The 56,170-nt window shown below is 62.5% G+C and carries 52 protein-coding genes and 6 pseudogenes (2 of these 58 running past the window's edge); 17 read left to right on the top strand and 41 right to left on the bottom strand.

What is annotated here, in order from left to right:
* From ACQB61_RS18080 to dnaK, 27 genes and pseudogenes are all read right to left on the bottom strand, one after another.
* Positions 1–27: the 5' portion of an RNA-binding protein gene (locus tag ACQB61_RS18080; RefSeq protein ID WP_430513745.1), read on the bottom strand. It extends 636 nt beyond the left edge of the window; 27 of the gene's 663 nt are visible here — the first part of the coding sequence; it begins with the start codon at positions 25–27; the stop codon falls past the left edge of the window.
* Positions 28–167: 140 nt separating this feature from the next.
* Positions 168–1,793: a transcription termination factor NusA gene (gene nusA / locus ACQB61_RS18075; RefSeq protein ID WP_430513744.1), complete on the bottom strand. Its 1,626-nt coding sequence runs from the start codon at positions 1,791–1,793 to the stop codon at positions 168–170.
* Between the two features lie 67 nt (positions 1,794–1,860).
* Complete coding sequence (gene rimP / locus ACQB61_RS18070) at positions 1,861–2,523, bottom strand: ribosome maturation factor RimP (protein WP_430513743.1); 663 nt, start codon at positions 2,521–2,523, stop codon at positions 1,861–1,863.
* Between the two features lie 230 nt (positions 2,524–2,753).
* Positions 2,754–3,440, bottom strand: coding sequence for a tRNA (guanosine(46)-N7)-methyltransferase TrmB (gene trmB / locus ACQB61_RS18065; RefSeq protein WP_430514412.1), 687 nt, complete (start codon positions 3,438–3,440; stop codon positions 2,754–2,756).
* 113 nt (positions 3,441–3,553) lie between these two features.
* On the bottom strand, positions 3,554–4,726 hold the full coding sequence (gene metK / locus ACQB61_RS18060; RefSeq protein WP_430513742.1) for a methionine adenosyltransferase: 1,173 nt from the start codon (positions 4,724–4,726) through the stop codon (positions 3,554–3,556).
* Between the two features lie 221 nt (positions 4,727–4,947).
* The gene (locus ACQB61_RS18055; RefSeq protein WP_430514411.1) at positions 4,948–5,391 is read right to left on the bottom strand and encodes a helix-turn-helix domain-containing protein; all 444 of its coding nucleotides are present in this window, start codon (positions 5,389–5,391) and stop codon (positions 4,948–4,950) included.
* Between the two features lie 168 nt (positions 5,392–5,559).
* Positions 5,560–6,027: an apolipoprotein N-acyltransferase gene (locus ACQB61_RS18050; protein WP_430513741.1), complete on the bottom strand. Its 468-nt coding sequence runs from the start codon at positions 6,025–6,027 to the stop codon at positions 5,560–5,562.
* Positions 6,024–7,175 carry an apolipoprotein N-acyltransferase gene (gene lnt / locus ACQB61_RS18045; RefSeq protein ID WP_430514410.1) on the bottom strand — a complete coding sequence of 384 codons (1,152 nt, stop codon included), beginning with the start codon at positions 7,173–7,175 and terminating at the stop codon, positions 6,024–6,026. Before lnt ends, ACQB61_RS18050 begins: the two co-directional genes overlap by 4 nt.
* Before the next feature lie 152 nt (positions 7,176–7,327).
* On the bottom strand, positions 7,328–8,443 hold the full coding sequence (locus tag ACQB61_RS18040) for a hemolysin family protein (RefSeq protein WP_430513740.1): 1,116 nt from the start codon (positions 8,441–8,443) through the stop codon (positions 7,328–7,330).
* A gap of 41 nt (positions 8,444–8,484) precedes the next feature.
* Positions 8,485–9,027, bottom strand: coding sequence for an rRNA maturation RNase YbeY (gene ybeY / locus ACQB61_RS18035; protein WP_430513739.1), 543 nt, complete (start codon positions 9,025–9,027; stop codon positions 8,485–8,487).
* A gap of 5 nt (positions 9,028–9,032) precedes the next feature.
* Complete coding sequence (locus ACQB61_RS18030; protein ID WP_430514409.1) at positions 9,033–10,061, bottom strand: PhoH family protein; 1,029 nt, start codon at positions 10,059–10,061, stop codon at positions 9,033–9,035.
* A gap of 55 nt (positions 10,062–10,116) precedes the next feature.
* The gene (gene miaB, locus ACQB61_RS18025; protein ID WP_430514408.1) at positions 10,117–11,517 is read right to left on the bottom strand and encodes a tRNA (N6-isopentenyl adenosine(37)-C2)-methylthiotransferase MiaB; all 1,401 of its coding nucleotides are present in this window, start codon (positions 11,515–11,517) and stop codon (positions 10,117–10,119) included.
* Between the two features lie 291 nt (positions 11,518–11,808).
* Positions 11,809–12,645 carry a lysophospholipid acyltransferase family protein gene (locus tag ACQB61_RS18020; protein ID WP_430513738.1) on the bottom strand — a complete coding sequence of 279 codons (837 nt, stop codon included), beginning with the start codon at positions 12,643–12,645 and terminating at the stop codon, positions 11,809–11,811.
* Positions 12,632–13,084, bottom strand: coding sequence for a Fur family transcriptional regulator (locus ACQB61_RS18015; protein ID WP_019963775.1), 453 nt, complete (start codon positions 13,082–13,084; stop codon positions 12,632–12,634). The genes ACQB61_RS18020 and ACQB61_RS18015 overlap by 14 nt, the downstream gene beginning before the upstream one ends.
* Positions 13,085–13,125: 41 nt before the next feature.
* Positions 13,126–13,614, bottom strand: coding sequence for a ribosomal protein S18-alanine N-acetyltransferase (gene rimI / locus ACQB61_RS18010; protein WP_430513737.1), 489 nt, complete (start codon positions 13,612–13,614; stop codon positions 13,126–13,128).
* On the bottom strand, positions 13,611–14,291 hold the full coding sequence (gene tsaB / locus ACQB61_RS18005; RefSeq protein WP_430513736.1) for a tRNA (adenosine(37)-N6)-threonylcarbamoyltransferase complex dimerization subunit type 1 TsaB: 681 nt from the start codon (positions 14,289–14,291) through the stop codon (positions 13,611–13,613). The genes rimI and tsaB overlap by 4 nt, the downstream gene beginning before the upstream one ends.
* A 144-nt stretch (positions 14,292–14,435) precedes the next feature.
* Positions 14,436–14,999 carry a NifU family protein gene (locus tag ACQB61_RS18000; RefSeq protein WP_186391542.1) on the bottom strand — a complete coding sequence of 188 codons (564 nt, stop codon included), beginning with the start codon at positions 14,997–14,999 and terminating at the stop codon, positions 14,436–14,438.
* Positions 15,000–15,165: 166 nt separating this feature from the next.
* On the bottom strand, positions 15,166–15,660 hold the full coding sequence (locus ACQB61_RS17995; RefSeq protein ID WP_430513735.1) for a universal stress protein: 495 nt from the start codon (positions 15,658–15,660) through the stop codon (positions 15,166–15,168).
* 93 nt (positions 15,661–15,753) lie between these two features.
* Positions 15,754–17,058, bottom strand: coding sequence for an ATP-dependent protease ATPase subunit HslU (hslU, locus tag ACQB61_RS17990; protein ID WP_430513734.1), 1,305 nt, complete (start codon positions 17,056–17,058; stop codon positions 15,754–15,756).
* Positions 17,059–17,082: 24 nt separating this feature from the next.
* A complete protein-coding gene (locus tag ACQB61_RS17985) occupies positions 17,083–18,174 on the bottom strand; it encodes a hypothetical protein (RefSeq protein ID WP_430513733.1) in 1,092 nt (363 codons plus the stop codon).
* A 26-nt stretch (positions 18,175–18,200) separates the two neighbouring features.
* The gene (gene hslV / locus ACQB61_RS17980) at positions 18,201–18,761 is read right to left on the bottom strand and encodes an ATP-dependent protease subunit HslV (RefSeq protein ID WP_430513732.1); all 561 of its coding nucleotides are present in this window, start codon (positions 18,759–18,761) and stop codon (positions 18,201–18,203) included.
* A 167-nt stretch (positions 18,762–18,928) separates the two neighbouring features.
* Entirely contained in the window at positions 18,929–19,093 is a 165-nt protein-coding gene (locus ACQB61_RS17975; RefSeq protein WP_430514451.1) for a hypothetical protein, read from the bottom strand.
* Between the two features lie 71 nt (positions 19,094–19,164).
* Positions 19,165–19,508 (bottom strand): annotated as a pseudogene (locus ACQB61_RS17970) (NADPH-dependent FMN reductase); the annotation flags it as partial.
* Between the two features lie 88 nt (positions 19,509–19,596).
* Positions 19,597–20,208, bottom strand: coding sequence for a class I SAM-dependent methyltransferase (locus ACQB61_RS17965; RefSeq protein WP_430513731.1), 612 nt, complete (start codon positions 20,206–20,208; stop codon positions 19,597–19,599).
* A 103-nt stretch (positions 20,209–20,311) separates the two neighbouring features.
* The gene (gene dnaJ / locus ACQB61_RS17960) at positions 20,312–21,445 is read right to left on the bottom strand and encodes a molecular chaperone DnaJ (protein WP_430513730.1); all 1,134 of its coding nucleotides are present in this window, start codon (positions 21,443–21,445) and stop codon (positions 20,312–20,314) included.
* Positions 21,446–21,456: 11 nt separating this feature from the next.
* Positions 21,457–22,359 (bottom strand): FkbM family methyltransferase, encoded by a 903-nt coding sequence (locus tag ACQB61_RS17955; protein ID WP_430513729.1) that lies wholly within the window; start codon positions 22,357–22,359, stop codon positions 21,457–21,459.
* Between the two features lie 30 nt (positions 22,360–22,389).
* Positions 22,390–24,294, bottom strand: a complete 1,905-nt coding sequence (gene dnaK / locus ACQB61_RS17950) for a molecular chaperone DnaK (RefSeq protein ID WP_430513728.1) — start codon at positions 24,292–24,294, stop codon at positions 22,390–22,392.
* A 352-nt stretch (positions 24,295–24,646) separates the two neighbouring features.
* On the opposite strand from dnaK, the gene ACQB61_RS17945 reads away from it, so the two are divergent.
* Positions 24,647–25,303, top strand: a complete 657-nt coding sequence (locus tag ACQB61_RS17945) for an alpha-ketoglutarate-dependent dioxygenase AlkB (protein WP_430513727.1) — start codon at positions 24,647–24,649, stop codon at positions 25,301–25,303.
* Positions 25,304–25,307: 4 nt separating this feature from the next.
* On the opposite strand, the pseudogene ACQB61_RS17940 reads toward ACQB61_RS17945, so the two are convergent.
* The 3 genes and pseudogenes from ACQB61_RS17940 to ACQB61_RS17930 all read right to left on the bottom strand — a co-directional run bounded on the left by ACQB61_RS17940 (position 25,308) and on the right by ACQB61_RS17930 (position 30,013).
* Positions 25,308–27,297, bottom strand: a pseudogene (locus ACQB61_RS17940) (MacB family efflux pump subunit).
* 11 nt (positions 27,298–27,308) lie between these two features.
* The gene (locus ACQB61_RS17935) at positions 27,309–28,532 is read right to left on the bottom strand and encodes an efflux RND transporter periplasmic adaptor subunit (protein WP_430513726.1); all 1,224 of its coding nucleotides are present in this window, start codon (positions 28,530–28,532) and stop codon (positions 27,309–27,311) included.
* A 59-nt stretch (positions 28,533–28,591) separates the two neighbouring features.
* Positions 28,592–30,013: an efflux transporter outer membrane subunit gene (locus ACQB61_RS17930; RefSeq protein ID WP_430513725.1), complete on the bottom strand. Its 1,422-nt coding sequence runs from the start codon at positions 30,011–30,013 to the stop codon at positions 28,592–28,594.
* A 316-nt stretch (positions 30,014–30,329) separates the two neighbouring features.
* On the opposite strand from ACQB61_RS17930, the gene ACQB61_RS17925 reads away from it, so the two are divergent.
* On the top strand, positions 30,330–30,722 hold the full coding sequence (locus tag ACQB61_RS17925) for a hypothetical protein (protein WP_430513724.1): 393 nt from the start codon (positions 30,330–30,332) through the stop codon (positions 30,720–30,722).
* A gap of 72 nt (positions 30,723–30,794) precedes the next feature.
* Positions 30,795–31,496: a helix-turn-helix domain-containing protein gene (locus tag ACQB61_RS17920; protein WP_430513723.1), complete on the top strand. Its 702-nt coding sequence runs from the start codon at positions 30,795–30,797 to the stop codon at positions 31,494–31,496.
* Positions 31,497–31,532: 36 nt separating this feature from the next.
* On the opposite strand, the gene ACQB61_RS17915 is transcribed toward ACQB61_RS17920, so the two are convergent.
* From ACQB61_RS17915 to ACQB61_RS17905, 3 genes are read right to left on the bottom strand one after another with little or no spacing between them, the layout of a single operon-like run.
* Positions 31,533–33,098, bottom strand: a complete 1,566-nt coding sequence (locus tag ACQB61_RS17915; RefSeq protein ID WP_430513722.1) for an acyl-CoA dehydrogenase family protein — start codon at positions 33,096–33,098, stop codon at positions 31,533–31,535.
* Positions 33,099–33,103: 5 nt separating this feature from the next.
* On the bottom strand, positions 33,104–33,865 hold the full coding sequence (locus ACQB61_RS17910) for an SDR family NAD(P)-dependent oxidoreductase (RefSeq protein ID WP_430513721.1): 762 nt from the start codon (positions 33,863–33,865) through the stop codon (positions 33,104–33,106).
* Positions 33,862–35,715, bottom strand: a complete 1,854-nt coding sequence (locus ACQB61_RS17905; protein ID WP_430513720.1) for a feruloyl-CoA synthase — start codon at positions 35,713–35,715, stop codon at positions 33,862–33,864. Before ACQB61_RS17905 ends, ACQB61_RS17910 begins: the two co-directional genes overlap by 4 nt.
* A 135-nt stretch (positions 35,716–35,850) precedes the next feature.
* On the opposite strand from ACQB61_RS17905, the pseudogene ACQB61_RS17900 reads away from it, so the two are divergent.
* The 3 pseudogenes from ACQB61_RS17900 to ACQB61_RS17890 all read left to right on the top strand — a co-directional run bounded on the left by ACQB61_RS17900 (position 35,851) and on the right by ACQB61_RS17890 (position 38,001).
* A pseudogene (locus tag ACQB61_RS17900) lies at positions 35,851–36,641 on the top strand (crotonase/enoyl-CoA hydratase family protein).
* Positions 36,642–36,855: 214 nt separating this feature from the next.
* Positions 36,856–37,134 (top strand): annotated as a pseudogene (locus tag ACQB61_RS17895) (MarR family winged helix-turn-helix transcriptional regulator); the annotation flags it as partial.
* Positions 37,131–38,001: pseudogene (locus ACQB61_RS17890) on the top strand (amidohydrolase family protein). The pseudogenes ACQB61_RS17895 and ACQB61_RS17890, both read left to right, overlap by 4 nt.
* 76 nt (positions 38,002–38,077) lie before the next feature.
* On the opposite strand, the gene ACQB61_RS17885 reads toward ACQB61_RS17890, so the two are convergent.
* The 3 genes from ACQB61_RS17885 to ACQB61_RS17875 form a co-directional block, all read right to left on the bottom strand.
* Entirely contained in the window at positions 38,078–39,079 is a 1,002-nt protein-coding gene (locus ACQB61_RS17885; protein ID WP_430513719.1) for an adenosine kinase, read from the bottom strand.
* A 57-nt stretch (positions 39,080–39,136) separates the two neighbouring features.
* Positions 39,137–40,027, bottom strand: coding sequence for a prephenate dehydratase (locus ACQB61_RS17880; protein ID WP_430513718.1), 891 nt, complete (start codon positions 40,025–40,027; stop codon positions 39,137–39,139).
* 76 nt (positions 40,028–40,103) lie between these two features.
* Positions 40,104–40,838: a 3-deoxy-manno-octulosonate cytidylyltransferase gene (locus tag ACQB61_RS17875; protein ID WP_430513717.1), complete on the bottom strand. Its 735-nt coding sequence runs from the start codon at positions 40,836–40,838 to the stop codon at positions 40,104–40,106.
* A 197-nt stretch (positions 40,839–41,035) separates the two neighbouring features.
* On the opposite strand from ACQB61_RS17875, the gene ACQB61_RS17870 reads away from it, so the two are divergent.
* The 11 genes and pseudogenes from ACQB61_RS17870 (at position 41,036) to ACQB61_RS17820 (ending at position 52,562) form a co-directional block, all read left to right on the top strand.
* Positions 41,036–41,581: a c-type cytochrome gene (locus ACQB61_RS17870; RefSeq protein ID WP_430514407.1), complete on the top strand. Its 546-nt coding sequence runs from the start codon at positions 41,036–41,038 to the stop codon at positions 41,579–41,581.
* A gap of 184 nt (positions 41,582–41,765) precedes the next feature.
* Complete coding sequence (locus ACQB61_RS17865) at positions 41,766–41,987, top strand: hypothetical protein (RefSeq protein WP_430513716.1); 222 nt, start codon at positions 41,766–41,768, stop codon at positions 41,985–41,987.
* A complete protein-coding gene (locus ACQB61_RS17860; RefSeq protein ID WP_430513715.1) occupies positions 41,984–42,721 on the top strand; it encodes an ABC transporter substrate-binding protein in 738 nt (245 codons plus the stop codon). The genes ACQB61_RS17865 and ACQB61_RS17860 overlap by 4 nt, the downstream gene beginning before the upstream one ends.
* The gene (locus tag ACQB61_RS17855; RefSeq protein ID WP_430514406.1) at positions 42,631–43,686 is read left to right on the top strand and encodes an extracellular solute-binding protein; all 1,056 of its coding nucleotides are present in this window, start codon (positions 42,631–42,633) and stop codon (positions 43,684–43,686) included. Before ACQB61_RS17860 ends, ACQB61_RS17855 begins: the two co-directional genes overlap by 91 nt.
* On the top strand, positions 43,683–45,617 hold the full coding sequence (locus tag ACQB61_RS17850) for an extracellular solute-binding protein (RefSeq protein ID WP_430513714.1): 1,935 nt from the start codon (positions 43,683–43,685) through the stop codon (positions 45,615–45,617). The genes ACQB61_RS17855 and ACQB61_RS17850 overlap by 4 nt, the downstream gene beginning before the upstream one ends.
* A 52-nt stretch (positions 45,618–45,669) precedes the next feature.
* Entirely contained in the window at positions 45,670–46,782 is a 1,113-nt protein-coding gene (locus ACQB61_RS17845; protein ID WP_430513713.1) for a microcin C ABC transporter permease YejB, read from the top strand.
* Positions 46,783–46,785: 3 nt separating this feature from the next.
* Positions 46,786–47,940: an ABC transporter permease gene (locus tag ACQB61_RS17840; RefSeq protein WP_430513712.1), complete on the top strand. Its 1,155-nt coding sequence runs from the start codon at positions 46,786–46,788 to the stop codon at positions 47,938–47,940.
* Positions 47,941–47,966: 26 nt separating this feature from the next.
* Entirely contained in the window at positions 47,967–48,206 is a 240-nt protein-coding gene (locus ACQB61_RS17835) for a hypothetical protein (protein ID WP_430513711.1), read from the top strand.
* Complete coding sequence (locus tag ACQB61_RS17830) at positions 48,206–48,670, top strand: type II toxin-antitoxin system VapC family toxin (protein WP_430513710.1); 465 nt, start codon at positions 48,206–48,208, stop codon at positions 48,668–48,670. The genes ACQB61_RS17835 and ACQB61_RS17830 overlap by 1 nt, the downstream gene beginning before the upstream one ends.
* A gap of 4 nt (positions 48,671–48,674) precedes the next feature.
* A pseudogene (locus ACQB61_RS17825) lies at positions 48,675–50,305 on the top strand (ABC transporter ATP-binding protein).
* Between the two features lie 304 nt (positions 50,306–50,609).
* The gene (locus ACQB61_RS17820; protein WP_430513709.1) at positions 50,610–52,562 is read left to right on the top strand and encodes a methyl-accepting chemotaxis protein; all 1,953 of its coding nucleotides are present in this window, start codon (positions 50,610–50,612) and stop codon (positions 52,560–52,562) included.
* 113 nt (positions 52,563–52,675) lie between these two features.
* On the opposite strand, the gene ACQB61_RS17815 is transcribed toward ACQB61_RS17820, so the two are convergent.
* The 5 genes from ACQB61_RS17815 to rpsA form a co-directional block, all read right to left on the bottom strand.
* On the bottom strand, positions 52,676–53,887 hold the full coding sequence (locus tag ACQB61_RS17815) for a lytic murein transglycosylase (protein WP_430513708.1): 1,212 nt from the start codon (positions 53,885–53,887) through the stop codon (positions 52,676–52,678).
* A gap of 100 nt (positions 53,888–53,987) precedes the next feature.
* Positions 53,988–54,578 (bottom strand): histidine phosphatase family protein, encoded by a 591-nt coding sequence (locus ACQB61_RS17810; protein WP_430513707.1) that lies wholly within the window; start codon positions 54,576–54,578, stop codon positions 53,988–53,990.
* Positions 54,575–55,531: an NAD(+) diphosphatase gene (gene nudC / locus ACQB61_RS17805; protein WP_430513706.1), complete on the bottom strand. Its 957-nt coding sequence runs from the start codon at positions 55,529–55,531 to the stop codon at positions 54,575–54,577. The genes ACQB61_RS17810 and nudC overlap by 4 nt, the downstream gene beginning before the upstream one ends.
* Before the next feature lie 42 nt (positions 55,532–55,573).
* Positions 55,574–55,996, bottom strand: coding sequence for an HIT domain-containing protein (locus ACQB61_RS17800; RefSeq protein WP_430513705.1), 423 nt, complete (start codon positions 55,994–55,996; stop codon positions 55,574–55,576).
* Between the two features lie 155 nt (positions 55,997–56,151).
* Positions 56,152–56,170, bottom strand: partial view of a 30S ribosomal protein S1 gene (gene rpsA / locus ACQB61_RS17795; protein WP_430513704.1) — the final stretch only. It continues 1,679 nt past the right edge of the window; the window shows 19 of its 1,698 coding nt (coding positions 1,680–1,698); its start codon lies beyond the right edge, outside the window — the gene reads right to left on this strand; it ends in the stop codon at positions 56,152–56,154.

Below are 56,170 nucleotides of genomic sequence, written 5' to 3'. Positions count from 1 at the left end.
CTTCCTCGGCACCCGGCGGGCCTCCATTCCTTCCGCCTGCCCGATCCTCTTACAAGGCCTCAGGCAGGTTCTGGTTTGCGTTCATCCCGCAAGGCGGGCACCCAGGCCGTGCCCTTGCCCGTCCTGCGGATGTGCTCCACGGCAAAACCGCCGCGGAGGCCTTTTCGTCAGGCGGTCTCGCCGGCGTCTTCTTCTTCGCCGCCTTCCGCTTCTTCCTCAAATGTGCCCATATGGGCAGCAAGCTCTTCCTCGGTGATCCAGCCTGCCGCAAGGCGTGCAGCCATCACCATGCCCTCGGCGTCGGTGCGCGACACTGCGAAGGACGACAGGGCGCCGTCGAAACGCTTGGTCTCGCCATCCTTGCGCTCGGTCCAGCCCACCAGATCATCGGCGGCGCAACCTGCCAGATCCTCGATCGTCTTGATGCCATCCTTGCCAAGGGCAACCAGCATCGCGGTGGTCAGGCCATCGATCTGGCGCAGCTCGTCGGCAACACCCAGAGCGCGGCGCTCCTCGTCCTGCTTGGCTTCCAGCTCGGCGAGGTAATCGCGGGCACGGGCCTGGATTTCCTCGGCGGTGTCATCATCGAAGCCTTCGATCATCGAGATTTCCTCGAGATCGACATAGGCCACTTCCTCAACAGACGTGAAGCCTTCGGTCGCCAGCAGCTGGCCAACCATCTCATCCACGTTGAGGCATTCCATGAACAGGGTGGAGCGCTCCTGGAATTCCTTCTGGCGCCGCTCGCTTTCCTCCTGCTCGGTCATGATGTCGATGGCCCAGCCGGTCAGCTGCGACGCCAGGCGCACGTTCTGGCCGCGGCGGCCAATGGCCAGCGACAGCTGCTCGTCCGGCACCACGACTTCGATACGCTCAGCGTCCTCGTCCACCACGACCTTGGCGACTTCTGCCGGCTGCAAGGCGTTGACGATGAAGGTTGCCTCATCCGGGTTCCACGGAATGATGTCGATCTTCTCGCCCTGAAGCTCGCCCACAACGGCCTGAACACGAGAGCCGCGCATACCAACGCAGGCGCCGACCGGGTCGATGGAGCTGTCCTTGGAAATGACGGCGATCTTGGCACGCGAACCCGGGTCGCGGGCCACAGCCTTGATCTCGATGACGCCATCATAGATCTCCGGGACCTCCTGCGCAAAGAGTTTCGCCATGAATTGCGGATGGGTGCGCGACAGGAAGATCTGCGGGCCGCGCTGTTCGCGGCGCACGTCATAGATATAGGCGCGGATACGGTCGCCGGTGCGGAACAGCTCACGCGGGATCAGCTCGTCGCGGCGCACGATGCCTTCACCACGGCCAAGGTCGACGATGACGTTGCCGTATTCAGCGCGCTTGACCGTGCCGTTGACCACTTCACCGATACGGTCCTTGAACTCGTCGAACTGACGGTCACGCTCGGCTTCGCGCACCTTCTGCACGATCACCTGCTTGGCGGACTGGGCAGCGATACGGCCGAAGTCGAGCGGCGGCAGCGGCTCGGCGATGTAGTCGCCGATGGTGGCTTCCGGGTTGCGCCGCTTGGCATCCTCGAACGCGATCTCCGTGGAGAAGTTCTCCACGTTTTCGACCACCTGGAGCAGGCGCTGCAGGCGGATCTCACCGGTCTTCGGATTGATCTCGGCGCGCACCTCCGTCTCGGTGCCGTAGCGGGAACGGGCCGCCTTCTGGATGGCGTCTTCCATGGCAGCGATCACGATGCCCCGGTCGATCGTCTTTTCACGGGCAACCGCATCGGCGATCTGGAGCAGTTCCAGCCGGTTCGCGCTGATAGCCATTCTCGTTCACTCCTCTTGCGCGCCTGTTCTCCGCGCGCTTGTCTCAAAGCATTGAAAAGGGAAGGCCTCAGTTGGCCCGGTCTCCGGAGGAGCCGTCCCCGTCATCATCTTCGTCGTCGTTGTCGTGCTCGTATTCGAATTCCGTGTCGTCGTCATCAAGGTCATCGGCATCGATGCCACGGGCGGCAAGGGCCGCCTTCTCTGCCTTGAGCGCAGCGCGGATCAGATCATCGGTCAGCACCAGCCGGGCCTCGCCAATCTCGCCAAGCGGCAGGAGAACCGGGTTCGGGGCGCCTTCCGGCGCGTCGGAAAGACGCAGCACGGCAGACCCGCCTTCAACGCCGGTGATCACGCCGCGAAAACGCTTGCGGCCATCCTGCGGAACGGACATCTCAATCTTCGCCTCGTGGCCGGACCAGCGGACGAAATCGCTCTCGCGCACCAGCGGGCGGTCGATGCCCGGCGAGGAGACTTCCAGATGATAGGCGCGATTGATCGGATCGTCGACGTCGAGGGCGGGCGAAACGGCGCGGCTGATCTCCTCGCAGTCATCCACGGTCATCGTGCCGTCCGGGCGCTCAGCCATGATCTGCAGGGTGCAGCCGTTTGCGGCGCTGATCTTCACGCGTACCAGCCGGTAGCCAAGGTCGGCGATCACCGGTTCCACAATGGCCGCGACGCGGGCATCAAGGCCGTCTTCGATGACGATACGGGGCTCTTGCAAACTCAATGCGTGTCTCCTGTCCGGGGGCGGACTGGCGCCAGGATCTCCCGGCCACCCATTCCGCCAGCATCACGACCGGCCTAAACAAAAAAGAGCGGGTCCTTCGCGGGGCCCACTCTCATACTGCTCCGATCGAGCCGCTAGAGAAGATGAATGACACCTTTATACGCAAGTCTGCCGGAAAAGCAAGGGCAAAGCCCGGATGCCGCCCTCCGGCAGATGCTTTCTATGAAGGCTCACCGCCTCAGGAAGGTGAGATAACGCGGCACGCGGCCTTCCCTGAGCGCCTTGGCCTCATAGCGGGTGCCCGGCCAGCCAGCCCAGGGCAGGCGCCAGTCATCGGCCGTTTCCGCCGTCCATTCAAAGGCTTCGTGGTCACGGATATGGCGCAGGGTCCAATCCACATATGTGTCGATGTCGCTGGCAAAGCGGAACTGCGATCCCGGACGCAGCGCGCGGGCGTAGCGGTCCAGGTTTTTCGGGCTGATGAAGCGGCGCTTCCAGTGGCGCTTCTTGTGCCAGGGGTCCGGATAGAGCTGGTAGGCAAGGGACAGGCTGGCCTCCGGCAGCCAGTCGAGGATCTGCACGGCGTCGTCGTCATAAAGACGCACGTTCTTCAGTCCTCCATCCACCACCTCGACCAGCGCCTTGCCCATGGAAGTGCTGAAAGGCTCGATGCCGATGATGCCGACGTCCGGATTCTCGCGGGCCCGGTGCAGCAGGTGCTCGCCGCCGCCGAAACCCACTTCCAGCCAGACTTCGCGCACGGACGCTTCAAACAGACTGGCAAGGTCCGCAGGCGCGGGAACGGACGGATCAAGCCGCAGGCGCGGCATGTCCGTTTCCATCAGCGTATTCTGGCGCGGCGTCAGCGGCTTGCCCTTGCGCCGTCCATAGAAGGAACCGTCGTAGAAATCAGTCATGGGTCCGTTGCGGTCAAACGAAAGGCTGGGGCCGTTCAGCAAGCGTGCCCCCGGATAGGAAACGCCGGCCGCCATCGGGCAGCCGGCGCTCCGGTTCATGTAGACGGGCTGCCTCAGCCGGCAAAGCCCTTGAGCGCGCCAACAAGATCAGTGGCTTCCCAAGAGAAGCCGCCATCTGCTTCCGGCGCACGGCCGAAGTGGCCGTAGGCTGCGGTGCGCTCGTAGATCGGGGCATTGAGCTTCAGGTGCTGGCGAATGCCACGCGGGGTGAGGCTCATGACGTCGCGCAGGCCCTTTTCGAGCTTGGCTTCATCGCAGCGGCCTGTGCCATGCAGGTCGACATAGACCGACAGCGGTTCGGACACACCGATGGCGTAGGACAGCTGAATGGTGCAGCGGTCGGCGAGGTCAGCAGCAACGACGTTCTTGGCGAGGTAGCGTGCGGCATAAGCAGCCGAACGGTCCACCTTGGTCGGGTCCTTGCCGGAGAATGCGCCGCCGCCGTGCGGGGCTGCACCGCCGTAAGTGTCCACGATGATCTTGCGGCCTGTCAGGCCGCAGTCGCCGTCAGGTCCGCCGATGACGAAGGCGCCGGTCGGGTTGACGTGCCATGCGGTCTGCTCGTCGATCCAGCCATCCGGAAGGGCGCTGCGGATGTAGGGCTCGACGATGTTACGCACATCGCGGGAGGTCAAGGTGGCGTCAAGGTGCTGGGTGGACAGCACGATGGAGCTGACGCCCACCGGCACGCCGCCCTTGTAGCGGATCGTTACCTGGCTCTTGGCATCAGGCCCAAGCACCGGCTCGCGGCCCGACTTGCGGGCTTCGGCGAGCAGGCGCAGAATCTTGTGGGAGTAGTAGATCGGCGCGGGCATCAGCTCCGGCGTCTCGCGGCAGGCATAGCCAAACATGATGCCCTGGTCGCCTGCGCCTTCGTCCTTGTTATCGCCGGCGTCAACGCCCTGGGCGATGTGGGCGGACTGGGCGTGCAGGTGCACGGCAATGTCGCAGTTTTCCCAGTGGAAGCCTTCCTGGGCGTAGCCGATGTCCTTGACAGCCAGACGCGCCAGATGGGCCACGTAGTCCTTGGTGATGGTCGCAGGGCCACGGGTTTCACCGGCAATCACGATGCGGTTCGTGGTTGCGAGGGTCTCGCAGGCAACGCGTGCCTCCGGCATCTCTCGCAGGTAAGCGTCAACGACGGCATCGGAAATGCGGTCGCACACCTTGTCGGGGTGACCTTCCGAGACAGACTCGGAGGTGAAGAGATAGTCCTGACGGGCCATAGCCGAACGTCCTTCTGGGAAAATATGAACATGGCGGCGGATTTCCTCCGCCGCCAAGTCAAGTGATGAAGCAGATTGACCAGCGAGCGTCAAGTTCCCTCGCCGTTGAAGATCATCTGTCGCTGCAGCCCGGCGAGCCTGTCGCTCCGGAATGTAATCAAACCCTTATGCCGTCTCAGCATTCTCAAGGCGTGATGTAACAGCGACTTCAAAGTCTTGTGTCAGGCCTCGTCGCCGGCAAGGGCGCGGACCAGATCAACGATCTTGCGGCGCACCTTGGGGTCTTCGATCCGCACGAAGGCCTTGTTCAGGGACAGGCCTTCGGAGGAGGAGAGGAAGTCAACCACATACGAGGTCGGCTGCGACTCGCCAAAGCCCTCAAAGTCGTCCGGCGAACCGGGAGCGTCTTCGAAGAAGAAGGCAACCGGCACCTTCAGTACGGTCGAGATGTGCTGCAGGCGCGAGGCACCAATACGGTTGGTGCCTTTCTCGTATTTCTGAATCTGCTGGAACGTGATGCCGAGGCTCTCACCGAGCTTCTCCTGGCTCATGCCAAGCATCATGCGGCGCAGACGGACGCGGCTGCCGACATGCACGTCGATCGGGTTAGGTGCTTTTTGCTGGGCATTGCCCTCATCTTTCGCTTCAGCGTGTCTTCCGGCCAGAAGGAGCACGCAGGTTATCAAGAACTCGAAACACACATTGAGCTGCCATCCTGGCGCTACGGGTGTGGACCGGACCACCCACTGCCGGTCCTCTGTTTCGCGGTTTCCGCGGCTCCTCCGGAAGCTGCGGTTGTACTACACTATGCTCGCGGACTCTCCCATTCAATATCAATTATGACGCGAAGGTAGGTTGAGGCCCATTAAAGTAAAAAATGTAGTAAAAATGATAAGGAGTCCGGCCAGCCCTGCATCTCCGTACCGGACATAAAGCGTTGCCGGCAACGGTGCAGTCAGGTGTGCGTCAATCACGCCTGACCGGTTGAGAGCCAGAGAGCCCATTACGCGGCCATACGGATCAATAACAGCTGATATACCTGTATTGGCAGATCTGACAAGGGGTAATCCTTGTTCAATTGCCCGGAACCGGGCTTGCGCCAGATGCTGGCGGGGGCCGGCCGTGTCGCCGAACCAGGCGTCATTTGTGACGTTGAGCAGCCAGTCCGGGCGGCTTCTGGCCTCTGATGCCATTTGCGGAAAGATTGCTTCATAGCAGATCAGCGGCAGAAAGGGCGGCAGCCCCGGTGTCTGCAAGACGCGCGTTGCATAGCCTGCCGTGAAAGCGCCGGGGGCGTTCACCAGCTTCCGGATGCCCAGCCGCTCGAGAAGTCCGGACAGGGGAGGTACTCTCCGAAGGGCACAAGGCGCACCTTGTCATAGGCCTCCAGAATTTCGCTGCGATCTCCGATGACGTAGATGCTATTGTAATATTTTATGCCATCAGGTCCTCGTTCGGAACGAATTGCGCCCGTAACAAGTGTCTGATTTGGCTCAAGGAGAGAATCGATCTCGGAAAGAGCTTCGGGGGAACTTGTTAGAAGAAAAGGAAATGCAGATTCCGGCCAGACGAAGACTTTGGGCGTTGTGTCTGTCGAATTATCGATTTTGGCAGACTTGCTCAACCCAAGATAGCTTCTAAAAATCGAAACTTTATTCTCAGGGAGCCATTTCTCTTTTTGCGCGATATTGGGTTGTATGACGCGAATGTTTATAGGTGGCTCAGTCAGTTCCACTGGCTTTGCAAGCCTCGCAGTACCCCAGCCCCAGAGGCCGGCGAGGAGGGCCAGGCTCAGTCCCAGCGGCAGCCAGTTGCGGCGCCCGGCATCTGCGAGGGCCGCCGGGGCGGCCGCGCATGCGGTGACAAGGGCGCTCAGCCCAAAAATGCCAATGAGGCTGGCGCTCTGGGATAGCGCAAGGCTGCCGGAGACGCTGTAACCGAAGCTGTTCCAGGGAAAACCGGTCAGAATGTGCCCGCGCAGCCAGTCCGAAATGGCCAGAAGCCCGGCGAGCAGCAGCAAGCGGCCCGCATGTTCGGGCCAGAAGCGGGTTGCCAGGGCAATCGCAGCGGCATGAAACAACGCAAGTCCGGCCGGAAGACCTGCAATGGCAAAGGGCAGCATCCAGGCATATTGCTCGGCCTCCACCAGAAAGGCGCTGCCGATCCACCACAGGCCTGCAAGGAAGTAGCCAAATCCGAAGCACCAGCCAATGACAAAGCCGGCGCGGATCTGTTTGCTGGGCGAGACGCTGTCCTTTACGCCGGCCGCGCCGTCGATCAGCCAAACGAGAGCCGGCAGAGTGACAAAGAGCGCGGGAAGAACGTTGAACGGCGGCAGAGCCAGAACAGAAGCTGCCCCTGCAGCAAAGGCCAGAAACCAACGTCTTTTGCCGTGGGCCAGAAGGAATGGGCTGGCGGCACGCCGTATCAGGTCTGGCAGGAAGGGCATTGTCATGTTTCTCCGCCGCGTCCGGCCCGCAGCATGTGGGGGTCGATAGAGCGCAGGTCAAGTCCTCTGGGCCTGCCTCTGATCAGACCAGACCGGGGCAGAGACCGGCAGCTTCCAGGCATGATGCGGCGGCATTTCAGAGCTCCGGCAAGCTATGCGGCCGGAGGCTCCGTGCCAGCTGTCTTTTCGTCACGCTTTGGCCGCCGCCTCTGGTCGCCCGCGCGGCCTTCTGCGCGGCGCTTGCGCACCCTCAACCGCTTGATCCGGCGCGGGTCCGCATCCAGCACCTCGAACTCGTAGCCGGTGACTTCCTTGGGGGCGATGAGCTCACCGCGCACCGGCACCCGTCCCAGCAGTGTGAACAGCATACCGCCCAAGGTGTCGACTTCCTCGGCCATTTCTCCGGCGTTGAAGCCGGTGCCCAGCTGTTCAGACAGTTCTTCCAGCGGAATGCGGGGATCGGCAATCCAGACGCCGTCGCCGGCCGGCTGAAGCATTGCCTCTTCGTCCTCGTCGTGTTCGTCCTCGATATCCCCGACGACCGTCTCGACAATATCTTCCATTGAGACGAGGCCATCCGTGCCGCCATATTCGTCGATGACAAGCGCCATCTGCACGCGGCTGGCCTGCATCTTGGCCATCAGGTCGGTTGCGGGCATGGAGGGAGGCACGAACAGAAGCGGACGCAACAGGCCAGTCTCGGCGAGCGTCAGCGTCAGGTCGATCAAGGTCAGATCAAGGGCAGAATTCTTGGCAGATACATCGGTGTCTTTTGTGGCCCCGGCATCTGACGGTGTGGCAAGACGGGCGATGAAGGCCATCAGGTCCTTGATGTGAACCATCCCGCGCGGGTCATCAAGACTCTCATGATAGACCGGCATGCGGGAGTGACCATTCTCGCGGAACACTTCCATGAGGCGGCCCAGCGTTACACTGTCGTCCACGGCCTCGATATCCGCGCGGGGAACCATGACGTCATCGACGCGCAGTTCGCGCAGGCGAAGGATGTTGCCGAGCAGCAGACGCTCTTCCGGCGAAAAGGCCGTGTCCCCGCCTTCAACCATTTCGCGGGCAAGCTCATCCTGGAGATTTTCCCGCAGGCTTGAGGCGCTGCTGCGCCGCAGCCGTGCAAGGCGCCCGGCAATTCGGGCCAAAGGCCCCGGTTTTCGGGGCCCGGATAGTCGTGGGTCGGCGCCATCTTCCTGAACCGGCACGGAAGCCGGACTGGCCGCAGGCGTTGCGATACTGCCACTGTCAGAAACTGTCATCTGTCCATTCGTTCGTTGTCCCTGCTGTCACCCTTGCGGGATCAGGGCTCCTGCGGGTCATCTGCCACAAGCGGTGCGTCCGCATACGGGTCGGCAATGCCCATGCTGGCAAGGATCCGGCGTTCCAGATCCTCCATCTCTTCGGCCTCGGCCTCCATCTGGTGATCATATCCGAAAAGATGAAGGAGTCCGTGCACAACAAGATGCAAAAAATGGTCCTGAAAGGAAATATCCTGCTCTTCAGCCTCCTTTGAGACTGTTTCCAGTGCAAACACGATATCACCAAGCAGAGGGCCGTAAAGCCCGTTCATCTCTTCCCCGCCGGGGAAGGAGAGAACATTCGTGGCCTTGTCCTTGTTCCGCCATTCGGCGTTGAGCTCGCGGATGCGCTCGTCATCGACGAAAAGAAGCGACAACTCGGAGCCGGGCATGGCCTTCAATCCGCCAATGCGGAAGGCGGCTTCCGCGGCGCGCAGGCTCAGGGCCTCCAGCTCGTCTTCTTCCAGCCAGCCATCACATTCGACGCTGAGGTCCAGTAGAAAATCTTCCGGCAAGGCGCTGGCGGCAGCAGGGGCAGGGGCCACAGCGCTTACTCCGGCTGCTGCGCGGCGGCGGCGCGCTGGGCGTGCCGGCGCTCCCGCTCCTGCAGCTCTTCACGGCTGGCATCGTCATAGGCGCGCACGATGCGGGCCACCAGTTCGTGGCGCACCACGTCCACATCGGTGAACTGCACGTGGGCAACGCCCTCGATTTCCGGCAGCAGCTCCAGCGCCTCGCGCAGGCCCGACTTCTGGCCCATGGGCAAGTCGATCTGGCTCGGGTCACCGGTGACGATCATCTTGGAGTTCTCGCCCAGACGGGTGAGGAACATCTTCATCTGCATCGTCGTGGTGTTCTGCGCCTCATCCAGAAGCACAACGGCATTGGACAATGTGCGTCCACGCATGAAGGCGAGCGGCGCCACTTCGATCATGCCGGATTGCAGGCCGCGATCGACCTTTTCCGGCGGCATCATTTCGTAAAGCGCGTCGTAAAGCGGGCGGAGATAGGGATCGACCTTCTCCTTCATGTCGCCCGGCAGGAAGCCGAGGCGCTCGCCCGCTTCAACGGCAGGGCGGGAGAGGATCAGCCGCGAGGCATCGCCGCGCTCGATGAGGGCTGCGGCATAGGCGACGGCGAGGAAGGTCTTACCCGTGCCGGCAGGACCCGTTCCGAAGATAAGGTCTGCCCGGTCCATGGAGCGGATATAGGCGTCCTGCGCTGCCGTGCGGGCGACAACCGTCTTCTTGCGGGTCGAGATCTGGGCGAAGGAAAGGCGTGAGCGGGGCTCCAGCGTCGGAAGCGGCAGCTGGGCCTCAGCTGCCACCGCCATGCGCATTGCACCTTCCACGTCGGCCGGATGGATTTCATGGCCCTGCTGCAGGCGCTGGTAAAGTGATTCGAGTGCGTGGCGTGCCTGCTCGCACTGGCGGTGCTTGCCCTTCAACGTCACCTGATTGCCGCGGGCAATGGCATCGACGCCAAGACGCTGCTCGATCAGAGCCAGGTTCTGGTCAAACTGGCCAAAAAGGTCACCAATCAGCCTGTTGTCATCGAACGCAAGGACAATGTGGGTCATGTCAGAGGCAGGGACTGCTCCCCGGTCAGAGGGCTTGCGAAGCGTTGTCTGGCTGTCACGCGTCAATGGCCGCCTCCTTGGCAGGGCTCGGGAAATCGAGCGCAGTCTCAGTGTGCCCTGCAATCAGCCGTCCGAACAGCGAATTGGAGCCCGTGTCGTAAATTTCCACGGTTTGGATCGTGCCAATCAGATCCTGCGGACCGTCCACCTGTACCGGTTGCAGCCAGGGAGACTTGCCGGTGATCTGACCGGGCATGCGTCCAACCTTCTCGAACAGCACGTCCATCTGCATTCCGACACGGGAGCGGTTGAAGGCGCGCTGCTGATCGGCCAGCAAGGCCTGAAGCTCGATCAGCCGGGCGCTCTTCACGTCTTCCGGCACCTGATCTGCCATGGTTGCCCCCGGCGTGCCGGGGCGCTGGCTGTATTTGAAGGAGAAGCAGGCGGCATATTCCACCCGCCGCACCAGATCCAGCGTATCGGCGAAATCCTGATCCGTTTCTCCGGGGAAGCCGACGATGAAATCCCCCGAGAGTGCCAGGCCGGGCGCGGCCTCGCGGATGCGGTCGATCAGGCGGAAGTAATCCTCGCGCGTATGGCGGCGGTTCATCGCTGCCAGAATACGGTCGGAGCCCGATTGCACCGGCAGGTGCAGATAGGGCATCAGTTCCTTCAGGTCCCGGTGCGCGGCAATCAGCTCGTCATCCATGTCGCGCGGATGGCTCGTGGTGTAACGCAGCCGGTCGAGCCCCGGAATGTCCGCAAGGCGCCGCAGCAGATAGCCAAGGCCGAGAGGCTTTCCATCCGGGCCATCGCCATGCCAGGCGTTGACGTTCTGCCCCAGCAGCGTCACCTCGCGCACGCCCTGTGCGGTCATCTGCTCAGCTTCTCGCAGGATCTGGGCCAGCGGGCGCGACACTTCAGAGCCACGCGTATAGGGCACCACGCAGAAGGTGCAGAACTTGTCGCAGCCTTCCTGCACGGTCAGGAAGGCAGAAGGAGCCCGCTTCAGGCCCGGCTTCGCAGCTTCCTTTGACAGATGATCGAACTTGTCCTCGATCTCGAATTCCGTCTCCACCACGCTTTCACCGCGTGAGGCGCGGGCGATCAGGTCCGGCAGGCGGTGATAGCTCTGCGGGCCGAAGACCATGTCCACGACGGGCGCACGGCGGGCAATTTCCTGGCCCTCCGCCTGTGCCACGCAGCCGGCAACACCCACCATAAGCGGCTTGCCGCCGGGACCGCGCTCGTCCTTCAGCTTGCGGATGCGGCCAAGCTCGGAATAGACCTTTTCGGCCGCCTTCTCGCGGATGTGGCAGGTGTTGAGGATCACCAGATCCGCGTCATCCATGCTGTCCGTGGTGCGGTAGCCCTGGGGGCCCAGCACATCGGCCATCCGGTCGCTGTCATAGACATTCATCTGGCAGCCATAGGTGCGCACGAAGACCTTCTTCATGCCGTCCTGTTCACTGCCTTCCGCCCGCCTGCTGACCACGGCTTCGTCAGAGCCTTCGCCGCCAACCGTCTGGCTGCCATTGGTGTGGGAATGGGCCGGGCTGGCCGGATGCAGTTCACTGGAACGCTGGGTCATGAGCTCCTCACGGCGCCCGGACGGTCAACACCATCACGCAGGCTCGCGCAGATCAGATATACAGGGGCCATGTGACGGTTTGCCGTCACAGGAGAGGCCGCCCTCGATTTCCGCCAGCTTTAGCCGCTTTTGCCGCCGATGAGAATAGGCGAGGCGTCATTGTGTTGCTTCGCTGACCGGAACTTCAGCCTCACGGGCCTCCGGGTCCAGCGGCATGCGTCCCGTCAGCCCGGCAATAGTCATGCGTTCCACATCGGCATGAAGGCGGGCAGTCAGGGCCTTGCGGTCAGTTCCGGGGCTCACTTCCACCGGCTCGCCCCAGGTCAGCTCCACATCAATGGCGCCATTGCAGAACACGCCCCACAGGTGGCCGCCCAGCTCCATGTCGCCATACCAGGCAATGCGCGCACGGGTGCGCCTGTCCAGCGGAATGCCTTGCTGGCGGGCATAGACGATGGACAGCGGCTGCACCTCAACCGGCGCGCCATTTTCAAGCGCCTTGGTTGCTGCGCCCAGCAGAGCCGAGCGGAAGGGCAGAACCCGGTTTCCGTCGTTGGACGTGCCTTCGGCAAACAGCACCATGGCATCCCCGCTGGCCATGCGTCCGGCAATCTGGCTGGCGACGGCGCCGGTCTCGGTGCGGCGGGTGCGATTGACGAAAACCGTGCGCTGAAGCTTTGCGAAAAGCCCGAAGATGGGCCAGCCCTCCACTTCCGATTTGGCGATGAAGGACAGCGGCATCACTGCGCCCAGAACGGTGATGTCCACCCAGGACGCATGATTGGCAACGATCAGAAGCGGCCGGTGGCTGGCAGGCTTGCCCTTCTGCGTGATGCGGATGCCCACGAGCCGTGTGGCAATGCGGTGCCAGAGATACGGCAGTTGCCGCTGCACCGGATGACCGGCCTTCATGGCGAGCCATTGAAGGGGAATAAGGATCAGGGAGACGATTGTCAGCAGAAGGATGACGCAGACCGCTTTACTCTGCCGCATCGCCGCCCTCCGGGGCCTTGGGTGCCAGTGGCACGCAGTAAAGCTCCAGCCGGTGGTCCACCAGCCGGTAGCCGAGCCGCTTGGCGATCAACTCCTGCAGCGCTTCGATTTCCTCGCTGCGGAACTCAATCACCGTGCCGTTGCGCAGGTCGATCAGATGGTCGTGGTGCTCGTCCGGCACCGTCTCGTAACGCGAGCGCCCGTCGCGGAAATCATGCCGTTCGATGATGCCTGCATCCTCGAACAGCTTCACGGTACGGTAGACAGTGGAAATGGAAATGCGGGCATCCAGAGCGGAGGCCCGGCGGTAAAGTTCTTCCACATCCGGATGGTCCGTCGCTTCCTCGATGACGGAGGCGATGATGCGGCGCTGCTCCGTCATGCGCATGCCCTTGGCGATGCACTGATCGGCAAGCGAGTTTGGCCGGTCACCGGACATGCCTGCCCCTTTCCTTCCGCGTTGAACCCTGTCTTGAGCGATTAGCCAAGATCGGCGCGCATGACAAGCGCGGTGCCGTCTTTCTCGCTCTGCCGGTAATAGCCCTTGCGCTCGCCCACCTGCTGGAACCGGAGGCTCCGGTACAGGCGCAGGGCAGGCTCATTGGCGGCATCCACCTCCAGAAATACGCTGGCGCAACGTTCGCCATAAAGGCGGAACATGGCTTCCTGCATCAGCCGTTTTGCGACGCCGCGCCCGCGCTGGCGCGGGTCAACAGCGAGTGTCAGCACTTCCGCCTCATCAGCGACCTGACGCATGATGACGAAGCCGACAGGTGTGCGCGTGCCGTAGGGGCTGGCGCGGCGGGCGAGGAGCATGAGAACGCCATCCTGCGAGCGAAGTCGCGCCAGTTCATCTTCATCCCAGCCATGGGCGAAGGAATTGGCGTGGATATCCGCAAGGCGCGGCAGATCCTCGTCTTCAACGGTCTCAATCATGGGCGGAGCAGACCAGAACCACCAGAAACTCATATCCGCTCGATCCTCCCTTTGAGTTGCGGCTTGGCATCGGGCGGGCGCAGGTAAAGCGGCACCGGTGGCTGGCCGCTTGCCTGCGCCGCTGCCCCCAGCCGCGCCACCGTAGCAATGTCCGGGACCGTGGCCGTGCCGTGCACCTTCACGCCGGCAAGGCCGCAAGCTTCAGCAAGAGCAGGTGCCGCCGAGCCGGTCAGCACCATGCCGGGTGTGACGCGTGCCGCCAGATCCTGCCGCAAGGCCACCTCAGGCTCTCCTGCCGGTTGGCCTGTTTCATCATAAAAGGCTGCGTAGATCTCGTCTTCGCGGGCTTCCAGCACAGCCAGAACGGGCCGGCCATCTGCCTCTGCCCGGGCCTCCGCTGCAAGGCCATCCAGAACGGATATGCCGATGGCCGGGATCTGCCGCACCAGCGCAAAGCCGCGGGCAACGGACAGGCCAACCCGGAGCCCGGTAAAGCTTCCGGGGCCGCAGGTGACGGCAATCCGGTCAAGATCCGCAAAGGTGACGTCCGCTTCGGCCATTACGGCCTCGATCATCGGCATCAAGGCTTCCGCATGACCCCGTCCGATGGCCTCGCTGCGGGAGATCAGTGTCTCGCCGCCGTCCGTCAGCGTCAGCACGGCGACCGCGCAATTGGCCTGGGCCGTATCGATGGCAAGCAGTCGGGTCATGGTCTGTCCCGGCCTCCGCAAGGCCTGCAAGCGCAGCACCGCCCTGGGTGCCGCTCAAGAAAATCCGGATGCAGCGGCTGCTGCATCCGGATTGCTGTAGTGTCCCGAACACCGCTTGTCGAGAGCGGCTTTCGGTGAACTGGCTTACAGGGCGCGGACTTCCTCGACTTCAGGCACGAAATGGCGCAGCAGATTCTGGATGCCGTGCTTCAGTGTCGCAGTGGAGGAGGGGCAGCCGGCACAGGCGCCGCGCATGGACAGATAGACGATGCCTTCCTTGAAGCCCTTGAAGGTGATGTCGCCGCCATCCTGCGCTACAGCCGGGCGCACACGGGTCTCGATCAGGTCCTTGATGACCGTCACGGTCTCTTCGTCAGCGGCGTCGAAGAACTCCTCGCCGTCCACGCCGTCATCCGTATTGCCTGCCATCTGCATGACGGGCTGGCCAGACATGAACTGCTCCATGATCGCGCCCAGAATGGCGGGTTTCATGTGCTGCCAGTCGGTGTCGTCCTTGGTGACGGTGATAAAGTCGTGGCCGAAGAAGACAGCCGAAACGCCCGGCACATCGAACAGGCGCTGCGCCAGCGGCGAGGCAGCAGCGTCATGAGCCGAGCGGAAATCATGCGTGCCTTCCGGCAGCACGACGCGGCCGGGCAGAAACTTCAGGGTCGAGGGATTCGGGGTTGCCTCGGTCTGGATGAACATGGGTCTGATCCTCAGTCGATCGTCGGGGCAAGGTCTCTTCGACTGGCGGTAACGGCTTGCCGGACGCGCCCCAGATTGGAATCTTTATAAACTACTTGGGCGCGTTTGACCACAGGTCAAGCACATCCATACGCGTCCGGCCAAAGAAATGGCGCGTTGGCTGCCGTCACGCAAGCGCGGCGATTTCATCGTCACCCAGATTGCCCGGCACGATCGTGACGGGAATGGGGAAGTTGCCGGCGGCCTTACCGGCGATGGACGTTACCAGTGGGCCGGGGCCTTCCGAACTCATACCGGCCGCCAGCACCAGAATGGCGATGTCATCGTCGGATTCGATCAGCTTGATGATCTCGTCGGACTTGTTGCCCTCGCGGATGACCAGCTCCGGCTCGGTGCGGGCAACAGCCCGGGCCCGGCCAGCGGCTCTGGCGAGGGTCTTTTCCGCCTCTTCCTGCGCCTCGGCGCGCATGATGTCCTCGACGCCCAGCCAGTGCTGGAAATCGCCGGGGGCAATGACGAAAAGCAGGGTGACCACGCCGCCCGTGCGGGCGGCGCGTTTTGCGGCGTAAATGATGGCACGGTCGCATTCCGGTGTGTCGTCAACGACCACCAGAAACTTGCGCCTGTGCCCTTCTTCAAAGCTCTTGCGGATCGCTACCATGGCCGCATGCTGCCATTTGGCTGTTCCGCCTGCAAGCGCGGCAAATGGCCGGGCCTGTGCATGACGCGAAAGTTGTGTTTCATCACTGCGGCCTCAGAGGATGAAGCGGGACAGATCGACATTCTTGGCCAGCTCACCAATGTTGCTGCGCACGAAATCCGCGGTGATCTCCACCGTGCTGCCGGACTTGTCCGGAGCGGTGAAGGACACTTCGTCCAGAATGCGCTCCATCACTGTCTGCAGGCGCCGGGCGCCGATGTTCTCGACGCTGGAGTTGAGGTCGACGGCGATGGTTGCGATCTCGTCGATGGCATCGTCGGCAAAGCTCAACTTCACACCTTCAGTGCCCAGAAGCGCCACATATTGTTTGATGAGGCTTGCTTCCGGCTCGGTCAGGATGGCGCGGAAATCCTCCTGCGTCAGGGCCTTCAGCTCGACACGGATCGGCAGACGTCCCTGCAGCTCCGGCAGAAGGTCGGAGGGCTTGGCCACGTGGAAAGCGCCTGAGGCGATGAAGAGGATGTGGTCGGTCTTCACCGGACCGTGCTTGGTGGACACCACCGTGCCCTCGATCAGCGGCAGCAGGTCGCGCTGCACGCCTTCGCGCGACACATCACCACCGGTGCGGCCATCTCGGGCGCAGATCTTGTCGATCTCGTCGAGGAAGACGATGCCGGAATTCTCCACGAGGCTGATAGCCTCACGCACCACCTTTTCTTCATCCAGCAGCTTGTCAGATTCCTCGGTGACAAGGATGTCGTGCGATTCCTTCACCGTCACCCGGCGCGGCTTGGTCTGGCCGCCAAGGGCCTTGCCCAGCATGTCGGACAGGTTCATCACGCCAACGCTGGCACCGGGCATGCCGGGCAGCTCGAAGCTGGGCATCTGCGGCTGGGCGCGGACCTGGATCTCGATTTCCTTGTCATCAAGATCGCCCTCGCGCAGCTTCTTGCGGAAGCTGTCACGGGTGGCGGGGCTGGCATTGTTGCCGACGAGCGCATCCAGCACCCGCTCTTCCGCCAGCACATGGGCTTTGGCCTTCACCTCCTCGCGGCGCAGCTCGCGTACCAGCGTGATGCCGGCTTCCACCAGATCTCGGACGATCTGTTCCACATCACGTCCGACATAGCCGACCTCGGTGAACTTGGTGGCTTCAACCTTGACGAAGGGCGCATTGGCAAGGCGGGCGAGACGGCGGGCAATCTCGGTCTTGCCGACGCCGGTTGGTCCGATCATGAGGATGTTCTTCGGCAGAACCTCCTCGCGCATCGGGCTTTCAAGCTGCTGCCGGCGCCAGCGGTTGCGAAGCGCAATGGCGACGGCGCGCTTGGCATCCTTTTGCCCGACGATATAGCGGTCGAGTTCGGAGACGATTTCCCTCGGTGAAAAATTGGTCATCGTGTCAGCTTTCAGTCATCAGGATCAATGGGCGGCGGGTACATGGCGCATCAGGCGCGTGCCGGTGAAAGGTGCAAGCAGCTTCCGCCGCAGGGGCACCCATGCAGAGCCCAGCAGCAGGATGAAACTGCCCAGGACCAGCAGCGTGACGGAGACACCCGTCATGTTGGAGACTTCCGCGTTCCACAGCAGCATGCTGACAGCCACGCCGAAATACCCGAGGCCGGAAACGAGGATTGCCCGCCGGTCGACCAGCAGCGCCACGAAGGCCAGCATGAGCACCAGCGTGATCATCACACAGGCGAGAACCAGTTCTCCTGCGCCCGTGTTGTAGAGGCCGCTCATGATGAGGGTTTGCAACGAATGCACCATGAGCGGGGCCGCGAGGAAATGCAGCCAGAAGGCCTTGTCGCTGTTGACGGTGCGCCGGGTCAGATCGCGGCTGTCAAAGTACATGGCCGCCGCAAAGGCAGAAAGACCTGCAGCAAGCCCGATCCAGGGCAGATAGTCGCCAACAAAATTCTCATCAACGGCGTGAGCTGCGGCAAGCAGGCTGCAGATCGCGCCCGCGCAAATCACCGCCACACCTACCGGCACCCTGAAGCGCCAGTAATGCAGCGCGGCGATGCCGGTTGCGGCCACCGTAAGCAGCATGAGTGCGGACCCTGGGAGCGCATCCATCGCGGTCTGGAACTTCTGTGAGCCATCGGAAGATGCCCCCGGCATGAGGTCTGCCGTTACGAAGATCACCGCCAGAAGGGTTGCAGGCAGGAACAGGATCGAGAGGATGAAGGACGGCAGGGCAAGGCGCATGCGCCGGGCAAAGATTTCGGACAGGACCCAGATGGCCACTGCCTGACCCGCGAAATTCAGGCCCCAGTTGCGCGTGAAGGTGAGAAAGAAGAACAGGCCGAAGAGCAGTGTGCCAATGCCGATGGAAATGAAGATGTCATGGAAGCCGCGAACGAAGCGCAGTTCCTCTGCATCCGCGCTTGAGATGGAGGGCTGGCGCAATCCGTCCAGATAGGTGGAGAGCGCCTCGAGCTGCGGCGGCGAGAGGATGCCGGCGCTCACTGCGCCTTGCAGATCCTCTCGTGTGAAGGCCTCGTTGGTCATGTGCGGGTATCCGGAGAGAATAAGGGTCAGCTGGTGCTGTCGAGGCTTTCGACCGTCAGATTGCCATTGGTGTAGACGCAGATGTCTGCTGCGATAGCCATTGCCTTGCGGGCGACGGTTTCCGCGTCGAAGTCCGTTTCCACCAGGGCCCGGGCCGCAGCGAGGGCATAGTTGCCGCCCGAACCAATACCCATGACACCGCCTTCCGGCTCCAGCACGTCTCCCGTGCCGGTCAGTACCAGCGACACATCCTTGTCGGCGACCAGCATCATGGCCTCGAGGCGGCGCAGGTAGCGGTCGGTGCGCCAGTCCTTGGCCAGTTCCACGCAGGCGCGCATCAGTTGGCCGGGATACTGCTCCAGCTTGGCTTCCAGCCGCTCGAACAGGGTGAAGGCATCTGCCGTTGCCCCGGCAAAACCGCCAATGACGGTACCCTTGGCCAGAGGGCGCACCTTGCGTGCGGTGTTCTTGATGACGGTCTGGCCCAGCGAGACCTGCCCGTCACCGGCAATCACCACCTTGCCGCCCTTGCGCACCATGAGAATGGTGGTGCCGTGCCAGGTGCCCATGCCGTGTTCTGAACTCATACCTTGTCCGATCCTGCAGATGATTGGCTTGCATCGCCAAAGAAAGGCGGCCGCAGGGCCGCCAGCGTTGGCTCTTATTTAGGAGGGAAAGTCCCGTCCGCCAAGCGCCAGCCCGTCACAGGCTGGAATGGAACTTCAAAGCCGCAGGGCGGGTGGGACGGCAGATCTCAGATGAGAGCCCGGGTTTCACGCATCAAACGCTGCACGGCGGCATCGAGTATACGGGAGCTCATTTCGTTGACGAGATTTCCTTGCGGATCAAAGGCCTTGCCTGCATCCGGCACCATGGCCATCTCGGGCAGCACAAGAGCCCCAAGGCCCACTTCCAGCACGGTGCGTGTGCCGATGAGGCCGCGAATGCCGCCAAGAGCGCCGGGGAGGCCGCGCCCAGACAGAAGACCCGGTTCTTGAAGGCAATGCCGGGTGCCTCACCCTGGTCGGCGACGCGGCTGACCCAATCCAGCGTGTTCTTGAGAAGCGGGGTCATCCCGGCATTGTATTCCGGGCAGGCGATGAAGACGCCGTGCTGCTCCTGCATCAGGCGCTTGAGTTTGCGGGCTGCCTCCGGCGGGCCTTTTCCTGTTCCAGGTCGCCGTCGTAGATTGGCATCTGGTAGTCGGCGAGCGAGATGCGCGTCACCTCCGCATCAGCCAGTGCCAGCCGCTTGGCGGCAAGCCCTGCGAGGCGGGTGTTGAGCGAGCCGCCCCTGATGGAGCCGGAAAAGACCAGAATCTTCGGATGACGCATACTGTCTCCTCATATTGCTGCATTGCAGCCGGAACAGCCAGCAGCATAAAAACAAATGCTGGCTGGCCATTGCTGGCCAGCCAGTTTTTTAAGGCTTGGTATAGACCCAGACACGGGCCGGCGGCAGGTTGGCAAAAATCCAGCCGGTCTTGTCAAGGTTGAGAACGCCCGGCTCCGGCTTCACCGGCGGAACAAGGGCGTAAGAAAACTGGATATAGGGCGCCCCCGGCTCACACAGGTCCAGCGCCTCAAGGATCAGCGCCCGGCGCTTTTCCACCGGCTGAGTGAACAGCGGCAGGCCCGAGACGATGCCGGCGAACATGCCATCCTGCACTGGCATGGCTTTTTCCAGTGTGTCGCGGAGTGCGTAGGCGTCACCCTGAATGGTCATCATTCCGGGGAACCGGTCGCGCAGCATGCGGCAAAACTCGGTGGTGTACTCAAGGGCAGTCAACTGCCCCTCCGAGATGCCCCGGTCAAAGATCGCCTGCGTCACCACGCCGGTGCCAGGTCCAAGCTCAAGGTAGCGTCCATCCGGACGCACGTTCAGAAAGGAAGCAATGCGCCGGGCAAGTTCGGGACCTGATGGCGAAATGGCACCGAGGGTCAGTGGGCTGTCGATCCAGTTGCGGAAAAAGCGGAACTCGTCCTGAAGCTTCTTCATCAAGGGCTTTCCGCCCAGCGTCCTGAACGCTGCCATGCTGTCCTCCGGTCAGATTGGTAAAATCATCTATCCGGGTAACCGTGGCCATTTCAAGGCCCTTGATCCCGAAGAAGGTCAAGGGCCCTGCGTGAGTGAGGGCTTAATTGCCCAGATTGTCGAGAAAATCCTTCACCCGTGCAAAGAAACCGGTGCTCTCCGGATTATTCTCGCCCGAGCTTTCCTTCTCGAACTCGGCCAGCAATTCACGCTGGCGCTTGGTCAGATTTGTCGGCGTCTCCACGGTGACCTGAATATACATGTCGCCATGCTGGCTGGTGCGCATCACCGGCATGCCTTTGCCCTTCAGGCGGAACTGGCGGCCGTTCTGCGTGCCTTCCGGCACCTTTACCCGCGTGGTCCCGCCTTCAACGGTTGGCACGTCAAACTGGCCGCCAAGAGCCGCGGTCGTCATGGAAATGGGCACGCGGCAATAGAGATCCGCTCCGTCGCGCTGGAAGAACTCATGCGGCTTCAGTGAGAGGAAAATGTAGAGATCGCCCGACGGCCCGCCACGCAGGCCCGCCTCGCCCTCGCCAGCCAGGCGGATTCGGGTGCCATCCTCGATGCCGGCCGGAATATTGACCGAAAGGGTACGCTCCTGCGTGACCCGGCCAACGCCAGAGCAATGGGGGCAGGGGTCGGAAATGACCTGGCCGCGGCCCTGACAACCCGGGCAGGTGCGCTCCAGAGTGAAGAAGCCCTGCGCAGCGCGTACGCGCCCCGAGCCGCCGCAGGTGCGGCAGGTGGTGGGGCTGGAGCCGGGCTTGGCGCCGGAGCCGCTGCAAGGCTGACAGGTGACCGAAGTCGGAACTTCGATCTCCACGGTCTTGCCCGTGAAAGCTTCTTCCAGTGTGATTTCGAGGTTGTAGCGCAGGTCCGCGCCGCGCTCGCGCCCGCCGGACGAGCGGCGCCCGCCGCCCATGCCGAAAAACTCTTCGAAGATGTCGGACATAGTGGAGGCAAAATCGCCGTTGCCGCCAAATCCGGCCCCGCCGCCTCCGCCGCCGTTCTCAAAGGCGGCATGGCCGAACCGGTCATAGGCGGCCCGCTTCTGGCCATCCTTCAGGATGTCGTAGGCCTCGTTGACTTCCTTGAACTGCGCCTCGGCCGAGGCATCGCCCGGATTGCGGTCCGGATGATACTGCATCGCAAGCTTGCGGTAGGCACTCTTCAGCGCCTTCTCGTCCGCATCCCGCGCCACGCCTAGGATTTCATAAAAGTCGCGCTTCGCCATCGAATTGTCCATTACCTGTCGCTGCTGAGCCTGCCAGAGGCGTTGGGCTGCCGTGCAAGAAGCGCATTCAGCCGGGTGCGGCGCTCAAGCTTGTAACCGTTGCCAAGACAAAGCTGCACGACGGGGAGCTCCTCATCCTTGCCAGCCTCAACGACGATCAGATCGGGCCACAGATTTGCCGGGCCATGGGTGAACAGCCCACGAAGCGCAGCTTCATCGTGACCTTCAAGGTCGATTTTCATGGCATCGATACGTTCGATCCCATGACGCGCACAGATTTCGGCGATCGGCACAATTTCGAAGCTGTCTTCTTCGTTTGCTTCTGCCGTTCTGACGCGGTGTTCGCCCCGATTGCCATCATGAATGACGATCGCTCCTCTACCGCTTGTTTCTCCAACTGCGCAGGCCGCAACCATGATGGATTCAGCGGCGGACGCTGCCAGATTTGTTTCAAGCCTTTCGCGGGTAACCGGATCTGGCTCGACGGCAAGGCCAAGTAGTTCGCGCCGGGCTCGACGTGCTACAGAAACCATCCAGAGACTGTAGAGACCAATGTTGGCACCCAGATCGACGAAGACAAACGGCTCCGAAGTGGATCGGATTAAAGCCTCTGCCAGCGCTTCACGTTCCTGTGGGTCAAATATATGCGAGCCGGCAACAGCACGCTTCTCGCAGCGGTTGGTTGCCGGGTACAGGCGGGCATGTATCGTTGGAAAAACGTCGGCAACATCCACCGGGCCTGCCGACCGCCCGACGCTTGTCTTGCGGAGAAAGGATACCATCCACTTGCCAAACCGGTTGTATGGCATGTGAATTGCGAGCCGGCGGATGAACTCCGCCGGCCGCGACAGTGTGTAGGCGCCAAAAGGCGGCTCAACAGTGCGCTGTTTCATGTTTTGAAAGCCTCCTGCCACGGGGGTGAGCCCGAGCGCCGTGCCAGTGGCTTACTTCTTGTCGTCTTTGACTTCTTCGAAGTCGGCATCGACCACGTCGTCATCCTTCTCGGAGGAAGCACCGGCGTCTTCGCCGCCTTCGGCTTCTGCCTGCGAGGCCTTGTACATGGCTTCGCCCAGCTTCATCGAGACTTCGGCCAGAGCCTGGGTCTTGGACTGGATATCTGCCACGTCCTCCGAGGTCAGAGCCGTCCTGAGGGCTTCAATCGCGCTCTCGATCGAAGCCTTGTCGTCAGCAGAGACCTTGTCGCTGTAGTCCTTGAGGGACTTCTCGGTGGAATGCATCAGGGATTCACCCTGGTTGCGGGCTTCCACCAGCTCACGGCGCTTCTTGTCCTCATCCGCGTGGGCTTCAGCGTCCTTGACCATCTTTTCGATGTCGGCGTCGCTGAGGCCGCCGGAGGCCTGGATGCGGATCTGCTGTTCCTTGCCGGTGCCCTTGTCCTTGGCGGACACGTTGACGATGCCGTTGGCGTCGATGTCGAAGGCAACCTCGATCTGCGGCACGCCGCGGGGAGCGGGCGGCAGGCCAACGAGGTCGAACTGGCCGAGCATCTTGTTGTCGGCAGCCATCTCGCGCTCGCCCTGGAACACCCGGATCGTCACAGCGGTCTGGTTGTCCTCGGCGGTGGAGAAGGTCTGGCTCTTCTTCGTCGGGATCGTGGTGTTGCGGTCGATCAGGCGGGTGAACACACCGCCGAGCGTCTCGATACCGAGCGACAGCGGGGTCACGTCGAGCAGCAGAACGTCCTTGACGTCGCCCTGCAGCACGCCGGCCTGAATGGCAGCGCCCATGGCCACCACTTCATCCGGGTTCACGCCCTTGTGCGGCTCCTTGCCGAAGAAGGTCTTCACGACTTCCTGGATCTTCGGCATGCGGGTCATGCCGCCGACGAGAACCACTTCATCGATCTGACCGGCGACGAGGCCGGCATCCTTCAGGGCTGCCTTGCAGGGCTCGATCGTGCGCTGGACCAGATCCTCGACGAGGCTCTCGAACTTGGCGCGCGTCAGCTTCATGGTCAGGTGCTTGGGACCGGAGGCATCCGCCGTGATGAAGGGCAGGTTGATTTCGGTCTGCGAGGAGGACGACAGCTCGATCTTGGCCTTTTCCGCAGCTTCCTTGAGGCGCTGCAGGGCCAGCTTGTCGTTCTTCAGGTCGATGCCCTGCTCCTTCTTGAACTCGGAAGCAAAGTAGTCGACCAGACGCATGTCGAAGTCTTCACCGCCGAGGAACGTGTCACCGTTCGTCGACTTCACTTCGAAGACGCCGTCGCCGATTTCAAGAACCGACACGTCGAAGGTGCCGCCGCCAAGGTCATAGACAGCGATGGTCTTGCCATCGTTCTTGTCGAGGCCATAGGCGAGCGCAGCTGCGGTCGGCTCGTTGATGATGCGCAGAACTTCGAGGCCGGCGATCTTGCCCGCATCCTTGGTGGCCTGACGCTGGGCGTCGTTGAAATAGGCCGGAACGGTGATGACTGCCTGGGTCACGGTCTCGCCGAGATAGCTCTCGGCGGTTTCCTTCATCTTCTGCAGGATGAAGGCGGAAATCTGGGAGGGCGAGTACTTCTGCCCATTGGCCGAAACCCACGCATCGCCATTGTCTGCCTTGACGATGTCATAGGGTACGAGACCCTTGTCCTTCGCCACGGTCGGATCATCGAAGCGGCGGCCGATGAGGCGCTTCACTGCGAAGAGCGTGTTGGTGGGGTTGGTGACAGCTTGGCGCTTGGCCGGCTGGCCGACGAGACGCTCGTTGTCGTCCGAGAAGGCGACCATCGAAGGCGTTGTACGTGCGCCTTCCGAGTTCTCGATGACTTTTGCATCCTTGCCGTCCATGACGGCGACGCACGAATTCGTCGTGCCGAGGTCGATACCGATGACCTTTGCCATTTCTTCCTCTCTTTCTAGCAAACCGGAAAAACCCGTAGCGGCGTCAATCCGGCTCCCTTTCACAATCAGTGATGCCGGCGCGCTTAAGACCTGATGCTCCGCCACGGGAGCATTGGCCCAAGCCCCTTTTGATCCCTGAGGCCTTGATCACGAGTTTTCACCCTTGGCCTTGTCCGGGGCTGTCAGCAGGTTGTTCCGCCTGTCAGCACTGAGCTTGATCGCTATATAGGCGGGAGACAGGCTGGCTGCAAGGCGTCTGCCTAACTGATCTTGCTGTGCAAAAGCCCTTACAGTGGCAAGGATCGCTACATGCCTTGCAGACTTGCGTTCTTTGGCTGCCGGAGACTGTGGAATGACTTTGGACAACACTGCACCGGAAGGTACCGGCAGGCGGCAAGGCCCGCTGCCACAGGGTGTGCGCTTCCTGCCTGGCCATCTGGAGCTATCCGCACAGGCGGAGCTTGCCGGGCAATTGCGGACCATCGTGGCCGAGGCCCCGCTGTTCAGCCCGGTGATGCCCAAGAACGGCAAGCCCTTTTCCGTGCGCATGAGCAATTGCGGCCCGCTAGGCTGGGTGTCTGACATCCGCGGCTACCGCTATCAGCCGCTGCATCCGGTGACGGGCAAGCCCTGGCCGCCCCTGCCGGATGTGCTGAAGGAGCTTTGGTGCGAGCTTGTTCCGGATGCTCCCGAACCCGAAGCCTGCCTGATCAACTTTTATGACGGAAATGCCCGGATGGGGCTGCATCAAGACCGTGACGAGGAGACCTTCGATGCGCCGGTTCTATCCGTATCATTGGGCGATTCGGCCCTCTTCCGCATCGGTGGCCTCACCCGCAAGGACCCGACCCGCTCGTTCCGGCTGAACTCGGGCGACGTGCTGCTGCTGGAGGGCCCGTCCCGGCTCGCCTTTCACGGCATCGACCGGCTCTATCCGGGCACCTCCACCCTTCTCAAAAACGGCGGACGCATCAATCTGACGCTCCGCCGGGTTACGAAACCGGCTTGACCGTTTACAGCCTGCTGAGCGCGGCCACGGGGTCGAGGCGGGAGGCGTTGCGGGCGGGGAGGAAGCCGAAGACGATGCCGATCAGGGTTGAGATCCCGAAGGCATAGGCGATCGAGGCGTTCGAGAAGATCAGCGCGAAATCGGAGACAAAGAACGGGAAGAGGGCGCCGAAGCTGAGAGCAATAGCGATGCCTGCGAGGCCGCCGATGATGCAGACGGTCACGGCTTCGATGAGGAATTGTTGCAGGATATCGGACCGCCGCGCTCCGACAGCCATACGCACGCCGATCTCCGAGACACGCTCAGAGACGGTTACCAGCATGATGTTCATCACGCCGATACCGCCGACGATCAGCGAGATCACGGCAATGGCTGCGATCAGCAGCGTCATGGTGGCCGTGGTGCTGGTTATGGACTGGCGGATGTCGTCGGTGTTGAGGATGAAGAAGTCCTTTGTGCCGTGGCGCTGGGTCAGGAATGTGGTGACCATCTGCTCGGCCAGCTTCATGTCCACGTCGTCCTCCACCCGCACGGTGATGCTGCGCAGCGTGCGGGTGCCGGTCAGGCGTGCCTGCACGGTAGTATAGGGCAGAAAAACGGAGAGATTCTGGCTGCTGCCAAAGCCGCCCTGCTGAGGCTGGGCCACGCCGACGATGCGGGCAGGCATGTTGTTGATCAGCAGTACCTTGCCGACCGCCCCATCCGGCTCATCTGCAAAAAGGGTCTTGCGGGTGTTCTCGTCGATGACGGCCACTGCATCGAGATTGTGCTCGCTGCCGGCGTCGAAGAACTTGCCTGACGCGATCTTCGTGCCCTTGGCATCGAAATAGGCAGTGCTGACGCCGTTTGCGAGGGCGGAGGCTTCCTTGAGCCATAGCGCAGGGTGGCGCTGGTGGAAACGGTTGGCGTGACGGCCCGGAGATAGGGCTGGCGCGCCAGTTCCTTGGCGTCGGAGATCACAAGCGTCGTCACCTTGCCGGAGCGCGCATCGCCGAAGTCCTTGCCGGGAAAGACCTCCAGCGTGCTGGTGCCGAGGCTGGCGATGTTGGCCAGCACTTTTTCCCGGGTACCCGTGCCAAGCGCCACCACGCTCACCACGGACGCAATGCCGATGATGATGCCAAGCATGGTCAGGAAGGTGCGCAGCTTGTGCGCCTTCATGGAGAGAAGCGCCATGCGGAATGCTTCGCCGAAGCGGTCGGCCCAGGCGGTGAGGCCCCGGTTCAGCTTGCGTCCCACGCCCTGCGCTGGCTGCGGCGCCGGTGCCGGTGCACGGGCATCCGGTTCCGCCGCATCAGGGGCATCTGTCTTGCGCACATGGTCGGCGATGATCTCGCCGTCCAGAATTTCTATGGTCCGTTCAGCAAGCGCTGCCACATTGGGGTCATGGGTGACGATAATCACCGTCTTCCCCTCCTTGTGCAGCTCGCGCAGGATGTCGAGCACATCCTGTCCGCTGCGCGTGTCCAGCGCGCCGGTCGGTTCGTCAGCCAGGATGATGTCGCCGCCATTCATGAGGGCGCGGGCGATGGAGACACGCTGCTGCTGCCCGCCCGAGAGCTGCGGCGGGCGATGCTCCATGCGGTCGCCAAGGCCCAGCCGCGTCAGGATATCGGCCGCCCGCTGCCGCCGTTCGGCAGGTGCCAGGCCTGCATAGACGGCGGGCACTTCCACATTGCCGAGGGCGGTCAGTTCCGCCAGAAGATTGTAGCGCTGGAAGATGAAGCCGAATTTCTCCCGCCTCAGAGCTGCCAGTTCGTCCGGCTCAAGGTCCGCCGTCTCGCGCCCGCCGATCCGGTAGCTTCCCCGGTCGGTGTGTCGAGGCAGCCGAGGATGTTCATCAGCGTCGACTTGCCGGAACCGGACTGACCGATGATGGAGACGAATTCACCCCGGGCGATCTCAAGATTGATGCCCTTGAGGACCGTGACTTCTCCGTCTCCGGCCGGAAAAGAGCGATAGAGAGCCTTCAGGCTGATGAGCGGTTCCGCCATGGCCCCGCCCCTCACAGTCCCATGGGCGGGCCGCGCCGTGTGGTGCTGCTGGTGGCTGCGCCCGCATTCAGGGTGCCAGTCACGACCTTTTCGCCCTCCGTCAAGCCGGAGCGGATCTCCACGTTGATCTTGTCATTGAGGCCGGTCTCCACCTGCCGCGTCTCGATGCTGCCGTCCTGGCCCATCACCTGCACGGTGTAGCTGCCGTCCGGGTTGCGGGCACCAAGCGCCGTGGCTGCGATCACCGGCACATCCACTGCCTTGCCCAGCACGATGGTGACTTCTGCCGTCATGTAGGTGCGCAGAACTCCATCTGGATTGGGCACGTTGAAGATGCCGTTGTAATAGATCGCGGCAGTGCTTGAGTTGGAGGACGCGGCGCTGGAAGAGCCACTGACGGCCTTGTCGCTGGTGATCGATTCCGGTGCTGGCTCGATGAAGTCGAGCTGGGCCTGATATTTCGTGTCCGGCGCGCCGAGCACGTTGAAATAGACCTCCGTTTCCGGCTTCACCTTCACCACGTCCGCTTCGGAAATTTCGGCCTGCACATTCATCACGTCGAGCTGGCCCATGATGATGATGGTGGGGGCGGACTGGGCCGCATTCACCGTCTGGCCTTCCTGGTTGACGATGGCCAGCACCGTTCCGGCGATCGGGGCGGTGATGCGGGTGTAGCCGAGATTGGCACGGGCCGTTTCCACGGCCACCTCGGCTGCCACGATCTGGGCATCCAGCGCCCGGATCTGTGCCTCGATGGTTTTGACCTGCGATTGCGCTGTATCCAGATCCGCCTTCGAGGTGGCGTTCTGGGCGATCAGCGTCTGCTGGCGGTCAAGAGATGTGCGGGCCAGCTGCAGCGAAGCTTCCTTCTCCACGCGCTGGGCCTCGACATTGGCCAGCGAGGCTTCCGCAGTGCGCAGACTGTTGGTCTGGGTGGTGGCGTCGATCTCTGCCACCAGTTCCCCAGCCTTCAGTTTCTGGCCCAGCTTCACCTTCAGGGCGACGATCCGTCCCGAGGCCTGTGCGCCGACAGCGACCAGTTTGGATGGCTTCAGGATGCCGGTGGCCAGAACCGTTTCCTCGATTGTGCCCTTGCGCACGGCAGAGGTCATCACGGTTGGACCGGCCGCTGGCTGCAGGGCGGCACGGGCGTAATAGGCGCCGCCAGCTGCGGCGGCAAGGAGGACGGCGGCAATCAGCCAGCGGCCTTTCTTGCGGGGTCTTGATGCGTTCATTGAGAACACGCTTTCATCAGGCTGGGCCGGGCGGGCAGGAGGTCCGCCGCGGCGCTGCATCAATTGTCTGGCGTCAGTTTGCGCAGGCGTGGCCCGTTGCGCTCATCCCTGACGGCCGGCGTGCTGGTATCCACTGTCCCGTCCCAGCCGCCGCCAAGACTGCGGTTGAGGCTGATATAGGCCGAGGTGATGGCAAGCTGGCTGGCGATCAGGCTGTCCTCGGCGCTGTAGAGCGAGCGGTCGGCGTTGAGGACTTCCAGAAAGCTGCTGGAGCCGCTCTGATACTGGGTGCGGGCAAGGTCTGCCGCCTGCCGGTAGGCGCGGGCAGCGGCGGAAAGTTTGGCCGCCCGCTGGCGCTGCAGGCTCAGGCTGACCAGCGCGTTCTCTACCTCTTCAAGAGCTGTCAGCACGCCCTTGCGGTAGGCCAGAAAACTGGCATCGCGCTGGGCTCTGGCCACCTCTGCGGCGGCAGCCAGCGATCCGCCATTGAAAACAGGCACGCTGAGCGAGGGGCCGAAGGACCAGCTGATCGAGGAGTTTTTCGCCAGATCCCCGGTCTGCGCAGCCGAGGTGCTGATGTTGCCCGTCAGGCTGATGGCCGGATAGCGGGCAGCCTCCGCCGCGCCAATGGAGGCGGTGGCTTGTGCCAGCTTGCGTTCCAGCACCCTCAGGTCTGGCCGGGTGTTGAGAAGATCTGCCGGGACGCCTGAGGCGAGCGGCAGCTTTGGCCTGGGGATGGGCCGGGGCTTGTCCATGAGCCCGGCAAGGGAAGCAGGCTCGCCGCCCGTCAGAACGCCCAAGCGGTGCAGGGATTCGGCATAGGAAATCCTGAGGCTCGGAATGTTCGCTTCCGTGCTCGCTGCCTGTCCGGTGGCATTGGCCACATCCGCAGCCGATACGGCACCAGCATCGAACCGGGATTGCGTCAGGCGCACGGTTTCGATCTGTGACGATGCGGTGCGCCGGGCCAGGGCGATACGCGCCTGATTGGAGCGGGCCTGCACGTAATAGCTCGCTGTATCGCCGATCAGCGTCACCATCGTGGCACGCAGGTCCTCCTCGGCAGCATCAAGCCCGTAACGTGCTGCCTCCACCTTGCGGGCATTGGCGCCAAACAGATCCACCTCCCAGCTGGCCGAAAGCCCAGCCTGGAAAAGATTGCTCATCTTCGGGTCTTCGCCGGAGGAGCGTGACCGCCGAGCGCTGCCGGATCCGTCCGCCGACGGCAGCAGCCCGCCGGTCTCCCGGTCTAGTGACGCGCGTGCCTCGCGGACACGGGCCTTGGCGGTGGAGGCATCAAGGTTGTGGCGGATTGCAGTTTCGATCAACTGGTTCAGAACTGGATCGCCCAGCTGCTCCCACCATCTTGCAAGTTCCGCAGGGCGTGCCTCGCCCTTCTGGCTCGTGTTGTTGAAGTTCTGGGAAAGTTCAAACTTGGGCTTCGTATAGTCTGGCCCGACAGCACATCCTGACAGGATCAAGGCCAGTTGCAGAAAAACCGCAGACCGGCGCCAGGAAAAAACTGACCCTGCAGGCCGGATTGCTCCGGATCGGTTGAAAAATGACACGGGACGCATGGACAGACCGCTGAGGGAGATAAGGTGAAACGTCATGCTACCTAAAATTACTGGGTGGCGGCGTCAACGGCTGTAAGTGTCACTATTTGTATCAGGAATTTCTTCCTGCATGCCTTCTGGCGCCTCTGCGCTGACGCGCCGCAGGCTGGGGCGGCTGCAGGCGGCGGGGCGTCATTGAAACCGCGCAGGAACGGGTTTACCTGTAGGCACAGGAGTTCTGATGCACCAAGGACAAAAGCACACGGCGAACCTGCTGCGCATTCTTTGCGCCATGGGTTTCCTGTTGCTTGGTTTTGCCCATCAGCCGCCTGCCTTTGCCCTTTCGGCCAGCCAGCTGGAGGAGATGGAGGCTTTCCGCCTGCCCGATGGCAGCCTGCCGGTGCTCTGCCTCTCCCGCAGTGGAAAGAATGGCGGGCCACATTATCCCGGCCCAAAGGGGTGCGAAGCCTGCCGCCTTTCCGCCTCTGTGGTTCTGCCCGAGCCTGTTCTGGGCGCCGGTGAAGCTCTTTCCGTTCCGGTTCAGGGTAGCTGGCTTCTGTTCCTGCCGCAGGTGCCTGCTTCTGGTGTACCGCCAGGCAGCAGCGGCTCCAGGGCTCCCCTGCACACATCCTGATCTAGCCGGCCGGGCCTCTCCGGCCTGTCCCTGTTCCGCCAGTCCCGCTGGCGCCAGACCGGATGTCTTCAGATGGAAATGCTGTCCCCGCGCCGCGGCACGCAAACTGCCGTCCCGATTGATTTTAACATTGACCCGCTGATGAGCGAAAATGGCCGGAAGATTGCCACGGTTGCCGCCCGTGCCAGTATCTTCCTGCCCGGTGTCAACCGCAGCGAGACCTTCCGTATCCTTGAGGGCTGCATCGTGCTTTACCAGCGCCTGCCTGACGGGCGGCGGCAGATCCTCGATGTGCTGGGGCCGGGCAAGATGTTTGGCCGTGGCCTTTCAGATGTGCAGCAATGCGGGGCTGAGGCCATGGCGCCAACCCGGCTGGAACTGGTCGCTGCCGGGCAGCGGCGCATGGAGGGCGAGTTGAATGCCGCCGTCCGCCTGCTGCTGCGCCGGGCACAGGCCCATGCCATTCTGCTGGGCCGCAAGACGGCAACGGAAAAGGTCGCCTCTGCGCTGGTGGATCTGTGCCGCCAGTTCGCGAAGGTGGGGGAGGAAGCAGCTGTCCTGCGCTTTCCGATGTATCTGACGCGGCAGGATCTGGCGGATTGGCTGGGGCTGACGCTGGAAACCGTCAGCCGCTGCATGAGCCGTCTGCGCCGCGATGGCTATATTTCTCTGAATGTGCAGGGCGATGTGGCCGTGCATGATCTGCCTGCGCTGAGAGCGCTGGCCATGGGCACTGTTCCGCCGCAAGCCACACTTTGCGTTGCGGCGGAGTGAGCGAATTGGAACCCGGGGCTGTGCTTCCGGCTGGTATCAGTCCAGCCGGAGAGCCATCCACGCGGTGACAGCAGCCCAGGCGCAGCGCATGTAGTCCTCGGCCCGGTAAAGTGCGGCCTCCGGGTCGCTCTGCAAGCCGTTGAGCTCTTCAGCCATGGCGAGGAAGGCGGCAAGGGCAGCTTCAGCCTCAGCGGCCTTGGCCGGATGGTTTGCAGATGCAGTGGCGATGCCTTCACGCATCAGCCGTTCAAACACGGCAAGACCCCGGCCCTGATCGCGCCAGAGGCGGCGGGTGAGGAAGTCGATGGCCTGGATGCCGGTGGTACCCTCGTAGATGGTCATCACCCGGCTGTCGCGCAGGTGCTGCTCGACCGGCCACTCCTTCGTATAGCCTGCTGCGCCCATCACCTGAATGGCCCGGTTGGACACGTCAAAGCCCGCTTCCGCACCGAAAGTCTTGATCATCGGCAGCATGAAGGCGCTGAAATCGCGCATCTGCGCCCGCTCTGCCTCATCCGCTGACAGCCGGGCAAGATCCATCCGGGCGGCGCTTTCCAGGATGGCGGCGCGGGTGACCTCTGTCTGGCGTCGCAAAAGCGAGAGCTGGCGGCGGACATCGGGATGCTGTGCGATCGGCAGGGGCGGGCGGTCCGCCGGTCCGCCCTGCTTGCGGTCCTGTGCATAGGTCTCGGCAATATCGGCGGAGGCGGAGGCAAGGCCGAGGCCCTGACAGCCGGTCTGCAGACGCATCAGTTCGATCATGTGGAACAGGGCGTTGAGCCCGCGTCCCTCCTCGCCCAGGAGCCAGCCGCGTGCGCCATCAAACCCGAGGATACAGGTGGGCGAGCCATGCAGGCCCATCTTCTCCTCGATCCGCTGCACGGCGATGCCATTGGCCTTGCCGTCGATCTGATTGGGCACGAGGAACAGGCTTAGCCCGGCGGTGCCTGCCTTCTTGCCCGTGCGGGCAAGAAGGCAATGGCCGATGCGCGCGGCAAGGTCGTGATCGCCGAAGGAAATCCAGCTCTTCACGCCATTGATCTGCCATAGGCCATCGCTGCCTTGAGCTGCCGTGGTGCGGATGCGGCCCACATCGGACCCGGCATCGGGTTCTGAAATGCAGATGGTGGCGGTCCATTCACCGGCAAGCAGCTGGCCGATCCATTCCTCAGCGAGGGCCGGTTCGGCAACAGCGGCCAGCAGATGGCAAGCAGCGCGGGACGAGCCTGCCGCCATCATCATGGAAACGCAGCCGCGCTCGAACAGCGGCAGGCAGGCGGCCTGAAGCGTCAGCGGCAGGCCCTGTCCGCCGTGGGCTTCCGGCAGGTCCATGCCCAGCCATCCAGCTTCCGCATAGCGGCGGTAGGCCTGCGCGAAACCGGCTGGGGTTCTCACGCGGCCATCCACGATGCGGCAGCCTTGCTGATCGGAAACAACGTTGAGCGGGGCAAGTTCGGTTTCTGCGAAGGCGGCGGCTTCCCGGAGGATCGCCTCCACCGTTTCGCTGTCATAATCCGGCAGGATCGCCTGAACGGCCTGCCAGCCGGGGGTTGCCTGCAACAGTCTGGCGGTGCGGTCCGCCTGCACGCGAAAGCCTTCCATGGCGATCAGCGCGGCTGCATGCGAAGGGCACCGTCCAGCCGGATAACCTCGCCATTGACGTAAGGATTGGCCACGAGATAGCGCACCGTATCGGCAAATTCCTCCGGTGTGCCCAGGCGGGCTGGGCCGGGGATGGCAGCGGCAAGGCTATCCTGCGCTTCCTGCGGCAGACCCGCCAGAAGCGGGGTGCGGAACAGGCCCGGTGCGATGGTGTTGACGCGGATGCCGAAACGGGCCAGTTCACGCGCTGCAGGCAGGGCCATGGAGACAATGCCGCCCTTGGAGGCCGAATAGGCGATCTGACCGATCTGGCCCTCGAAAGCGGCCACCGAAGCGGTGTTGACGATGACGCCCCGGCCCAGCCCCTCAAGTTCCGTTGTCTCGGCGATGCGGGCAGCCGCAAGGCGCATCATGTTGAAGGTGCCGACCAGATTGACGCGGATCACCCGCTCGAAAGCATCCAGCGGCATCGGCCCGTCACGGCCCAGAAGCCGGGCGGCGGTACCAATCCCGGCGCAATTGACGAGAATGCGCAGGCCGCTTCCGGCAGCGGTCGCCGTATCGAGTGCGGCGCTGGCATCCGCTTCGCTGGTCACGTCGCCAGCGATGGCGACACCGCCAATCTCTGCGGCCACGCGCTCAGCACCTGCCGCATCACGGTCAAACACATGCACGATGGCGCCTTCCGCCGCCAGCAGGCGGGCGGTGGCCTCGCCCAGACCCGAGCCGCCACCGGTGACGAGTGCGCTGGAACCTGAAATCCTCATGCTGCGGCCTCTTCCCTTGCCAGAATGACATCCGCGCCGCCTGCATAAAGCGCTGAAATCTGCTCATGCCGGTGGCTGCGCAGGGCGCGCTGGTTTAGCGAGCCCTTCTCGGTGATTTCGCCCTTGTCGAGGCGCGGCGGGTCCATCAGAACCGCAAGGCGCATCACACGGCTGGCCGAGCCTGTCGCCTGCTTCTGGTGCCGGTAGAGCCGGGCGGCGAGTGCCGCGTGCACTGCCGGGTGGGCCTTCACTGCAGCCTCGTCAAGGGCTTCGCCGCCCTCGATCAGCTTGCGTGCGGCCGGCATGGCGAGCAGCACCAGAGCGCCGAGTTCCGCCTCGTTCTCGCCGGTGATCACCACATCGCGGATTAAGCCGGAGAACTGATCGACCAGTTGTGCCCGCAAGGGGCCGACGGCTACCCAGGTGCCTGTCTGCAGCTTGAAGTTCTCGGCAATGCGGCCATCGAAGAAGAAGCCACGGGTGGGATCGCCCGGCACGGCGAATTTCAGCGCGTCACCAATGCGGTAGAAACCTTCTTCGTCAAAGGCGGCTGCCGTCAGCTCCGGATTGCGCCAGTAGCCAGGGGTCACGTTCGGGCCCTTGAGCCGCAGTTCGTATTTATCTTCCACCGGCACCAGCTTCATGGTGATGCCCTGCGCCGGGATGCCGACATTGCCCGCTTTCTCCTCCTGCGTGGTGCAGAAGAGCGAGAAGGGGCTTGTCTCCGTGGCGCCCAGGCCCGTGCTCAGCAGCACGCTGTGGCCGAGAATTCCTTGCGAGATTTCGCGCAAGGAGTCCCATGTGTGCTGCGCCATCCCGGCGCCCGCATACATCATCAGCTTCAGGTTCTTGAAGAAGTTCTGTGCCAGCTCCGGATCGGCCTCGAAGGCATGCACCAGCATCTCGTAACCGGCCGGCACGTTGAAGTACCAGGTCGGGGAGATGTCCTTGAGATTGCGGATCGTCTCGCCGATGTGCTGGGGCGACGGGCGGCCGTTGTCGATGTAGAAGGTGCCGCCGTTGTAGATCACCATGTTGAAGATCTTGCTGCCCGCGGCCACGTGGTTCCACGGTGCCCAGTCAACGATAACGGGCGGCTCATCCTTCAGGAACTGGTAGCAGTCACGGACCATTTCCTGATTGGAGCACAGCATCCGCTGGGTCTGGATCACGGCCTTGGGCGATCCGGTGGTGCCGGAGGTGAAGAGGAACTTTGCCACCGTATCCGGTCCCACCGCATCAAATGCGGCATCAACCGCAGCTGTCGCCTTTGTCTTCAGAAGGTCTTCAAAGAGGATGCTGTTGGGCCGGTCCGCAGGCAGATTGCGCGCCGCGACCAGAACACAATCCTCCCCAAAGGCCGCATCGACGGCAGGCCGGAAGCGCGTGCCGTCTTCCACGAAGGCAAGGCCTGGCGTGATCTGCTGCGCGATTTCGGTCAGTTTGCCGAAGTCGGTGGCCAGCGTGACATAATTGGCGGAGATGGCAGCGGAAGGAATGCCCACATGCTGGGCGCTGAGCGCCATCAGGGCATGTTCGAGCGAGTTTTCCGCCAGAATGGCAACGGGACGGTCGACGGACAGGTTGTGGTCCAGAAAGGCCTGCGCAAGGCTGCGCACATGGCTGAGGGCATCAGCATAGGAAATGCGCTTCCAGCCATCCCCTTCACGTGCCGCCATCCAGGTGCGGCCGGGGGCTGCTTGCGCCCAATGAACAAGCCGTTCGTTGATCTTGCTGGCATAGGAGCCCAGCGCGTCCTCGCGCCAGATGACGGTCGAGCCATCGGCCCGGGTTTCCCATGCGAGTTCCGGCGTCCAGAATTCCTTCCGGACCATAGCTCCTGCGGTCATGACTCCTCCCAGACGTCAATCACGTGAACAGATTTTCAGGCCGGCTGGCCCCTCCGGAAATTTGTTTACAAGGAAACAATCCATCTGTAAACAATCAAAATCAGGCACACGAAGATGGGCAGCGGGAGTAACGCCATGGACAGCACCGTCACCGGGGACATCGTCACCTATGAACTGAAGGGCAAGGTTGCCCTCGTCGGCCTCAACCGGGCCGAAAAGCGCAATGCCATCAGTGACCGGGTGGTCGAGGCGCTGGCTGTCGCCGTTGCCAGGGCCGAGCGCGAAGCCAAGGCCGCAGTGCTCTTCGGTTATGGCAATCACTTCTGTGCCGGGCTGGATCTGGCCGAGCATGTGGAGCGTTCGCCCATTGAAGGCGTGCGCAACTCCCGCCGCTGGCATGCGGTGTTTGGCGGCATCGAGCATGGCACCATTCCCTGGATCTCGGCCCTGCACGGGGCTGTCGTTGGCGGCGGCCTTGAGCTTGCCGCCTCCACCCATATCCGCGTTGCAGATGCGACCACTTTTTCGCCTTGCCGGAAGGCCAGCGCGGCATCTTCGTTGGCGGCGGCGGTTCCGTGCGTGTGGCGCGGCTGACGGGCGTTGCCCGCATGACCGACATGATGCTGACCGGCCGCGTGGTGCCTGCCTCCAGTGCCGAAGCCTGGAACCTTGCCCAGTATGTGGTGGGTGAGGGCGAGGCGCTGGCCAAGGCCATGGAACTGGCAGAGGCCGCTGCCAGCAATGCGGAACTGTCCAACTATGCCGTCATCAATGCCCTGCCGCGCATTCAGGACATGGCAAAGGAGGATGGACTTTTCGTCGAATCCTTTATTGCATCCTTCACGGCTACGAGCCCGGAAGCCGAAGAGCGCCTGCGCGCCTTCCTTGAGAAGCGCGCCGCGCGGCTGAAGGCTCCTGGCGCCTGAAGGAGATGTCATCATGGCCATGGATGCGGACGTGATCTGCCCGAAGCAGGGCGAGGTCGAGATCGGCAAACTGGACGGAGCCGTCGGCTTCCTGCTGCGCATGGCTCAGCTCAAGGTCTACGAGCAGTTCTTTGCCGATGGCGCTGAACTGATGATGAAGCCCGGTGAGTTTTCCGTGCTTTGGGTTATCTCCTGCAATCCGGGCATTCGCCAGAGCGCGCTGGGCAACCGGCTGATGATCAAGCGGGCGCATATGACCAAGCTCATCCGCGCCTTCGAGGATCAGGGGCTTGTCTCCCGCCGGGTTCCGGACGAGGACCGCCGTGCGGTGGAGCTGACACTGACGGCGGAAGGTGAGGATCTGGTGGAGCGGACGAGCCGCTGGTTCTTCCGCCACGAGGAACGAATTGGTGCCAATCTGGCCGCAGAGGAGCGGGACCAGCTGGTACATCTGTTGCGCAAGTTCACCGGGATTGAAGGGAGGCCTGAATGAATATCGACGATCTTATTGCCATCGATTTTCACACCCACGCGGAAGAGCCCTGCTGCGGCCCCCGCGATGACGGCTATGACGAGTTTCAGGCCGGCATGGCCAAGTACTTCCGCAATCCGGTGTCGCACAATCATCTGCCCACTGTGCAGGAGACGGCGGATTATTTTCGCGAGCGCAAGATTGGCGCAGTGATCTTCCCTGTCGATGCGGAGCGCGAAACCGGCTTCCGCCGTTATGACAATGAGGAAGTCGCCCGGATCGCTGCCGAGAACAGTGACATCCTCATCCCCTTTGCTTCCATCGATCCGGCCAAGGGCAAGGCCGGTGCCCGCGAGGCGCGCCGTCTGGTGCGTGAGTTCGGGGTGCGGGGCTTCAAGTTCCACCCCACCATGCAGGGCTTCTACCCCAACGACCGGTCGGCCTATGTGCTTTATGAGGCCATTGCCGAGGAGGGGCGATTGCCCTGTTCCACACCGGCCAGACGGGTGTCGGTGCGGGCATGCCTGGCGGCATGGGAATGCGGCTGAAGTATTCCAACCCGATGTATCTCGACGATGTGGCGGTGGACTTCCTGACATGCCTATCGTGCTGGCGCACCCTTCCTTCCCCTGGCAGGAAGAGGCCCTGTCTGTGGCGACCCACAAGCCGAACGTCTACATCGACATGTCCGGCTGGTCGCCGAAATATTTCCCGCCGATCCTGGTGAAATATGCAAACAGCCTCTTGAAGCACAAGATGCTGTTCGGCTCCGACTGGCCGGCCATCACGCCGGACCGCTGGCTTGCCGATTTCGAGCAGATCGACATCCGCGACGACGTGCGCCCGCTGATCCTCAAGGAAAACGCAAGGCGCCTGCTGAAGCTCTGAAGCCTCGCAGTATCACCCAAAGAAAACACCCGGTGCCATGGCACCGGGTGTTTGCGTTTTCAGGTGGCGATCGGCCTCAAAGCGTGAAGCCGTTGTCCGTGGCAAGAGACTTGAGGTTCTTCTGCGGGCGGGCGCCGACATGGGCGATGACCTCAGAGGCGCACAGGCAGCCAAGGCTGGCGGAGGTTGCCAGATCGAGATCATGGGCAAGGCCATAGAGGAAGCCGGAGGCGAAGAGATCGCCTGCGCCGGTCAGGTCCAGGACCTCGCTTACCTCGTTGGCGCGCACATGCACGGTTTCCTCGCGGGTGATGGCCATGGCGCCATCCTCACCGCGGGTCAGGGCCGTCAGCTTGCAGCTCCCGGCTGCAGCGCGGATGGCCGTGTCGATGTCGGCAGTCTGGTAGAGCGCCTTCAGCTCGTGCTCGTTGGCAAACATCAGATCCACCACGCCATCGCGCAGCAGTCCCAGAAACTCGCTGCGGAAGCGGTCAACGCAGAAGGAATCGGACAGGGAAAGGGCGACCATCCGGCCATTTTCATGGGCGATCCGGGCCGCCTGCAGGAAGGCCTCCTTGGCGGCAGGGGGATCCCACAGATAGCCTTCCATGTAGGTGACGGCGGAGGCTCCGACGACCGCCGGATCAACATCTGCCGGGGTCAGTTCGACGCAGGCGCCCAGGTAGGTGTTCATGGTGCGCTCGCCATCCGGTGTGATCAGGATCATGGACCGGGCGGTCGGCACGCTGTCCACCAGCGGGGCTGTTTCGAAATGCACGCCTGTGCCCTTCATGTCGTGGGCGTAGCTGGCGCCCAGAACATCGTTGGCCACCTTGCCAAGATAGGCCGGCTTGCCGCCCAGCGACGCAATGCCTGCCGCCGTGTTGCCCGCGCTGCCGCCCGAGATCAGCACGGTTTGGCCCATACGCTCATAAAGGCGCAGTGCTTCTGCCGTGTCGATGAGGCGCATGGAGCCCTTCACAAGGTTCTCCCGCACGAGGAAATCCTCTTCCACATGGGCGAAGACGTCACAGATGGCATTGCCGATGCACAGGGCATCAAAGGCCGGTTTGGTCATAGAGCAGTCCACAGTTGCCGGGCCGCGCAGACGGTGCGCGGCCGCAAGGATTGGAGATCAGACGGTTGGGGTCGGACGAAGGGCCCGGTTGGCCTCAGGCTCGCGGATCTTCTCTCGGAAGGGGCTGGCCCGGTAGACGCCGAGGATCTTCAGTTCGGCGCAATAGAAGGCGAGCTCCTCAAGCGCCAGTGCCACGGACGGATCATCCGGATGGCCCTCGACATCGGCATAGAACATCGAGGCGAAGAACTGGCCTTCCAGCTGGTAGGATTCCAGCTTGGTCATGTTCACGCCATTCGTGGCAAAGCCGCCGAGTGCCTTGTAGAGCGCAGCCGGCACGTTTCGGACGCGGAAGATGAAGGTGGTGATGACCGGCTGGCCGTTGTTGGCGGCACGTGCCGGACTGCGCGAGAGAATGAGGAAGCGCGTCGTGTTGTGCTCCGCGTCTTCCACATTGCGCTTCAGGATATCGAGGCCATAGACATCCGCCGCCATTTCCGGGGCGAGCGCTGAGGCCGTCATGTCGCCGCTTTCGGCGATCTGGCGGGCAGAGCCGGCAGTGTCCGCGCCAACGATGGCTTTGAGGCCAAGCTCGCGGATGATGTTGCGGCACTGGCCCAGAGCCATGACGTGGCTCTGCACGCTTTTCAGCCCGTCCAGCGTTGCGCCCTTCAGCGCCATCAGCTGGAAGCGGATCGGCATGAAATACTCGCCGATGATGTGCAGGCTGGAGCGCGGCAGCAGGTAATGGATATCGGCCACACGGCCCGCGATGGAATTCTCCACCGGGATCATGCCGAAATCGGCCTCACCCGATTCCATGGCGGTAAAGCAGTCCTCAAACGTCGCGCAAGGAATGGCCTGGTAATCCGGATAAACGCTGTGGCAGGCCATGTGCGAATTGGCACCGGTCTCGCCCTGGAATACGATTTTCTTGCGGTCAGACATGGACGTCCGCTTTCTGCTGTTTGAGGCTCTCTGCGATTAAAGAGGAAGTGCCCGAAGGGCAAGGCCGGAAGAGGGCTTAGCGCCCCTCGAACAGCTTGCGCACGTGATCGAGGTCCTCGGGCGTGTTCACGTCGATGGGGACAGTCGGCGTGAGGCACACATCGATTCGCATGCCATCTTCCAGAGCGCGCAGCTGCTCCAGCTTTTCCCGCAGCTCCAGGCCGGATGGCGGCAGCGAGACAAACCGGTCGAGTGCGCTGCGCCGGTAGGCATAGACGCCAATGTGCTGGTAGAGCGGACCGGGGCCGGTGGGAGCCGTTGCCCGGGTGAAATAGAGGGCGCGGTAGCGCTCGCCTTCCACCGGTGTCACCACGGCCTTTACAAAGGCCGGGTTGGTGCGGCCCTCTTCGGTGCGGATTTCGGTCATGATGGTGCCGATATCAACCGACGGATCGGCCAGCGGCAGGAAGGCCGCGCGGGCAGCTTCCGGCGCAATCAGCGGCACATCGCCCTGCAGGTTCAGCACCACATCGAACTTGCGCTCCGGATCAAGGATATTCGCTGCTTCCTGAATGCGGTCCGAGCCGGACTGGTGATCTGCACTGGTCATGACGGCGTGGCCGCCGTGGTCGCTGACGGCCTCGAAGATGCGCTGGTCATCGCAGGCAACGGCAACCGGGCCGATATCGACGGCCAGAGCCTGCTCCAGAACCCGCACGATCATGGGTTTGCCAGCTATGTCTGCAAGGGGTTTTTCCGGCAAACGAGTCGCTGCCAGACGCGAGGGAATAATAACAAGTGCCGATGTCACGCCTTGCTCCGGGTGCTGCCGGGCCTCAAGTTCTGCGGCATAATGCGTAGAAGGCCCAATTTCCTTGTGCCGGGACTTTTATACCTATGGACAGCGGCGTCAAAAAATTTGTAGTTTCCAGCCCAAATTCATGGAGCAGATTATGGCCTCGCTTCTGGGGGCGGGCCATGGACGCGTTAATCTGGAGCCAGACCCTTATGGATTCCTTCGAGCTGAACAAGGCCGCAGGTGCGGTTTTGATGGTGCTTCTTCTGACGATGGGCGTGGGTATCGCCTCTGATGTGATTTTTGAGACCGAGGTGCCGGAAAAGCCTGGGTATGAAATCGAAGTGGCTGAGGCCGCTTCCGGCGAGGCTGCGCCCGCTGCCGCCGAAGCTGTTCCGCTGCCGCAGCTGCTGGCTGCTGCTTCCGTGGCCGATGGAGAGAAGGCCTCGAAGAAGTGCGCTGCCTGCCACAGCTTTGAAAAGGGCGGCCCGAACAAGGTCGGCCCCGATCTCTGGGGCGTAGTCGGCCGTGCGCCGGGCGCACATGAAGGTTTTGGCTATTCGGCAGCCATGAAGGCTTATGGCGAAACCCATCCAGCCTGGACCATCGAAGAGCTGGATGCCTTCATCGAGAACCCGAAGGCACACATGCCGGGGACGGCCATGGGCTTTGCTGGACTGAAGAAGCCGGAAGAGCGCGCTGCGATGCTGGTGTATCTGAACAGCCTGTCAGACAACCCGGCTCCGCTGCCGCAGTAAGCTGTACGGCATTGGAAAATCAGGAACCGCGCCTCCCAGGGCGCGGTTTTTGTTTGTGCTTCTGGCTGTGACCTCTGGTTAAATTTCTGTCATCTCCCGTTTTATCCGGTGACGGCACGGCACATCGCCTTTTACTATAGCGGCGGTTGCGGCTGATTTGAGCTTGCGGCGGGCTGAATTCTCCATGGCCTGGCTGGCAGGCGGACCGCTGGACAGGAGAACAGTTGATGATGCTAGCCCGCAAGGCTTCCTTCCGTGCATTGATGACAGCGGCAGTCATGACCCTGGCTTGCTGGCAAATGACCGGGGGCAGGCAAGGGCAGCAGAGGAGCCGCAATGGCGCCATGCCACGGCGCTCACCGGTGAGCCGCGCTACGGGGCCGATGCCCCCACTTCAACTACGTGAACCCGGATGCCCCCAAGGGCGGTACGGTCAAGTTGTCTTCCATTGGCGGCTTCGACAATTTCAACGTGCTTGCCCCGCGCGGCAATCTCGCGACCGGCCTTGGCCTCATCTACGAAAGCCTGATGGAATCCTCGCTGGACGAGGTTGATATCAGCTCGATGTATGGCGTCATTGCCGAGGCCATGCGCTATCCGGACGATTACTCCTGGGTCGAGTACCGGCTCAATCCCAAGGCCCGCTGGCAGGACGGCACGCCCATCACGCCGCAGGATGTGATCTGGTCCTTTGAAAAGGCGACCGAGCTCAGCCCGCAGCAGAAGTTTTACTACAAGGACGTGAGCAAGGTTGAGGAGTTGCCCGGCGGTATCGTGCGCTTCAGCTTCGCCACCACCGGCAACCGGGAATTGCCGCATACGGTTGGTCAGGTCCTCGTGCTGCCGAAGCACTGGTGGGAGGGCACGGACGCCAAGGGCAACAAACGCGACATTTCCCGCACCACGCTTGAGCCTCCGCTCGCCTCTGGCCCTTACCGGATGAAGAGCTTTGTCGCCAACCGCGAAGTCGTCTATGAGCGCGTCAAGGACTACTGGGGGAAGACCTGCCGATCCGGGTGGGCACCAACAACTTCGACGAAGTCCGCTACATTTCCTTCCTCGACCGCACGGTTGCCTTCGAGGGGTTCAAGGGCGGTCAGTATGACTTCCACGTGGAGAACAGCGCCAGCGCCTGGCTGAAGAACTATGACTTCCCCGCCGTGCGCGATGGCCGTGTGGTGAAGGAAGAATTTGTCGATCACGGGTCGGGCCGGATGCAGGCCTTCGTGCCGAACCTGCGGCTGAAGAAGTTCCAGGACCCGCGCGTGCGGATGGCACTGAACTATGCCTTTGATTTCGAAACCGGCAACACCATCATTTCCGGCGGGCTCAACAAGCGGATCAACTCCTATTTCGCCGGTACCGATGTGCTGGAAGCCAAGGGTCTGCCCGAGGGCAGGGAACTGGAAATTCTGGAAACTGTCCGCGATGAGGTTCCGCCGGAGGTCTTCACCGAGCCTTACACGAATCCTGTTGGCGGCTCGCCGGAAAAGGTGCGCGCCAACCTGCGCGAGGCAGTGAAGCTGCTGCGCGAGGCGGGCTATACCCTCAAGGGCGGCAAGATGGTGGATGAGCAGGGCAATCCGCTCTCCTTCGAGATGCTCTATTTTGATCAGGGCGCGGAGCGCACGCTTTTGCCCTATCAGCAGAACCTCCGGGACATCGGCATAACGATGACCTTGCGGGTTGTTGATATGCCCCAGTACATCAACCGGGTGAACAGCCGCGACTTCGAGATGACCACCCTGGTCTGGGCGCAATCCCTGTCGCCGGGCAACGAACAGCGCAACATGTGGGGCTCGGACTCGGCGGACCGCGAGAATTCGCAGAATTACGCCGGCATCCGGAACCCGGCCGTGGACAAGCTGATCGACAGGGTCATTTTCGCCAAGGACCGCGATGAGCTTGTGGCCGCCACACGGGCGCTGGACCGGGTGCTGCTCTGGAACCACTACGTGATCCCGCAATTCTACGCTGATGTGGACCGGACGGCCCGCTGGAACCGCTTCGGCCATCCGGAGAAAATGCCCGAGTTCACCTACGGTTTCCCAACGATCTGGTGGTATGACACCAGCCTGGCAGCCAAGACGGGAGGCGCGCAATGAGCCGCTCTGACACCCTTTCCCGCCGTTCCATCCTCAAGCTGGGCGCTTCGGCTTCCGCGCTCGGTGTCCTGCCCTGGGGCGCTTCAGCCCTGGCGCAAGGGGTCAGTCCTGCGGCAGCTGATGCTGCGGCCACAGCAGCTGCGGAAGCGGCGGCAAGGCCAGATCTGCGTCACGGATTGTCGGTCTTCGGCGACCTGAAATATGAACCCGGCTTCACGGCCTTCGATTATGTGAACCGGGCTGCCCCGAAGGGCGGGCGGATCGTCTTCACGCCGCCCAGCTGGGGGTTCAATCAGAACCCGCAGACCTTCAACACCTTCAATACCTTCATCCTGAAGGGCGATGCGCCGCCGCGCATGGAAATGTGCTTCGACACGCTGATGGCGCGGGCTCTGGACGAGCCGGATGCCATGTACGGCATGCTGGCCTCAGGCGTCGAAATCCTCGACAAGGGCAACCGCTATGTCTTCCACCTGCGGCCGGAAGCCGTCTTTCATGATGGCTCGCGCCTGACGGCGGAGGACGTGGCCTTCTCCTTCAATCTGCTGAAGGAGAAGGGGCACCCGCTGATCAGCCAGATGCTGCAGGAATTCACCATCGCAAATGCGCTGGATGAATCGCGGGTGGAAGTGATCTTCTCCGGCAGGCAGAGCCGCCAGCTGCCGTTGACGGTCGCGGGACTGCCGGTCTTCTCCAAGCGCTATTACACAGCCTATGACTTCACCCAATCGACGCTGACGCCGCCGCTGTCCTCAGGCCCCTACAAGGTGGGCAAATATGAGGTTGGCCGCTTCATCGAATATGAGCGGGTGAAGGACTGGTGGGCCAAGGATCTGCCCGTCAATGTGGGGCAGGGCAATTTCGATGTGATCCGGCTGGAGTTCTTCCGCGAGCGCCAGGTGGCTTTCGAGGCCTTCAAGAAGGGCGTGATGACCTTTCAGGAGGAATTCACCTCCAAGACATGGGCAACCGAGTACAATTTCCCTGCCGTCAACGATGGCCGGGTGCTGAAGAAGGAATTTCCGGACAACCGCCCGAGCGGGGCTCAGGGCTGGTTCTTCAACACCCGCCTGCCGAAATTCTCCGACCCGCGGGTGCGCGAGGCCATCGGCCTTGCCTTCGATTTTGAATGGTCGAACCAGAACCTCTTTTACGGCTCTTACACGCGCAGCCAGTCCTTCTTCCAGAATTCAACGATGATGGCCGAAGGCAAGCCTTCGCCGGAGGAACTGGCGCTGCTCGAGCCTTTCCGGGCGGATCTGCCTGAATCTGTCTTTGGTGATGTCTATGTGGCTCCGGTGTCCGATGGCTCGGGCAATGATCGCAATCTGCTGCGCCGCGCCGCCGGCCTTCTGGCTGAGGCTGGGCTGAAGCGGGATGGCGGGACGCTGCTTGGCACTGACGGCAAGCCCTTCACCATCGAGTTCCTCGACAATTCGCCCGCCTTTGATCGCGTGGTACAGCCCTATATCACCAATCTGCGCCGCCTTGGCATTGCGGCGACTTCGCGGCTGGTGGATCCAGCCCAGTATCAGTCAAGGCTGAATGACTTCGATTTCGAATTGACCGGCCGCCGCTTTGCCCTTTCGCCAACGCTGGGTGATTCTGCCCGCGATTTCTGGGGCAGCAAGTCTGCGGCCACCAAGGGCAGCTACAACATGGCCGGCATCAGCAGCCCGGTGATCGATGCCTTGCTTGAAAAGGCTATCGGAGCAACTTCCCGCGAGGAGATGAACACAGCTGCCCGGGCCCTCGACCGTGTGCTGCGGGCGTCGCATTACTGGGTGCCGCAGTGGTTCAAGCCTTTTCACACGGTGGCAATCTGGGATGTGTTCGGTTATCCGGAGGAGCCGCCGTTCTATGATTTCCCGGTGGAATCGACCTGGTGGTTTGACACCGAAAAGGCACAGAAGATTGGCATGGGCGGCTGAGAGGCACTGACGCTTTTCATCCATCCCGGCACAAGGGCACAAGACCAGACACATGGGCGCCTATATCCTCCGCCGCTTGCTCCTCATGATCCCGACGCTGGTCGGCATCATGGCGATCAACTTCGTCATCATCCAGTTTGCCCCCGGCGGGCCGGTGGAGCGGGTCATTGCCCAGCTTTCCGGCACCGATGTCTCGGCCACGTCGCGCATCAGCGGCGGCGGCGGAGATTTCAGCGGCGCAGGCGGCCAGACCCAGGCAACGGCCGGCGACAGCATCAGCTCCAAATACCGTGGGGCGCAGGGGCTCGATCCGGATTTCATCAAGCAGCTTGAGGCACAATTCGGCTTCGACAAGCCGCCGCTGGAGCGGTTCCTCACCATGCTGTGGAATTATGCCCGCTTCGATTTCGGCGAGAGCTATTTCCGCGACATCCGCATCATCGACCTGATCAAGGAAAAACTGCCGGTTTCCATGTCGCTCGGCTTATGGATGACGCTGATTTCCTACACGATTTCCATTCCGCTTGGCATCCGCAAGGCGGTGAAGGACGGCACGCGCTTCGACATCTGGACCTCAGGGGTGATCATCGTCGCCTATGCGATCCCGAGCTTCCTCTTTGCCGTGCTGCTGATCGTGCTGTTTGCCGGCGGGTCCTTCTATGACTGGTTCCCGCTGCGCGGTCTCACCTCCGACAATTGGGAGCAGTTGTCCCTCTTCGGCAAGATCGCGGATTACTTCTGGCACATGACCCTGCCGCTGGCGGCCATGGTGCTCTCTGCCTTTGCCACGACGACCTTGCTTACCAAGAACTCGTTTCTCGACGAGATCCGCAAGCAATATGTCATTACGGCCCGTTCCAAGGGCCTGACCGAGCGCCAGGTGCTTTATGGCCATGTGTTCCGCAACGCGATGCTGATCGTCGTCGCAGGCTTCCCCGGCGCCTTCATCTCGTCCTTCTTCGCCGGTTCCCTGCTGATCGAAACCATCTTCTCCCTCGACGGTCTGGGGTTGCTCGGCTTTGAATCCGTCATCAACCGGGACTATGCGGTGGTCTTTGCGACGCTCTACATTTTCTCGCTCATGGGGCTTCTGGTGAACCTCCTTTCCGATCTCACCTACACCTGGATCGATCCACGGATCGACTTTGAAAGCCGGGAGGTCTGAGCCATGGACAGCACCAGCACGGCATCCGCGTCTCCCGAGGCAGCGCCGGCCCCGCGCGGCCGCTTCTCCCTTTCGCCGATCAACCGCCGCAGGCTCGCCAATTTCCGGGCGAACCGGCGTGGCTACTGGTCGCTCTGGATCTTCCTCGTGCTCTTTGGCCTGTCGCTCTGTGCCGAGGTGCTTGTCAATGACAAGCCGGTGCTCGTCTCCTACAAGGGCGAGCTGCTATCCCCGGTTCTGGTCGATTATCCGGAAGAAAAATTCGGCGGCTTTCTCGCTGTCACCGATTACCGCGATCCCTTCATTCAGGACGAGATCAACGCCAACGGCTGGATGATCTGGCCGCCGGTGCGTTATTCCTACCGGACGGTCAACCGCGACATTCCGGTCCCGGCCCCGGCGCCGCCCTCCTGGATGATGGACAAGGAGCAGCGCTGTGCCCGTTATCCGCTGGGAGCGGAAGATCCCGGCTGCACAATGGGCAACTGGAACTGGCTCGGCACGGACGATCAGGGCCGCGACATCCTCGCCCGCCTCGTCTACGGTTTCCGCATCTCGGTGATCTTTGGCCTCGTGCTCACCATCGCCTCCTCGGGCATAGGCATCGGCGCCGGTGCGGTACAGGGCTTCTACGGCGGTTGGGTGGATCTTCTGTTCCAGCGCTTCATCGAGATCTGGAGCGCCATTCCGACGCTCTACCTCATCCTGATCATCTCCTCCGTGCTGATACCTGGCTTCTGGACCCTGTTCTTCATCCTGCTCGCCTTCTCATGGGTGTCGCTTGTCGGCGTCGTGCGGGCGGAGTTCCTGCGCGGGCGGAATTTTGAATATATCGCTGCCGCCCGTGCGCTTGGTGTGTCCAACCGCACGATCATGTGGCGGCACCTCCTGCCCAACGCCATGGTGGCAACGCTGACCTTTATGCCCTTCATCCTCAATGGCTCGATCTCGACGCTGACGGCGCTGGACTTCCTGGGCTTCGGCCTGCCGCCCGGTTCCGCCTCGCTGGGGGAAATGCTGGCGCAGGGCAAGAACAACCTTCAGGCCCCCTGGATCGCCATCACCGGCTTCTTCGTCATCTCGCTGATGCTCAGCCTGCTGATCTTCATCGGCGAGGCGGTGCGCGACGCCTTCGATCCGCGCAAGAGTTTTGTGTGATAGACTTGCGCCAAAGGAGCGCAGCCATGAACAGGATCGTTAAGACCGGGTACCCGGTTGAAAAACTTCCCGAAGATCTGCGTGCAGGCCTTCCTGCCGGCACGCGCGTGCAGGTGACGGTGGAAGGGCCTGGACTGGATGAGCGGCGGGCTGAACATAGTCTGGAGGGGCTTTTTGCTCAGGTTCCTGCCGGGGTTCGGCTGTCTTCCAAGGCTCTTCAGGAGGCCCTTGATGCCGAGCGTGAAGGGTGGGGGCGGCAGAGCTGATGCTGCTTTACCTCGATACCATGGTGTTCATCAGCGCGATCGAGGGATTGGCTGACGATCCGGCCGCAGAATGCGCCCGGCAAATCCTGCGTATGGTAGCCAGTAGAAAACTGAGTGCCGTCACGAGCGAGCTGACGCTTGCCGAGGTTCTATCCTTCCGTTCAGCAGAGTTGAATGCTGAAGACCGGAACTTGATCCGCTCCACCTACGAAACGCTTCTGATAGATAGTGGCTGCGTTGCTCTGGTGCCTGTGCTCCGTGACCATATGTTTGTCGCAGCTGATCTGGCGACACGTCTTTCCGCAAAGGTCCGTCTGCCGGACAGGCTTCATCTGGCAGTGGCCCTCGCAGCAAACGCCACACATTTCATTTCTCTGGACCGGCGCCTGACGCCGCCTGCCCCGTTGCAGAAGCTTGGCCTTGATGAGGCCGCTCTGACGATGTTGAGAACCCAAGGTGCCTGACCCAATGACCGACACGCCGCTTCTTTCCGTCAAGGATCTCTGCACCGCCTTTACGCAAGGCGGAGCCACCAGCCTTGCGGTCAACAAGGTGAGCTTTGACATCCGCCCCGGCGAAACGCTGGCGCTGGTGGGGAAAGCGGATCGGGCAAGTCGGTGACGGCCATGTCGATCCTCAAGCTCCTGAACTATCCGGCAGCGTCCCATCCGGGCGGAACGATCCATTTCAAGGGCAAGGAGCTTGTCGCGGCCAGCGAAGATGAGATGCGCAAGCTTCGCGGCAACGACATTTCCATGATCTTCCAGGAGCCGATGACCTCGCTCAATCCGCTGCACACGGTGGAGCGGCAGATCGAGGAAATCCTCAAGGTCCATCGCGGCATGGGCGGCAAGGCCGCACGGGCACGGGTGCTGGAATTGCTGACGCAGGTGGGCATCCCGGAGCCGGAAACCCGCCTCGGCTCCTATCCGCACCAGCTTTCCGGTGGTCAGCGCCAGCGCGTGATGATCGCCATGACGCTCGCCAACGAGCCGGAGCTTTTGATTGCCGACGAGCCGACCACGGCCCTTGATGTGACCGTGCAGGCACAGATCCTGAAGCTTCTGAAGGACCTGCAGACGGCACGCGGCATGGCCATGCTGTTCATCACCCATGACCTTGGCATCGTGCGCAAGATCGCCGATCGGGTCTGTGTGATGACGAAAGGCCAGATCGTCGAGCAGGGGCCAGTGGAAGACGTGTTCCGCGATCCGCAGCACGCCTATACCCGCCATCTGCTGGCCGCAGAGCCCAAGGGCGAGCCGCCCGCCGAGGATCTGACGCGCCCGGTGGTGGTGGAGACGAAGGACCTGAAGGTCTGGTTTCCCATCCGCCGTGGCCTGCTGCGCCGCACCGTGGGCCACGTCAAGGCGGTGGATGGCATTGACCTCACGCTGCGCGAGGGACAGACGCTGGGCATCGTCGGCGAGAGCGGTTCCGGCAAGACGACGCTGGGCCTTGCCATCCTGCGCATGATCTCCTCGCAAGGCGCCATCCGCTTCAAGGACAAGACCATCTCCGGCCTGTCCTGGGATGACATGCGCCCGCTGCGGCGCGACATGCAGATCGTGTTCCAGGACCCCTTCGGCGCGCTCAGCCCCCGCATGTCCGTTGCCGATATCGTCGGCGAGGGCCTCAAGGTGCATCAGCCGCGCCTGAGCGAGGCAGAGCGTGACCGGCTGGTGGCAACGGCGCTTGAGGAAGTGGGGCTCGATGCCGCTTCCCGTTTCCGTTATCCGCATGAGTTTTCTGGCGGCCAGCGACAGCGCATTTCCATTGCCCGCGCTCTGGTGCTGGAGCCGAAATTCGTCATGCTGGACGAGCCGACCTCCGCCCTCGACATGAGCGTTCAGGCGCAGGTGGTGGACCTGTTGCGTGACCTGCAGAAGCGCCGTGGCCTTGCCTATCTCTTCATCTCGCATGACCTTAAGGTCGTGCGGGCGCTGGCCAATGACGTGATCGTCATGCGCCATGGCAAAGTGGTGGAGGCGGGCACCGCGTCGCAGGTCTTCACCAGTCCGGCCTCCGGTTATACCCGCGCCCTCATGTCCGCCGCCTTCAATCTTGAAACGGCTGATGCGGGATTGGTGAGTGAGTAGCCTGTTATTTTAACCTAGGTATTTGTGTTTACTCATGGGAATCTTCTCGAGTTTGTTTCTTTCGGAAGTTCTATTTCACTGAAAACCTTGCCTTCTGACCGGGGTTGACGGTCCAAATTTACGCTTCGTTATGTGCTGTCCCTGAGAGTTTGGGTCTGTTTCCTTCAGGGAATGAGACCGACTTCGGGGAGAGAACTGGCATGTTCGGGAAGAAGCGCAAGCCAGCGGCAACAACAGAAAAGCAGAACCTGTCCGTGCCCAAGACGGATGCCGCGGAAGAGCAGGGGAGCGCGCCGGTGCGCCCGTGAGCACGATCCGGACGGATGACAGCCTGTCCGGCCTCTCCCCCGCAGATCTTCAGATCCAAGGCTCAGCGCCCCGTCTGGTGCTTGCCTACGTCTCGCCGAATGTGGATTTCCAGACCGTGATGAGCCGCTTGCAGCGCCTTGCGGAAGGGGCCATGGTCATCGGCACGACCACGGCGGGAGAGCTGTGCGCTGAGGCGGGCGAGGGCGTTTACTGCAGTGCCTCGGGCAACTGGCGCTCCGTTGTGCTGCAGGTGTTTGGCGGTGCTCTCGTTGAAAAGGCCGAGATTTTTGCCGTGCCGCTGCACAGCGAGGACTTGCGCGGCGGGCAAAGGCCCCTTGACCGGGAAAGCCGGATTCACCGCATCATGTCCGGCCTTGAAAGCGTGCGTCCCTCCTTCCCGCTGGAAGCAAGGTCTGCCTTTGCGCTGACCTTCATCGACGGCTTATCGCTCTCCGAAAACTACTTCATGGAGGCTGTGTACCGCACCCGGCGGTTCCCCTGCTGCTTCATCGGTGGTTCGGCTGGCGGCACGCTGGAATTCAAGACCACACGGCTTTTCGACGGAAAGCGTGTGCTGGAGAACCATGCTGTCGTCGTCTTCATCAAGGTCGCCGAAGCCTACCGTTATGGCGTGATGCGCAGCCACAACTTCCGCAAGACGCAGACCCGCTTCGTCGTCGTGGATGCGGACATGGACCGGCGCACGGTGAGTGCGGTGATGGACCCGGCCTCGGGCCAGACCATTTCCCTTGTCCGCGCCCTGTCACAGGCGCTCGGCGTCACTCCGGACGGGCTGGAAAAGGCACTGCAGAACCGCACCTGCGGGGTTGAAATCGGCGGTGAAGTGTTCGTCCGCTCGATCTCCGGTATCGATCTCCAGAACGAAGTCATTACCTTCTACTGCGATATCGCGCCCGGTGATGCCCTCTACCTTCTGGAGGCTACCGGTTTCATCGAGCAGACCCGCCGGGACATCAGCCAGTTCCTGTCTGGCAAGCCGAAGCCGGTTGCCGTGATGATGAACGACTGCATCCTGCGGCGCCTGTCCAACGGACCGGAACTGCGCAATGCCACGGGGCTTTGGCCGGCGCCGGTCGCAGGGTTCTCCACGTTCGGCGAGCTTTTGGGCGTCAACATCAACCAGACCCTCGTTGCTCTCGTCTTCTTTGAAGATGATGGACGCGTCTGGAAGGACGACTTCATCGACAATTTCCCCATCCACTACGCCAGCTTTGTCGAGTATTTCACCCGCCGCCGCCTCAATCAGGTGCAGGTGCTGAATATGCTGCGCTCACAGGTGGTTGATGATATCGCCCACTATCTGGGGGCCTCCAGCCGGATCGAGAATGTCGTGACCGAGGTGTCGGAAGTCGGCAATGTGATCAACAACATCCGTGGTGCCATGGCTGGTGACAGCGGCTCCGCAAAGGGGGCGGAAGAAGACAAGTCCGCTCAGCTGGCCAGCAAGTTCGGCAGCGTGGCTGAATCGCTCAACTCCCTGCGCCAGGTGCTGGGCATCATCGACAACATCACCGCCCAGACCAACCTTCTCGCCCTCAACGCCACCATTGAAGCCGCCCGTGCCGGCGAGGCCGGCAAGGGCTTCAGTGTCGTTGCTGGGGAAGTGAAGAAGCTGGCCAACGACACCAAGGCATCGCTCGGCCACACCCAGAAGGCCATTGGCGATATTGAGGTGTCTCTGGGTGAATTGGGCGGAATCATTGACGCCACCCGTGACCAGTTCGCGCGCGAGGGCGAGCGCTACAAGCACATCGTCCTGCGGGTGGATGAGGTCTTCGCCCAGGCCGGCAACATCGAGCGGTCGCTGCAGGACCTGACCGAGATCAGTCAGATGCACCAGCAGGGCTCCGCGCAGGTCATGGACCGTATCGCTTTCCTCAAGCGTCTCGACGAGACGAGTGAGGGGCGTAATACCAGCTCTCGATGAGCTCAACTCATCGAGCTGGTTAAGCCTGTGCGGCGCCTGAGCAATTTCAAGGCGAGTTGCGCCAGCATCGAATGCCTTGGTATAAGGCCGCAGGGTGAGGGAGGGGGCCTCCCTCACTCCAGCCAGCATGTCGCCGGCCGGCCTGCCTTTTCCTGCATCATGCCAAGGGAGCGGCGGGTCTTGAAGCCGATGAGGCCGTCGGGTTTGCCCACGTCATAACCGGCCTTCTGCATTTTCAGCTGCAGGTCACGTACGGCGCCGCGCGAAAGATGCGGCGTGGGGTCCCAGCGCGCATCAAAGCCTTCGTCGCGGCCGTACCGGTCGGCCAGATGGCCTACGAAGAGGGCGTAGACGTCGCTCTCGTTATAGGCCTTCAGAACATAGAAGTTGCCGGTGGCCAGAAAGGCCGGGCCATGGCGCCCGGCGGGCATCAGGATATTGGCGGGCTTGCCGAGCTCTGCCTTTGGAAACTCGCGCCCGCGCACGCGGGTGACGCCCTCACGGACAAAGCGGGAGATGGCCTGCTGCTGGTCCGGCCCCTCGCGGGAACAGGAGACAGACGGCGGCAGGACCACCTCATAGCCCCAGTCGCGCCCACGCTCCCAGCCATGCTGGCTGAGATAGTTGGCGATAGACGCCAGCGTATCGGGGACGGAGCGCCAGATGTCGCGTCGGCCGTCGCCATCGAAATCGACGGCATATTTCAGGAAGGAAGAGGGCAGGAACTGCGGCTGGCCCATGGCACCGCCCCAGGAGCTCTTCAGTTCAGTACGGGTGATGTGGCCATCGGCAAGGATCTGCAACGCGGCCACCGTTTCGTCCAGAAAGAACTCCCGCCGTTCGCCCATGAAAGCGCGGGTTGCGACAACGCGCAGGCCATCATGCGGGATCTTCGCAGCGCCATAGCCGGTCTCGCGGCCCCAGATGGCCAGGATGATCCGCGCCGGAACGCCGTAGTGCGCTTCCACGGCTTTCAGGGTGGCGGCATGTTTCTGCATCAGGGACCGGCCCGGGCCCGCCAGAGCGCGAAACTGCTTGTCCTGAAAGTAGCCGCCGGGGGCCTTGAACTCGGCCTGGAAATTGACGGCGGCGGGGGCTTCCGGCCGGTCAGGGCGGCTGAGGCCGGGTAATTTCTCATCCGGTGTCAGGCCGGAGAGTTCCCGGTCGATCACGGATTGGGGCACTCCGGCAGCGCGGGCCGCGGGCGCCACCTTGTCTGAGAGGAAGGCACGGAACTCGGCCTCGTAGGCAGCCTGCGCCGGGTTCGTGACGGTGCAGATGGCAACAAGGCTGGCAACAAGAGCTGCAAGACGCAGGGTCAGCATGGGTAATCCGGGCTGTTCAAGGAGCTTCAGTGTCGCTCGAAGCGGCTGATTCGGCCAGACCGCGTCAGGCGTGGCTGATGCAGGGCATCACAGATGGCCCTCAGAGCGCAATCCAGTCGAGGCCCGAGGCCTCGCGCCGGTCGAGATCCTGCGGATCAAAGGCATACCAGTTGCCGCCCGACCGCTGGTCATGGGCGCGGTCAATGGGCAGGCCGAGGAGGTGGCACTTCAACAGCGTGCCCACTGCGCCATGCCCGCAAAAGAGCACGCCGTCCGTCTCCGGAACGGCCGCCAGAACGGACCGGACGGCCCCGGTGATCCGGGCCTGGGCATCAATGGCACGCTCCCAGCCGCGCACGCTGACTTCTGGCTCTGCGAAAAAGGCATTGGCCACGTCTTCAAATTCGGCTGGCGGCAGAAACCCGGTCGCGGAGCGGTCATTCTCGTGGGTGGCTTCGACGATTGTGACGGCAAGTCCGCGGGCGGCGGCGAAGATTTCGGCCGTTTCGATGGCCTTGCGCTCGCCGCTCGAAACCACGTGGTGGATGCCGGCTGCCCATGACAGGAAAGGGGCCCGCTGTGCCCGCTGGCGTCCGGTTTCCGAGAGGCCCCATTCCGGCACAGGCACGGCTGGGTCGATCTGCACCTCCGGATGGGTGAGATAGACGCAGACGCGCCCGTTGCCCGTCATACGCCGTCCTCTGCCATCCATCCAGCAATCAGCTGATGGGCAATGGAAATGGGCGGCGGCGTGCGGTGGCCGAGCGGATGGGTGCCATCCATCATCTGGCGCACTTCTGCCCGGTCACACCAGCGGCAGGCTTCCAGCTCGTCCTGCTCGAAGGAGATTTCCTGCGTCAGCGCTTCGCCCGTACAGCCAAGCATCAGGTTGGCGGGGAAGGGCCATGGCTGGTTCAGCACGATGGAGACCTCGCCGACACGGATGCGCGATTCTTCGTAGGTCTCGCGCCGCACCGCATCTTCAATGGTCTCACCCGGCTCCATGAACCCTGCCAGAACGGTGAAGATGCCTTCCGCAAGGCGCGGCGGGCGGCCCAGCAGAACCTTGTCTTCATGGGTGATGAGCATGATCACCACAGGGTCGGTACGCGGGAAATGCATGGCGCCGCAGGCCGGGCAATCACGCCGGTAACCGGCTTCCGCCATGACGCTTTTCTGGCCGCAGCGCGAGCAAAACCGGTGGCTCATGTGCCAGTGCACAAGTGCACGCGTCTGGGCGAGTGCACCCAGATCGGCCTCCGGCAGATCGGCGCGGACGGCAAGACTGCGCAGATCGATGACTTCAAGATCCGGGCGGATTTCGAGCTCTTCGTCTGTCCCGGTGCAGGCAAAGGCGAACAGCGGGCGGCGCTGATCTCCTTCCAGACCAAGCAGAATGGCCTCCGCCGGATCAAAGCCCAACCGGTCGGCACCGGCCCGGCCGTGCCGGATCGACGGCGCGCCACTGTCGCGGGTCAGCACCAGCTTTCCTGCCGTCGAGGCCACGAAACGGGCGTCAGGCCGTGTCATCTGTTCAATGAGCCACTCCGTTTTGCCGCGCAGTTCCGAACAGCGGTCGAGCGGGTTCACGGTAAAGCTCATGCTGGCCGGCGTGTTCGCCAGGGCCACAGCGTCAGATGCCATCAGTTCAGTCTCCTCGGAAATGGTTCGGCTCAGGCGCCCCGCTCAGGCCAGCTGCCCGGCATCCAGCGCGGCGCGCAGCCGTGTGATCAGATCCTCCGCCACGCCCGGATCATAGGGCTTGGCCGGAACAGCTCCCCACACCGGGCCGGGCCAGGCCGGGTCCTCGTGGAACCTTGCAATAATGTGCAGATGGAGCTGGGAGACCATGTTGCCAAGGGCGCCGACATTCAGCTTTTCGCAAGCCGTAATGTCACGCAGGGCCTCGCTGACACGGGCGATCTCACGCATCAGCTGCAGGCGGTCATCTTCGGAAAGGTCGATGATCTCGATCAGGTCGCTGTGGCGCGGCACCAGCAGCACCCAGGGGTAGTTGGCATCCTTCATCAGCCGGACTGCGCAGAGCGGCAGATCCGTTACGTGCAGGCTGTCCCCTTCAAGGCGGGGATTGAGATCAAAGCGGATCATGTGCGTTCCGTCGTCCTTCCAGCGCCCCGGCATACGGGGCAGAGGCGGCAGACTACACGCGCCGTTCCGTCTTGGCGAGAGCCGCCCCACACAAACGAAACGCCCCGGCTTTTGACCGGGGCGTTCCAGTTTCAGGTCAGGTGACCGGACGAAGATCAGTCTTCGTCGCGGGCC

Origin of the sequence: Pannonibacter phragmitetus, assembly GCF_050510895.1 — a bacterium.
Taxonomy (GTDB): Bacteria; Pseudomonadota; Alphaproteobacteria; order Rhizobiales; family Stappiaceae; genus Pannonibacter; species Pannonibacter phragmitetus_B.
This window is presented reverse-complemented; position numbering and strand designations above follow the sequence as displayed.

What these genes read in the sequence shown, in the direction of transcription:
- ACQB61_RS17870 (WP_430514407.1), top strand. Translation starts at nt 41,036, where the DNA reads ATGGATTCCTTCGAGCTGAACAAGGCCGCAGGTGCGGTTTTGATGGTG.
- dnaK (WP_430513728.1), bottom strand. Translation starts at nt 24,294, where the DNA reads ATGGCAAAGGTCATCGGTATCGACCTCGGCACGACGAATTCGTGCGTC.
- ACQB61_RS17885 (WP_430513719.1), bottom strand. Translation starts at nt 39,079, where the DNA reads ATGACCAAACCGGCCTTTGATGCCCTGTGCATCGGCAATGCCATCTGT.
- ACQB61_RS17850 (WP_430513714.1), top strand. Translation starts at nt 43,683, where the DNA reads ATGAGCCGCTCTGACACCCTTTCCCGCCGTTCCATCCTCAAGCTGGGC.
- dnaJ (WP_430513730.1), bottom strand. Translation starts at nt 21,445, where the DNA reads ATGGCGAAGCGCGACTTTTATGAAATCCTAGGCGTGGCGCGGGATGCG.
- lnt (WP_430514410.1), bottom strand. Translation starts at nt 7,175, where the DNA reads ATGCCCTTCCTGCCAGACCTGATACGGCGTGCCGCCAGCCCATTCCTT.
- ACQB61_RS17910 (WP_430513721.1), bottom strand. Translation starts at nt 33,865, where the DNA reads ATGAGGATTTCAGGTTCCAGCGCACTCGTCACCGGTGGCGGCTCGGGT.
- rimI (WP_430513737.1), bottom strand. Translation starts at nt 13,614, where the DNA reads ATGAGTTTCTGGTGGTTCTGGTCTGCTCCGCCCATGATTGAGACCGTT.
- ACQB61_RS17935 (WP_430513726.1), bottom strand. Translation starts at nt 28,532, where the DNA reads ATGAACGCATCAAGACCCCGCAAGAAAGGCCGCTGGCTGATTGCCGCC.
- nudC (WP_430513706.1), bottom strand. Translation starts at nt 55,531, where the DNA reads ATGGCATCTGACGCTGTGGCCCTGGCGAACACGCCGGCCAGCATGAGC.
- ACQB61_RS18015 (WP_019963775.1), bottom strand. Translation starts at nt 13,084, where the DNA reads ATGTCCGGTGACCGGCCAAACTCGCTTGCCGATCAGTGCATCGCCAAG.
- ACQB61_RS17965 (WP_430513731.1), bottom strand. Translation starts at nt 20,208, where the DNA reads ATGGCAGCGTTCAGGACGCTGGGCGGAAAGCCCTTGATGAAGAAGCTT.
- hslV (WP_430513732.1), bottom strand. Translation starts at nt 18,761, where the DNA reads ATGAGTTCAGAACACGGCATGGGCACCTGGCACGGCACCACCATTCTC.
- miaB (WP_430514408.1), bottom strand. Translation starts at nt 11,517, where the DNA reads ATGAAGAAGGTCTTCGTGCGCACCTATGGCTGCCAGATGAATGTCTAT.
- ACQB61_RS18040 (WP_430513740.1), bottom strand. Translation starts at nt 8,443, where the DNA reads ATGACAGTTTCTGACAGTGGCAGTATCGCAACGCCTGCGGCCAGTCCG.
- ACQB61_RS18000 (WP_186391542.1), bottom strand. Translation starts at nt 14,999, where the DNA reads ATGTTCATCCAGACCGAGGCAACCCCGAATCCCTCGACCCTGAAGTTT.
- ACQB61_RS17880 (WP_430513718.1), bottom strand. Translation starts at nt 40,027, where the DNA reads ATGTCTGACCGCAAGAAAATCGTATTCCAGGGCGAGACCGGTGCCAAT.
- ACQB61_RS17985 (WP_430513733.1), bottom strand. Translation starts at nt 18,174, where the DNA reads ATGACCAACGAGGCCTTCACACGAGAGGATCTGCAAGGCGCAGTGAGC.
- ACQB61_RS17925 (WP_430513724.1), top strand. Translation starts at nt 30,330, where the DNA reads ATGCACCAAGGACAAAAGCACACGGCGAACCTGCTGCGCATTCTTTGC.
- tsaB (WP_430513736.1), bottom strand. Translation starts at nt 14,291, where the DNA reads ATGACCCGACTGCTTGCCATCGATACGGCCCAGGCCAATTGCGCGGTC.
- ACQB61_RS17835 (WP_430513711.1), top strand. Translation starts at nt 47,967, where the DNA reads ATGAACAGGATCGTTAAGACCGGGTACCCGGTTGAAAAACTTCCCGAA.
- hslU (WP_430513734.1), bottom strand. Translation starts at nt 17,058, where the DNA reads ATGACCAATTTTTCACCGAGGGAAATCGTCTCCGAACTCGACCGCTAT.
- ACQB61_RS17845 (WP_430513713.1), top strand. Translation starts at nt 45,670, where the DNA reads ATGGGCGCCTATATCCTCCGCCGCTTGCTCCTCATGATCCCGACGCTG.
- ACQB61_RS17905 (WP_430513720.1), bottom strand. Translation starts at nt 35,715, where the DNA reads ATGACCGCAGGAGCTATGGTCCGGAAGGAATTCTGGACGCCGGAACTC.
- ACQB61_RS17800 (WP_430513705.1), bottom strand. Translation starts at nt 55,996, where the DNA reads ATGATCCGCTTTGATCTCAATCCCCGCCTTGAAGGGGACAGCCTGCAC.
- ACQB61_RS17830 (WP_430513710.1), top strand. Translation starts at nt 48,206, where the DNA reads ATGCTGCTTTACCTCGATACCATGGTGTTCATCAGCGCGATCGAGGGA.
- ACQB61_RS17810 (WP_430513707.1), bottom strand. Translation starts at nt 54,578, where the DNA reads ATGACGGGCAACGGGCGCGTCTGCGTCTATCTCACCCATCCGGAGGTG.
- ACQB61_RS18020 (WP_430513738.1), bottom strand. Translation starts at nt 12,645, where the DNA reads ATGCGGCAGAGTAAAGCGGTCTGCGTCATCCTTCTGCTGACAATCGTC.
- nusA (WP_430513744.1), bottom strand. Translation starts at nt 1,793, where the DNA reads ATGGCTATCAGCGCGAACCGGCTGGAACTGCTCCAGATCGCCGATGCG.
- ACQB61_RS18030 (WP_430514409.1), bottom strand. Translation starts at nt 10,061, where the DNA reads ATGACCCACATTGTCCTTGCGTTCGATGACAACAGGCTGATTGGTGAC.
- ACQB61_RS17945 (WP_430513727.1), top strand. Translation starts at nt 24,647, where the DNA reads ATGACTTTGGACAACACTGCACCGGAAGGTACCGGCAGGCGGCAAGGC.
- ACQB61_RS17920 (WP_430513723.1), top strand. Translation starts at nt 30,795, where the DNA reads ATGGAAATGCTGTCCCCGCGCCGCGGCACGCAAACTGCCGTCCCGATT.
- trmB (WP_430514412.1), bottom strand. Translation starts at nt 3,440, where the DNA reads ATGACTGATTTCTACGACGGTTCCTTCTATGGACGGCGCAAGGGCAAG.
- ACQB61_RS17840 (WP_430513712.1), top strand. Translation starts at nt 46,786, where the DNA reads ATGGACAGCACCAGCACGGCATCCGCGTCTCCCGAGGCAGCGCCGGCC.
- ACQB61_RS17815 (WP_430513708.1), bottom strand. Translation starts at nt 53,887, where the DNA reads ATGCTGACCCTGCGTCTTGCAGCTCTTGTTGCCAGCCTTGTTGCCATC.
- ACQB61_RS17915 (WP_430513722.1), bottom strand. Translation starts at nt 33,098, where the DNA reads ATGGAAGGCTTTCGCGTGCAGGCGGACCGCACCGCCAGACTGTTGCAG.
- ACQB61_RS17865 (WP_430513716.1), top strand. Translation starts at nt 41,766, where the DNA reads ATGGCCTGGCTGGCAGGCGGACCGCTGGACAGGAGAACAGTTGATGAT.
- metK (WP_430513742.1), bottom strand. Translation starts at nt 4,726, where the DNA reads ATGGCCCGTCAGGACTATCTCTTCACCTCCGAGTCTGTCTCGGAAGGT.
- ACQB61_RS17995 (WP_430513735.1), bottom strand. Translation starts at nt 15,660, where the DNA reads ATGGTAGCGATCCGCAAGAGCTTTGAAGAAGGGCACAGGCGCAAGTTT.